The organism is Sphingobacterium haloxyli (assembly GCF_002980525.1).
In the GTDB taxonomy this organism is placed as follows: Bacteria; Bacteroidota; Bacteroidia; order Sphingobacteriales; family Sphingobacteriaceae; genus Sphingobacterium; species Sphingobacterium haloxyli.
Genome location: NZ_PVBQ01000015.1, coordinates 1 through 57,671 on the forward strand (window position 1 = coordinate 1; position 57,671 = coordinate 57,671).

At 42.8% G+C, this 57,671-nt stretch carries 50 protein-coding genes and 1 other RNA gene (1 of these 51 running past the window's edge); 25 read left to right on the top strand and 26 right to left on the bottom strand.

Annotation, left to right across the window (positions count from 1 at the left end; all coding sequences use genetic code 11):
- Positions 1 to 391: 391 nt before the first annotated feature.
- On the bottom strand, positions 392 to 4,057 hold the full coding sequence (locus C5745_RS15870; protein WP_105717996.1) for a hypothetical protein: 3,666 nt from the start codon (positions 4,055 to 4,057) through the stop codon (positions 392 to 394).
- 322 nt (positions 4,058 to 4,379) lie between these two features.
- On the opposite strand from C5745_RS15870, the gene C5745_RS15875 reads away from it, so the two are divergent.
- The 11 genes from C5745_RS15875 to C5745_RS15925 all read left to right on the top strand — a co-directional run bounded on the left by C5745_RS15875 (position 4,380) and on the right by C5745_RS15925 (position 18,365).
- The gene (locus C5745_RS15875; RefSeq protein WP_105717997.1) at positions 4,380 to 4,751 is read left to right on the top strand and encodes a hypothetical protein; all 372 of its coding nucleotides are present in this window, start codon (positions 4,380 to 4,382) and stop codon (positions 4,749 to 4,751) included.
- Positions 4,738 to 5,241, top strand: coding sequence for a hypothetical protein (locus tag C5745_RS15880; protein ID WP_105717998.1), 504 nt, complete (start codon positions 4,738 to 4,740; stop codon positions 5,239 to 5,241). Before C5745_RS15875 ends, C5745_RS15880 begins: the two co-directional genes overlap by 14 nt.
- The gene (locus tag C5745_RS15885) at positions 5,238 to 5,894 is read left to right on the top strand and encodes a toxin-antitoxin system YwqK family antitoxin (RefSeq protein WP_105717999.1); all 657 of its coding nucleotides are present in this window, start codon (positions 5,238 to 5,240) and stop codon (positions 5,892 to 5,894) included. Before C5745_RS15880 ends, C5745_RS15885 begins: the two co-directional genes overlap by 4 nt.
- A 3-nt stretch (positions 5,895 to 5,897) precedes the next feature.
- Positions 5,898 to 7,148, top strand: coding sequence for a hypothetical protein (locus C5745_RS15890; RefSeq protein ID WP_105718000.1), 1,251 nt, complete (start codon positions 5,898 to 5,900; stop codon positions 7,146 to 7,148).
- Positions 7,136 to 7,513 carry a type II secretion system protein gene (locus C5745_RS15895; RefSeq protein ID WP_105718001.1) on the top strand — a complete coding sequence of 126 codons (378 nt, stop codon included), beginning with the start codon at positions 7,136 to 7,138 and terminating at the stop codon, positions 7,511 to 7,513. The genes C5745_RS15890 and C5745_RS15895 overlap by 13 nt, the downstream gene beginning before the upstream one ends.
- Positions 7,494 to 7,976: a PulJ/GspJ family protein gene (locus C5745_RS15900; protein ID WP_105718002.1), complete on the top strand. Its 483-nt coding sequence runs from the start codon at positions 7,494 to 7,496 to the stop codon at positions 7,974 to 7,976. Before C5745_RS15895 ends, C5745_RS15900 begins: the two co-directional genes overlap by 20 nt.
- A gap of 5 nt (positions 7,977 to 7,981) precedes the next feature.
- Positions 7,982 to 9,145 (top strand): type II secretion system F family protein, encoded by a 1,164-nt coding sequence (locus C5745_RS15905; protein ID WP_243403374.1) that lies wholly within the window; start codon positions 7,982 to 7,984, stop codon positions 9,143 to 9,145.
- A 188-nt stretch (positions 9,146 to 9,333) separates the two neighbouring features.
- Entirely contained in the window at positions 9,334 to 12,645 is a 3,312-nt protein-coding gene (locus C5745_RS15910) for a DUF5977 domain-containing protein (protein ID WP_105718003.1), read from the top strand.
- Positions 12,646 to 12,684: 39 nt separating this feature from the next.
- Positions 12,685 to 17,313: a DUF6443 domain-containing protein gene (locus tag C5745_RS15915; RefSeq protein WP_165793110.1), complete on the top strand. Its 4,629-nt coding sequence runs from the start codon at positions 12,685 to 12,687 to the stop codon at positions 17,311 to 17,313.
- 119 nt (positions 17,314 to 17,432) lie between these two features.
- The gene (locus C5745_RS15920; protein ID WP_207795824.1) at positions 17,433 to 17,828 is read left to right on the top strand and encodes a hypothetical protein; all 396 of its coding nucleotides are present in this window, start codon (positions 17,433 to 17,435) and stop codon (positions 17,826 to 17,828) included.
- Positions 17,829 to 17,855: 27 nt separating this feature from the next.
- A complete protein-coding gene (locus tag C5745_RS15925) occupies positions 17,856 to 18,365 on the top strand; it encodes a hypothetical protein (RefSeq protein ID WP_133166360.1) in 510 nt (169 codons plus the stop codon).
- A gap of 202 nt (positions 18,366 to 18,567) precedes the next feature.
- Here C5745_RS15925 and C5745_RS15930 read toward each other — a convergent pair whose 3' ends face one another.
- Positions 18,568 to 19,692, bottom strand: coding sequence for a DUF2891 domain-containing protein (locus C5745_RS15930; protein WP_105718007.1), 1,125 nt, complete (start codon positions 19,690 to 19,692; stop codon positions 18,568 to 18,570).
- 262 nt (positions 19,693 to 19,954) lie between these two features.
- On the opposite strand from C5745_RS15930, the gene C5745_RS15935 reads away from it, so the two are divergent.
- Positions 19,955 to 21,115, top strand: a complete 1,161-nt coding sequence (locus tag C5745_RS15935; protein WP_105718008.1) for an MFS transporter — start codon at positions 19,955 to 19,957, stop codon at positions 21,113 to 21,115.
- Here C5745_RS15935 and C5745_RS15940 read toward each other — a convergent pair.
- From C5745_RS15940 to C5745_RS15950, 3 genes are read right to left on the bottom strand one after another with little or no spacing between them, the layout of a single operon-like run.
- Positions 21,112 to 22,197 carry a DUF3810 domain-containing protein gene (locus tag C5745_RS15940; protein WP_133166361.1) on the bottom strand — a complete coding sequence of 362 codons (1,086 nt, stop codon included), beginning with the start codon at positions 22,195 to 22,197 and terminating at the stop codon, positions 21,112 to 21,114. The genes C5745_RS15935 and C5745_RS15940 overlap by 4 nt on opposite strands.
- A complete protein-coding gene (locus C5745_RS15945) occupies positions 22,181 to 23,236 on the bottom strand; it encodes a nucleoid-associated protein (protein WP_105718010.1) in 1,056 nt (351 codons plus the stop codon). The genes C5745_RS15940 and C5745_RS15945 overlap by 17 nt, the downstream gene beginning before the upstream one ends.
- Before the next feature lie 45 nt (positions 23,237 to 23,281).
- A complete protein-coding gene (locus C5745_RS15950) occupies positions 23,282 to 24,187 on the bottom strand; it encodes a histone deacetylase family protein (RefSeq protein ID WP_243403375.1) in 906 nt (301 codons plus the stop codon).
- 109 nt (positions 24,188 to 24,296) lie between these two features.
- Here C5745_RS15950 and C5745_RS15955 point away from each other — a divergent pair, with 109 nt between their 5' ends.
- On the top strand, positions 24,297 to 24,956 hold the full coding sequence (locus C5745_RS15955; protein ID WP_105718012.1) for a YceH family protein: 660 nt from the start codon (positions 24,297 to 24,299) through the stop codon (positions 24,954 to 24,956).
- 447 nt (positions 24,957 to 25,403) lie between these two features.
- Positions 25,404 to 26,279: a cation diffusion facilitator family transporter gene (locus tag C5745_RS15960; RefSeq protein ID WP_105718013.1), complete on the top strand. Its 876-nt coding sequence runs from the start codon at positions 25,404 to 25,406 to the stop codon at positions 26,277 to 26,279.
- Here C5745_RS15960 and C5745_RS15965 read toward each other — a convergent pair.
- Genes C5745_RS15965 through fucP form a run of 7 tightly spaced genes read right to left on the bottom strand, consistent with a single transcriptional unit; the run spans position 26,276 to position 32,853 of the window.
- On the bottom strand, positions 26,276 to 27,067 hold the full coding sequence (locus C5745_RS15965; protein ID WP_105718014.1) for an L-fucose dehydrogenase: 792 nt from the start codon (positions 27,065 to 27,067) through the stop codon (positions 26,276 to 26,278). The two genes, C5745_RS15960 and C5745_RS15965, sit on opposite strands and share 4 nt — an antisense overlap.
- 10 nt (positions 27,068 to 27,077) lie before the next feature.
- Positions 27,078 to 27,908, bottom strand: a complete 831-nt coding sequence (locus C5745_RS15970; RefSeq protein ID WP_105718015.1) for an amidohydrolase family protein — start codon at positions 27,906 to 27,908, stop codon at positions 27,078 to 27,080.
- Positions 27,898 to 28,752 carry a fumarylacetoacetate hydrolase family protein gene (locus tag C5745_RS15975; protein ID WP_105718016.1) on the bottom strand — a complete coding sequence of 285 codons (855 nt, stop codon included), beginning with the start codon at positions 28,750 to 28,752 and terminating at the stop codon, positions 27,898 to 27,900. The genes C5745_RS15970 and C5745_RS15975 overlap by 11 nt, the downstream gene beginning before the upstream one ends.
- Positions 28,753 to 28,792: 40 nt before the next feature.
- A complete protein-coding gene (locus tag C5745_RS15980; RefSeq protein WP_105718017.1) occupies positions 28,793 to 29,557 on the bottom strand; it encodes an SDR family NAD(P)-dependent oxidoreductase in 765 nt (254 codons plus the stop codon).
- 28 nt (positions 29,558 to 29,585) lie between these two features.
- The gene (locus C5745_RS15985) at positions 29,586 to 31,250 is read right to left on the bottom strand and encodes a UxaA family hydrolase (protein WP_105718018.1); all 1,665 of its coding nucleotides are present in this window, start codon (positions 31,248 to 31,250) and stop codon (positions 29,586 to 29,588) included.
- A gap of 2 nt (positions 31,251 to 31,252) precedes the next feature.
- The gene (locus C5745_RS15990; RefSeq protein WP_105718019.1) at positions 31,253 to 31,582 is read right to left on the bottom strand and encodes an L-rhamnose mutarotase; all 330 of its coding nucleotides are present in this window, start codon (positions 31,580 to 31,582) and stop codon (positions 31,253 to 31,255) included.
- 17 nt (positions 31,583 to 31,599) lie between these two features.
- Positions 31,600 to 32,853: an L-fucose:H+ symporter permease gene (gene fucP, locus C5745_RS15995; protein ID WP_105718020.1), complete on the bottom strand. Its 1,254-nt coding sequence runs from the start codon at positions 32,851 to 32,853 to the stop codon at positions 31,600 to 31,602.
- A 136-nt stretch (positions 32,854 to 32,989) separates the two neighbouring features.
- Between fucP and C5745_RS16000 the strand changes: the two genes are divergently transcribed.
- Both C5745_RS16000 and C5745_RS16005 read left to right on the top strand, forming a co-directional pair.
- On the top strand, positions 32,990 to 33,844 hold the full coding sequence (locus C5745_RS16000; protein WP_105718021.1) for an AraC family transcriptional regulator: 855 nt from the start codon (positions 32,990 to 32,992) through the stop codon (positions 33,842 to 33,844).
- Between the two features lie 35 nt (positions 33,845 to 33,879).
- Entirely contained in the window at positions 33,880 to 35,097 is a 1,218-nt protein-coding gene (locus C5745_RS16005; protein ID WP_105718022.1) for a chloride channel protein, read from the top strand.
- A gap of 9 nt (positions 35,098 to 35,106) precedes the next feature.
- Here the strand turns inward: C5745_RS16005 and C5745_RS16010 are convergent, their stop codons facing one another.
- The 4 genes from C5745_RS16010 to C5745_RS16025 form a co-directional block, all read right to left on the bottom strand.
- Entirely contained in the window at positions 35,107 to 35,826 is a 720-nt protein-coding gene (locus tag C5745_RS16010; RefSeq protein ID WP_105718023.1) for a menaquinone biosynthetic enzyme MqnA/MqnD family protein, read from the bottom strand.
- Complete coding sequence (locus tag C5745_RS16015; RefSeq protein ID WP_105718024.1) at positions 35,826 to 36,443, bottom strand: histidine phosphatase family protein; 618 nt, start codon at positions 36,441 to 36,443, stop codon at positions 35,826 to 35,828. The genes C5745_RS16010 and C5745_RS16015 overlap by 1 nt, the downstream gene beginning before the upstream one ends.
- Positions 36,444 to 36,453: 10 nt before the next feature.
- Positions 36,454 to 37,647 (bottom strand): aminofutalosine synthase MqnE, encoded by a 1,194-nt coding sequence (mqnE, locus tag C5745_RS16020; RefSeq protein WP_105718025.1) that lies wholly within the window; start codon positions 37,645 to 37,647, stop codon positions 36,454 to 36,456.
- A 362-nt stretch (positions 37,648 to 38,009) separates the two neighbouring features.
- Positions 38,010 to 39,836, bottom strand: a complete 1,827-nt coding sequence (locus tag C5745_RS16025) for an ABC transporter ATP-binding protein (protein WP_105718026.1) — start codon at positions 39,834 to 39,836, stop codon at positions 38,010 to 38,012.
- Positions 39,837 to 39,997: 161 nt separating this feature from the next.
- Here C5745_RS16025 and C5745_RS16030 point away from each other — a divergent pair, with 161 nt between their 5' ends.
- The 7 genes from C5745_RS16030 to C5745_RS16060 all read left to right on the top strand — a co-directional run bounded on the left by C5745_RS16030 (position 39,998) and on the right by C5745_RS16060 (position 47,210).
- Positions 39,998 to 41,176, top strand: coding sequence for a pyridoxal phosphate-dependent aminotransferase (locus C5745_RS16030; RefSeq protein WP_105718077.1), 1,179 nt, complete (start codon positions 39,998 to 40,000; stop codon positions 41,174 to 41,176).
- A 26-nt stretch (positions 41,177 to 41,202) separates the two neighbouring features.
- Positions 41,203 to 42,042, top strand: coding sequence for a prephenate dehydrogenase (locus tag C5745_RS16035; RefSeq protein ID WP_105718027.1), 840 nt, complete (start codon positions 41,203 to 41,205; stop codon positions 42,040 to 42,042).
- 210 nt (positions 42,043 to 42,252) lie between these two features.
- Positions 42,253 to 43,104 (top strand): ATP phosphoribosyltransferase, encoded by an 852-nt coding sequence (hisG, locus tag C5745_RS16040; protein ID WP_105718028.1) that lies wholly within the window; start codon positions 42,253 to 42,255, stop codon positions 43,102 to 43,104.
- Positions 43,104 to 44,387: a histidinol dehydrogenase gene (gene hisD, locus C5745_RS16045; protein WP_105718029.1), complete on the top strand. Its 1,284-nt coding sequence runs from the start codon at positions 43,104 to 43,106 to the stop codon at positions 44,385 to 44,387. The genes hisG and hisD overlap by 1 nt, the downstream gene beginning before the upstream one ends.
- A 115-nt stretch (positions 44,388 to 44,502) precedes the next feature.
- Entirely contained in the window at positions 44,503 to 45,804 is a 1,302-nt protein-coding gene (locus C5745_RS16050) for an NAD(P)/FAD-dependent oxidoreductase (protein ID WP_105718078.1), read from the top strand.
- 74 nt (positions 45,805 to 45,878) lie between these two features.
- A complete protein-coding gene (locus C5745_RS16055) occupies positions 45,879 to 46,601 on the top strand; it encodes a pirin family protein (RefSeq protein WP_105718030.1) in 723 nt (240 codons plus the stop codon).
- Positions 46,602 to 46,628: 27 nt separating this feature from the next.
- Positions 46,629 to 47,210, top strand: coding sequence for a YceI family protein (locus C5745_RS16060; protein WP_105718031.1), 582 nt, complete (start codon positions 46,629 to 46,631; stop codon positions 47,208 to 47,210).
- 166 nt (positions 47,211 to 47,376) lie between these two features.
- Here the strand turns inward: C5745_RS16060 and C5745_RS16065 are convergent, their stop codons facing one another.
- Positions 47,377 to 47,610: a hypothetical protein gene (locus tag C5745_RS16065; RefSeq protein WP_105718032.1), complete on the bottom strand. Its 234-nt coding sequence runs from the start codon at positions 47,608 to 47,610 to the stop codon at positions 47,377 to 47,379.
- A gap of 319 nt (positions 47,611 to 47,929) precedes the next feature.
- Between C5745_RS16065 and C5745_RS16070 the strand changes: the two genes are divergently transcribed.
- Positions 47,930 to 48,595 (top strand): metallophosphatase domain-containing protein, encoded by a 666-nt coding sequence (locus C5745_RS16070; protein ID WP_105718079.1) that lies wholly within the window; start codon positions 47,930 to 47,932, stop codon positions 48,593 to 48,595.
- 52 nt (positions 48,596 to 48,647) lie between these two features.
- Here C5745_RS16070 and ssrA read toward each other — a convergent pair.
- Positions 48,648 to 49,015: a transfer-messenger RNA gene (ssrA, locus tag C5745_RS16075) on the bottom strand.
- 93 nt (positions 49,016 to 49,108) lie between these two features.
- Between ssrA and C5745_RS16080 the strand changes: the two genes are divergently transcribed.
- Positions 49,109 to 49,966, top strand: a complete 858-nt coding sequence (locus C5745_RS16080; RefSeq protein WP_105718033.1) for a hypothetical protein — start codon at positions 49,109 to 49,111, stop codon at positions 49,964 to 49,966.
- Positions 49,967 to 50,091: 125 nt separating this feature from the next.
- Here the strand turns inward: C5745_RS16080 and C5745_RS16085 are convergent, their stop codons facing one another.
- The 8 genes from C5745_RS16085 to thiC form a co-directional block, all read right to left on the bottom strand.
- On the bottom strand, positions 50,092 to 51,006 hold the full coding sequence (locus C5745_RS16085; protein WP_105718034.1) for a cysteine hydrolase family protein: 915 nt from the start codon (positions 51,004 to 51,006) through the stop codon (positions 50,092 to 50,094).
- A 24-nt stretch (positions 51,007 to 51,030) separates the two neighbouring features.
- Positions 51,031 to 52,119, bottom strand: a complete 1,089-nt coding sequence (locus tag C5745_RS16090) for an MBL fold metallo-hydrolase (RefSeq protein WP_105718080.1) — start codon at positions 52,117 to 52,119, stop codon at positions 51,031 to 51,033.
- An 80-nt stretch (positions 52,120 to 52,199) separates the two neighbouring features.
- A complete protein-coding gene (locus tag C5745_RS16095) occupies positions 52,200 to 52,910 on the bottom strand; it encodes a HesA/MoeB/ThiF family protein (protein WP_105718035.1) in 711 nt (236 codons plus the stop codon).
- A 66-nt stretch (positions 52,911 to 52,976) separates the two neighbouring features.
- Positions 52,977 to 54,086 carry a 2-iminoacetate synthase ThiH gene (gene thiH, locus C5745_RS16100; RefSeq protein ID WP_105718036.1) on the bottom strand — a complete coding sequence of 370 codons (1,110 nt, stop codon included), beginning with the start codon at positions 54,084 to 54,086 and terminating at the stop codon, positions 52,977 to 52,979.
- A 13-nt stretch (positions 54,087 to 54,099) separates the two neighbouring features.
- A complete protein-coding gene (locus tag C5745_RS16105) occupies positions 54,100 to 54,870 on the bottom strand; it encodes a thiazole synthase (protein WP_105718037.1) in 771 nt (256 codons plus the stop codon).
- Positions 54,867 to 55,484: a thiamine phosphate synthase gene (thiE, locus tag C5745_RS16110; protein WP_105718038.1), complete on the bottom strand. Its 618-nt coding sequence runs from the start codon at positions 55,482 to 55,484 to the stop codon at positions 54,867 to 54,869. The genes C5745_RS16105 and thiE overlap by 4 nt, the downstream gene beginning before the upstream one ends.
- On the bottom strand, positions 55,484 to 56,086 hold the full coding sequence (locus C5745_RS16115) for a thiamine phosphate synthase (protein WP_105718039.1): 603 nt from the start codon (positions 56,084 to 56,086) through the stop codon (positions 55,484 to 55,486). The genes thiE and C5745_RS16115 overlap by 1 nt, the downstream gene beginning before the upstream one ends.
- Positions 56,083 to 57,671, bottom strand: partial view of a phosphomethylpyrimidine synthase ThiC gene (gene thiC / locus C5745_RS16120; protein WP_105718040.1) — the 3' portion only. The gene runs 226 nt beyond the window's last position; only the last 1,589 of its 1,815 coding nucleotides appear in the window; its start codon lies off the right edge, out of view; it ends in the stop codon at positions 56,083 to 56,085. Before thiC ends, C5745_RS16115 begins: the two co-directional genes overlap by 4 nt.

Genomic DNA, 57,671 nt, shown 5'->3' on the forward strand with positions numbered 1-57,671 from the left:
TACGCTTCATAATGGAATGGTAGCCCGCATTGGCAATATAAAGTGTACCGTCAGGCGCGCAGATCGAACTCATCGGATTGTAATAGCCCGTGAGGGTCTGCTCGACGGTCACGCCAAATTCCGCACCTCCTCCACTATTCGACGGACTCCAGTCGAATTGCTGGTTCACCGATACGATGCGTGGTGAACCGTAGCTGATGGCCGGCGCACTGCTTGCCATGGGCTGTATCGCCTGTCCGGACGGAACGGAAAGGGTTTGCAGCGTCGTCCTATGGCTTTGGCTGTACAGATGTGCTTCCAGGGTGTCACGCTGGCCATGGACATGCCCCAGGAAGCTACAAGATATAGAGAGGACGGATAGCAGCTTAATTAGCTTCATAATATGGTCAATTTAAGGTCTATAATGGTATTGGTAGTTCCGAAGCACGTTCTTATCGAAGTCCAGCACGTCCTTCAGGCGCTGGAAGCCGTCATACTGGTAGTATTCCGTGATGCCCCGCGGATCGATCATGCTCGTCATGCCTACCAATGGTTTGTAGGTGTAGGTGGTGACCCGCGATTTTTGCAGATTAGCCCTAATTGTCTGGACGTAAGTATTGACCATGGCCTCACTTACGGTAGACAGGCTCAAGTTGTTGAGTATTGTAGTGGCCGCGCTGTGGTGTGCGGGAGTTGAGCCTCCGCCAAGGGCTGTCAATACTTCGGTATATGTGGCGTTCTCGATCTTAGCTACAGGATACTGGCCTCCGTAACCCCAAAGATACACTACTGGCGAAGCCGATTTTTCCCTTGACTGCACTATCCTCCCGTTATTAAATTTGAGAGTCAACCATTCATTATATCTAGTATCAAGGGTTATATTGAGATTATTATTTGTCGAGTTGATAAACTGCGAGCTAGGCTGAGAAAGCTCAAGTAACATAACGCCTGTGGGATAAACATGATTAACGCTAGAAGAAGGAAAAAAAGCATACCGATTAAAAACCGCGCTAATAGTTTTTCCTTTTTTGCTTTCAACCGTCTCTATTGGAACATTAGTGAAGCAATCATGTAATTCCCAAATCGGTTTGAGCAAATTATCTGCATTTTGCTTATTTCCCGCAAATACTGATTTATAAAGACTATTCTGTTCTGTAAAGTTGGTCCTACGACGGGTAATATACAATTGCCGAGCAGCCGCTTTACATTCCCGCATTTGATGGAAAGACCTAAATATACAATTGTAGTCGTTTCCGCACGTAGTGGTCCGCTGTTGATGCTGAATTTCACAAGTTTGGCAAGCATTAACATATGTTGTCCAACCATCAGAAATAGCATCTGCCTGGGGCATCCTAAAGTCGAAAGCATACTTATAATTCGTAATCCTTCTACCTTCACTATTATCAATACTTTTCTTTGTCATTTGACGATGATATGGACTCTCGAAAAAGAATGTGTCTATCGCCACAACACGTTCGTTTGGACCAGAACCATTCACTGTTGTTATTGTCTCAATCCTTTTCTTAAAGTAGCCTCGCAATGTATATTCAGTAAGCACTCCACGCTCAACCTTGAGAGCAGGCGTAAAAACTTTAGTACTATCATATGAGTAGAGATAGGTTACCGCTTTTCTTAATTTACCTTCGCTGTCAAAATGGTCTTCATCCTTTAGTTGACCACGTTGAAATTGAAAAGGGATGGGTGCAGCGGGAAAATTTGGGGCTAAGGGATCACATAGAAATGATACATCCGTATAGGCAAATTTCGTTGTTTCGCGTTCCCATGGGTTAGTGTTGTAATATCGATACACTGATTTTCCTTGCGCATTGTTATTATATGATACCGTAACCTCATCATACCCCACGTGGTTCCCTTGATAGTTCGACATTGGCGCGACACTATAGGGTGCCACCATGTGGGGAACACTGAGATTTGGACCTTCGACCGCGAGACACCCGTTGGGATGCAGATTAGGTGTATTGTCCACTCCTTCTCCTGAACGGAAACCATAGATCTTCACAACGTCATTTCTGAGACTCTGTATGTAACGAGGCCTTTCATACAAATAACCTGTAGAACGACCGTTAGTCTCGTACATATAAGTTTCAATTATGTCCGCCCCACCAGTACCCGATTTTTTAGTTATAGTTTTAACCCGTAGCCCCCCAACAATAGGATCTTGAACATCCGCGGAAACATACTTAGAAAAGGAAAGATACGCGCCGGTACTTGCGTTCCTACTGTCTCTAAACATGTTGAGTGTATAAGTCCCGGGAGGTATCGTTACAGTAGAAGTAACTGTTTCTCCTGCACCTACTGAAACACTACTGACAGTTACCCCGGTCGCTTTATTTTTTAAATTATAACTAGCTATTTGAGAACCTCCTATGCCTTCACTGGCATCATTTCTATAAATCACTTGATATTTAGCATTTCCCGTAAACTGTATATTGTCCCAAACCTTTGAATAGCTCCCATCCATTCCCACATGAAAACCGTGGGCATACTCTAAACTGTGTTTCACGGTATTTAGATATACCTTGTTCGGTTCGAAATCGAAAACTACAGAACCTTTTGTTGGATACACGATTTCCTTTATTGTACCGCCTTTCATATGCGGCCACTTAGCATCTCGCTTAGCGCCACGATAATGCTCGGTATAGATGTTTTTCGTAATGGTCGGGATTAAAGTAGTGTTGGTAGTTTCCGCATTATAGAATCCCCAATGGTCCTGACCTAAAGACAATCTTCTAGAAAGAAAGCTACTTTCATAGACAAATTTATATGGGGAAAAGCGCTCGTTTGCAGATCCGCATTCAACTAAACTGTCCAGCTTAAGTCTTTTTTTATCTGACACTATCGTTGAACCGGTGTAACGATCTAACCCTGCACCCAATTGACCAAATTGATCTTCAAAATAACTTGTGTAAAATTTAATTCTCTTAAAGATAGCAGCACTATGCGTCCTAATTTCTATTTCGTCTAGGGCTTTCGCTTCGGTATTAACGGACTCAGTAAACCCGTAACCACCTGCATTACTATTTCCCGATAAGTCTAAGCGTGCAACATTTCCGGGTTTAAAAATCAATTCACCATTGTTAAACGTGATATTAGCTAAGCGCACACCATCAAAATAATCCCGCACCAATTCATGCCCTTTTTGTAGTTGAATCTGATCAACATTAAATATCGGAAAAAGTCCTATATTATATACACTGTATTTTTCTGACACGTAGAGTAAGTCTATTTTATCGACTCTATCAAATGACTCGATTTTCGTTAGATACCAACTAGAGAATACAACGTCACTAGATAAGCCATTGTTAAATGTATATCTTCTAGTGACCTCAATCGGATACACATAGCCTGCCTCAGGTAGCTCCGTGGAATGCTTTCCAAAGTAATATTTTGTTCCCTCTTTCGTAGTTACAGTAAAGCCTTGAATATTTTGCTGCATCCCCAATATCCCCCCGTTATTGGCTAATCTAAAATTTGCCTCAATTTTGAGATCATCATTATTTTCAACAATAACCGCTGTTCGGTCATCATTAAAAAAGAATTTTCCTGAATAACCGTTAAAATTAAATGTAAATAGATCTGGCTCCCCATCTCTTTCTCCAGTCTCAAAGAACCTATCGTACGTCCTTCCACCGTCGCCTGTCAGAGTAAGATAGTTACTGTATCCATAATTTGTATAATGCCCGTACTGGCCTTTATGAGAATTAACCCCTTCATCTGGTATCCCTCTAACAGTCCTAGTAATCATCCCGCCAGCATTTAATGCCCAACCTGTTCCCACCCAACTGGCAGATTCTGTTACTTTTATCCCTCCTGCATGATAGCTTAATGAAATCGGAAGGTGTAAAGCACCAGACTCTATTGTATAGAGAGGAATATTAATAACAGGTACACCAGTATGCTTATTAACAGGTATATCTGCAAATTTTCCAAGTGACGCCGAATTTGGAGAAGAGATACTCACTCTAGTATAGTCAAGTCCTTGCGCTTTAACCAGTGTCCTAGGAAAAGCTATCAGGAACATCAGGATTAAAATTCTATAATTGGCTTTGATCTTCATGATTAATTTATAAATAACGGGTGGTTTAACTGCTAAACGATAAAAAAGATGTGTTAGTTATTATCTAAGATGCACTAGTATACAATTCATCAACCCAAACATAAACAATTCAACCTAACGTGAAAACAGTTGTAAGAATAAAAAATACAAACATCTGAAAATCAATATAATAATTTATAAATTATTAAGAAAGTTGTTAATAACACCATTTTGAATTAGTTCCTTACCAACTTATTCCCAAAACGCTTTCCTCATTATTTTTCCGCCATGTCTCCACGCATTTCCCAATTTTCCCTATATTTACTCCATAACTAATGTCATTATGAAGAAAGTTGCTATTGGTGCATTTATTAGCCTTATCTGTTGTTCATGCGCTGACTTTATAGAATACCCTTTGGAGAAAGAGCATGTGGAGCTTTTGGCTCCTGCCGATGGTATTGCATCCAAGGATACGGTACTCACGTTTTGGTGGGAAACGCACGAAGATGCCAAATATTACCGTTTGCAACTGGTACGTCCCGATTTTGAGAAAACCGAACAGTTGATAGCCGACTCCGTCGTACTGACCAACCAACTGACGCTGGAATTAAAAGCAGGCAATTATGCCTGGCGAGTTAGGCCAGAGAATGATGGCAGCGTGGGATTGTTCAAGCAGGAAAGAACGTTAAGGATCGATAAAGATGAAGAACAATAAGGCGATGACATATGTTCTTTTGGCGCTCGTAATCGGTATCTGGGGCTATGTCGTCTACACGATATTGGTAAAAGTGAGCGGAGACGATGGTAATATGCCAACCCTAGCTGTACGACCTGTCGTGGAGAGCGATCTCTCCTATTACCGCTGGAAGGATTCACTGGAATACGACACCTTGTATCATTCACCCTTTTCCGCAGAAGACCAACTGGTGGAATTGGTTACGGAAGAACCAGTATCCGACGGTGAATATCAGGTGTATCAAGAACCTTACGATCCGCTAGCCTATGCGCCGGCTATGGATGTACAATACCTTGGTTATATCGAAAACGAAAGCCAAAAACAACGTATAGCCCTGATACAGATTAACGGCAGGCAGTACTACATGCATCCAAAAGAACAGATTGATGGGGTAACACTTGTAAACGTCAACCCAACCGATATAGAGATAAAAACAGATTACCAAACCCTTACGATAACCAAGCAATGAAAGTGTATATTCCGTATAGCCTTCTCCTCTCCTGTTTTCTACTAACGGTGCAGGGAAGCTATGCACAATCGGAAATGGATTTACTGGAACAGATACAAAACCGCATCACCATTAACCATGATAATGGTGAAAAGGAGGTATTTACGGTGACACCAAAAACCACAAAAGCAAAATCGCATCGGCTTTACCATTGGTACCAGTCGCAACGGGTACAGCGGACCCAAGGGGGCTATACGGGAAAACTGCTGCACGGTAATTATAACCGTTATGCTGCGAACAAACAGCTCCTATTGCAGGGAACCTATAAAAAAGGGCTTGCCAATGGCGTTTGGAAAGAATGGCGTCCGAACCATCGCTTGGTGAAGGAAGAACGTTGGAGAAAGGGTCTACAAGATGGCAACGCTCGCCACTATGACGAGCAGGGCAACCTATTGCTGCGGGGAAAGATGAAAGCGGGTAAATGGCACGGCAAGGTATGGGCATTTGATTCCGGGGACAGTAGCTACCACTGGAATTATTACGACCGGGGAACACAGATGAGCCGGGAGGAATATACCCAGGCCAATCTCTTCCGACGTACAGGGCAATTTTTTGAACGGACATGGAACAATATCTTCCATAGAAAACCGGACGATGGCAATATAGTCGAATAAACGATGGTTAAAGCCTCTGCACTACATCTTGTTTTGGTCATTACACTGGTCATCACGGTGGTTTTAGGAAGCTTAATTTATCTCCATTTTTTTTACCGTGGGCAGCAACAAAAAATCGATCGCTGGGACGCATTAAAACAGGATATGGACGCAGGCACTTCCCTGGCACTCTCCACTTATTTTCCTTATACTCAACAAGGAGACAGCTTAATGCTATCGCCGATTACCCTGCGCGACAGCCTACGCATCGGAAAGAAACAATGGGGATTTCTAGATGCTGTAACTGTGCATAGTTGGCGCGGTGAGGATACGTTAAAGCGTAGCTTTTTATCGGGTGTGCAGCCAAAAGATTCGACCGTGTTGTATATTGTAGATGAAGACCGTCCGCTCTCCATCAGCGGCAAGACCGTTATACAAGGTACGGCATTCCTACCCCAATCGGGTATTCGGCCGGCGTTTGTCGACGGAGAATACTATCAGGGCATAGAAGAAATGGTCGACGGCCAGATCAAGGAAAGCGGCCAAGCGCTTCCGGCTTATGACACCGAGCGCATCGACGTTATTAAATCACGATACAAAGAAAACCTCCTCGAAAGCGCCGATATACCGTCGAACGGTTCTTTGCGCCATTCTTTTTTTGAAACGACGCGCTATTACCGTTTCCCTGTTGCTTCTTCACTGTTTGCGGATTCCGTATCGGGCAATTTGGTAATCTTGGCCGATTCCTCCATCCATATCTCGGCGCAGACCATATGGGAAGACGCCATTGTTATCGCACCGCACATCAAACTGGAAGATGATTTTACAGGAAAGGGACAGTTTTTTGCATTTGATTCCCTAACGGTGGGCAAAAACGTTGCGTTACGCTACCCCTCTGTTTTAGGGCTTTTAACAGCCGATAGCTTAAATGACCCACTAAGGATATCAATCGGGGAAAACAGCCGGATACAAGGGATGGTGCTACTGCACCGAGCGGACGTACCCGACCAGATGGATTTATTGGAACTCCAAAAGAATGTAACGGTGGAAGGTCAGCTGATCAGCTTTGGGCTACTTAAGTATACAGACCCGATGACCATCAACGGTGGTGTATACGCCTATCGCTTGATTACCCAGCGACCGAGCTCCCTCTATGAGAATTACCTCATCAGCCTGAACCTGGAACGCAATAAGCTCCACCCCTATTATATAGCTCCGTTCTTCTGGACTACAGATAAGCCTGCACCACAAAAAATCGTAAAATGGCTAAATTGAGTAGATACCGTAACCCATCATTCCAGGCCTCGACCTTGGTGGAGGTATTGATTGCACTGATCATACTGCTAGCTGTATTTGCAGCAGGGATGATGCTATTTACACGATTGGTCACTGCTTCTACCAGCAACCGCCAGACAGTAGTACGGGCGGAGCTAAAGCAACTCGGCAATGCCTTCCTTAGCAACGACTTCGGTACGCAAGAAATCAGAACAACCCAGGTTGCTGCCTATGAGGTAGAAGAGGAACTCACGCCCTACGCGGATCGTAAGCGGATACGGTTTTACGCTTATGACATCGAGCATAACAAGCTTTTAGACAGTTTAATCTTAATCCTTCCGGTCGATGATGAGGACACGCTATAAAGCTTTTACGCTACTGGAAATGACCATCGCTATGCTGATTGCCGCGGTCTGCATGGGCATCGCTTTTTATGTCCTACGTACCTTCACTCAGATGGGCGAAGCGCAACAGCGCGAAAAACAGACGGCTTTTCAGTTGCAACTTTTCCAGCACCGCATGCAAAGGGAATTTATGGAAGCGGATGAGATCCGGTTTATCGACAACACCTTGATACTAAACCAGAGCAACCGGCAGACACAGTATATTATTTTGGATTCTGCACTGATACGTACTCAACAAGACATAGCTACCGATACGCTTTATGGAAAGCCGGAACACCTAACGATAGCATATATGCGAGATTTGCCCCAGGAGATTGTCGAGGCCTGTCAGTTTGAGCTGCAGACGGGGAATGGGCGCTATCCTTTTGTGTTCCGAAAGGAATATAGTGCTGAAAATTTAATAAATTTACCTGCGGAACAGTAACTGACATGACCATGCCGAAAATTGATATTTCATCCTATAAAAAGAACAAAGCCCGGGCGGTTTCAACAGCGGAGACGGAGAGCAATGCAGGTTTTGATATCATGGCATGGTTGAACCGGGATATTTCCTTCGGGAACGGACAGCTCGCCGACCGAAAGAAGGAGGAGTTTTATCTGGAGTTTAGCACATTGCTACTGTCGGGCATCGATATCCGCACCGCGTTTGATCTGGTACTCATCGATCAAAAGAAAGGTAAAGAAGCTGATACGTTTACGGGTATTCGGGATGAGGTAGTCAAAGGCGCTACCCTATCGGCTGCGATACAACAAAGTGGAAAGTTCAGCAACTACGAGTTCCAGAGTATCCGTATCGGGGAAGAAACTGGAAAGTTGGGCGAGGTACTCCGTGAACTGGCGTTATACTACAAGAGTAAGATTGCCCAACGTCGTAAGATTATATCGGCATTGACTTATCCGATCATCGTGCTTTGCACATCTTTAGGTGCGGTGTTTTTTATGCTGAAGTTTGTTGTGCCGATGTTTGCCGATGTTTTTACGCGTTTTGGAGGTGAGCTCCCTTGGATCACCGCTTTTATCTTACGGATTTCTAATTTTATAGATAGTACCTTTCTGTGGGGCGTACTTCTCCTAACTACGCTCATCGTATTTTTGTACGTTAACCGCAAGAAGCTGTGGTACCGCAAATGGTCTTCCGTTATTATACTGAAGATACCCGTCGCCGGTGAGATCGTCCGCAAAATACACCTCGCCCGCTTTGCCAATACCATGCGCCTTTTGGTGGGAACCAATACGCCGCTCCTATACGCTATACAGTTGGTGGAACAGATGACCGATTTCTATCCTATCCAGCAGTCTATGCAGCAAACCGAGCAGGCGATTGTACGAGGTAAATCGCTCCACGAAAGCTTGGCCGGTTTCGATTTCTATCCGCCAAAGATCATCCAGCTGATCCGCGTAGGCGAAGAGGTGAACCGCCTCGAGTTTTTCTTCGAGAAGATAGCCAACCAGCTTACAGAAGAGGTGGAATACAAAACGTCGACGATTTCCACTGTCCTGGAACCGCTTATTATCATCTTTTTAGGGCTGGTTGTCGGACTGATCTTGATAGCGATGTATCTGCCGATGTTCCAGATGAGTAATAGTTTTTAATAGAATTACATTAGGGCTATCAAATTAATGCTATCCGTATCGTCTCGATACTGAGAGAAGGATACCTGATTTATAATCTTTCTGCATCAGGTCACGATTAATTGTAAATATTATTTTAAAATAAAAAGAAATATGAATACTTTTAGGAAGTATTACATATAAGTGACAACCATATTAACCAACTTTAAATGAAAAAAATCATTTTGTTTACCATTATACTTTTTATGATTAGTCGTGGAAATGCACAAATGACGCAATCGAATCCACAAATTCCTACTATGGCTTCTATAGGTAGTTTCTTCACTCCAGAAGTGGCGATGCATTCTGGATCGATGAATTATACAGTTCCATTTTACGAAGTACATCTTTTTGGTTATGAGCTCCCTATAGACTTTGTGTATTCGTACAACGGACTTCGTTACGGCGACGAGGCGTCTCAGGTAGGACTACATTGGAGCTTGAACATTCCTTCAATCAATAGGAGCGTTCTAGGGGAAGATGATTTCGATCAGACATCTGGATTTGCTTTCATTCCCACGGCAGACAGAAATATCGATAAAACGGATATACCGGATGTCTTCACAATCGATATACCAAATTATAGTGCTCAGTTTATCTTTTCTCCCTCGACACAAAATACAGCCACATCAGGTACAAAAACTGCCGAAATTTTGAACAATACCGGTAAAATCAGAACTATAACATATTATTTCCCTGCCAACGAGATTATTGCAGAAACGATGGACGGTGTACAATATACATTTTCCCAACGTGTAAATACACAAAAAAACGAAAACGACAATTACACTACTCAATGGAACATCCGAAAAATAACATTACAGAATAACAGTGAAATACACTTTAGTTATATATCACAAAGCTTAAAATTGAAAAATGTTATAACAAATAGCTATTTCTGGGGATATAGTCTTGGGGGAACACCGGTCTCGAACACTTTTGAAATTACCAATACGTATTTAATGGATGAAGTTTGTCTAGATAAAATCACCTGGGCAGAAGGCGAGATATATTTTAGTTATACAGACCGAACAGATCTCCATAGAAAGAGCGGAACGTCTTCTGCCAGAAAACTGGGTGAAATAAAAGTTTATAACCGAAAGAATGAACTTATAAGAGCTGGATTACTGAATCATTCTTATTTTGTGGGCACAGACAACATTGACTATAAATCAAAAAGATTAAAACTCGATGGGTTAACGTTATACGGAACAAGACTTGAACAAGCAAAGAAATATCTTTTCACCTACGACCCCTCAAATCTTCCAAATAAAAATAGTACTTATAAGTATTTTGGTTATGATTCCCTAAATGTTGTTTCCGCCGCTTTAAAAGAGATAAAACATCCGACGGGAGGATTAACCAAAATCCAATATGAACGAAACAGTTACGGGAATACGTTAACGGATATACACCATAAACATCTAGGTGCCCGTGTAGCCTCAATCGAGCACTGGGAAAATGCTAATGAAATATCGAGAAGAAAAAGATACGACTACAAGTATCCCAATGGGACGTCTAGCGGGAAAGTTCACAGTACCTATCGATTTGAAGTTACCGCAGAACCAGGTTCACCTTGGTATCGATATTCTACAGAAGACAATTGGTTCGCACCGGTCTACCAAACACAGATTGTTGGTTATGATATGGTTACCGTGATAGAAGAAAATCCGCTAGTTCCGGCTGAAACAATTAAAACCGAGCATTATTTTATAAATAATGCGACAACCTATCCCCCTTCCTCAAGCCATTCGACTTTTGCGATGGCTAAATATGACTATGCAAATGGTAATATCAGGAATATTAAGGCTTTAGAAACAGTTGGTTCCACGAGCACTCGCGTGGTTAAAGAACTTACAATGAACAACGAATTAATCCGAAACCCCAAGACTTTCCATTATTACTATCAATACCCTGGTACTTCTACTGTTTCGAGCTATTTGGCAAACATTGAACCAACAAAAATTCGCCCTCTTTCTATAACAGATCGTCATTCTTTCTTTGAGAGTAATAGTGAGATAAGTCCTCTGGATTCATTGGTTATAAACAAGGAATACAAATATGAAGCGTACGTTAGCCCTGGCGATTATGAGTTTTTACCAAAGGAAATTTCTGAACATACTCAGAATGGTCTTGGAAAAACTATGCTCATCAAATATCCACATAACTTTTCGCTCCCTTTATTAAAAAACAGGAAAACAGCCGTAGAAACACATATTAAATATGATGAAAGCGCCCTAATTGCTGAGGGGGAACTTCTCAATTTTTCTAACGCTTCTCAGCTAACTCCCAGTGAAACTTATAAATTGAGTAAATTGCCATTATCAAGCGTCCATCAGAGCGTGTTTAATAACATATCGCTCACATCAAAAGATGCCAACTTTATTAAAAAAAGCGTTGTGCATGACTTTGATCAATTCGGGAATCCCATTGAAGTCCAAAATTTAAATGAAGCTCCAATAGCCTATAGATACGATCCTACGGGAATTAATCTTGTTGCAAAAGTTGAAAATTGCAAAAGAGACGAATTTTATTACGAAAGTTTTGAAGAGCTAAATTCAGCGTTATCATTACCAACGGCCGTCGGAGAAAAGTATCGATTAGGCGATTTCACCGTTCCATTTATAAAACCTAATACAAGAAACTACATCATAGATTATAAATATCTAACAACATCTGGGAATTGGGAAAGCATAAGCAAACCGTACATAAATAATATGGTACTGACAGAAGGAGAAGGCATAGATGAAGTTCGGGTATACCCCCAAGGCGCGCAGTTGACAACATATACCTATAAACCACTCGTCGGTATGACCAGCAGAACAGATGCTAGAGGCATTACGGAACATTATGAATATGATGGTTTTGGACGACTATCCGCCGTAAAGGATTTCAGCGGGCACATTATCAAGACCTACTGCTACAATTATGCCGGCGAGCATGTTGATTGTTCTCCTCCACTAACAATATTTAAAAATATTGTCAAAAGACAAGATTTCAAGAAGAACAATTGCCCTACGGGTCAAAACGGTAGTGATGTTACCTATATTGTTCCGGCAGGAAAATATACATCTACAGTTTCCCAGGAAGATGCCGACGCGCAAGCACAAGATGATATTGATGCGAATGGTCAATCCTTCGCAAACCAGTACGGCTCCTGTAGCACCCCCACTCCTCCGACTTCGACATTGATTCTTTATAATAACACGGAGCAGGATCTTCCCAATGTATCCATCAGCTTGTGGCAGGGAACGGTACAGATAGGGACATACTTGCTTCCCGAAGATGCCGGTGGAACTGCGATTTATAGCAATATTCCTCCGGGAGTCTATCGTGTAGATACTCATATTACCGTTACGAATCCTAGTCAGTATACTTTTGAGCTTCCAACGTTAGGACTAAGCGGAACCGGAAACTCCAGTTTTAATCAAGTACAGCTTGTTGCAGGGGGTGCGTTGATAGTTGAATTGGAGTTTAATTAGAAAATGGATATGAAAGCTTCAAAAATATTATACCGCTTTATGAAAATGAAAGTTTTTTTTGTGACCTGTGTATTGATGGTAACAGCACCGTCCTATCTTTCTTTGTGCTTTGGACAGTCAGCTCCTTCAATAAGCTATCATATACCTGCTGAGATTATAGCTGGGCAACCGCTCAGCTATTCCCCTACGAATACCGGAGGGGCGGTCTATTCTAACGGGTATATTAAAACTGTCGCAGGAAATCAGACGGGTCCTGGCGGTCAGACCCAGGGATATGCACCGGATATGGCTTTTGGGTTCATTTCTGCAATGGTGTATGACCCCAGCGGTAGCCTTTATTTTTACGATGACGGTACCAAAACGATAAAAAAGATGACCCCTTCGGGACATGTGACATTTATTGCGGGAAGTGGAACCTCCGGTGTAACCAACGGAATAGGAGCCGCAGCTTCATTTAGATATCCTGTCGGAATGGTCATGGATTCCCAGGGTTATATTTACTTCTGTGAAAAAGAGGACCATATCATCCGGAGGATCGCACCCAATGGTGCGGTAATAACGCTCGCCGGTCTTTCCGGAGTTGGTGGATATGCCGACGGGTCAGGCGGGGCCGCTCGTTTTAATTGGCCATGCGGTACCGCAATTGACCAGGATGATAATCTTTATGTTATGGACGGTGCCAACCACCGGATAAGGAAGGTTACGCGCTTGGGAGTGGTTTCGACATTGGCCGGTAATGCTAATCCGGGCACCGTAGACGGACAGGGAGCCTCCGCAAGATTTAATTTTAGCGATATTAGTGAATATGGTAACCGTATTGATACTGATTCAGATGGCAACATCTATGTTACACATAACAACGTTATCCGAAAGATTACCCCTTCAGGATATGTCTCAACATATATCGGGATTGCAGGGATAGCCTCAACTCAGGATGGTATCGGGATAGCTGCTCGGCTTAATGGTCCGAAGGGTTTGTCGATCGACAAGGAGACGAACGATATCTACCTTATACAACAGGACGCCCGGATACGGAAGGTCACGTCTTCCCCCGAGGCAATAACCCTTTCAAAGGGAGGATATGGTTATACCGGAGACGGCGGGGCATTTGATGTCAGTTTTTCTTATCCCATAGGTGTATTATGGGGAAATGACGGAGGGCTCTTAGTTACGGATGAAAGTGGACATCTGGGATACCTCCGCAAATACGAGAATAAGTCTTATGCTGTTACACCCGTTTTGCCGGCCGGGCTCAATATAGATGCAAACGGTGTGATTAGTGGTACTCCTTTTGGCCTAGTCCCGGTGAGAAATTACGAAGTTACGGCCTATAATCACATTGGTCAAAATACAACGACGGTTTCGTTCTCGGTTGTCGATAGTGTTTTGTACCGTCCGAATGGGGCTCGAAACTATATTATCGAGACGACCGTACGTGATAGTGGAATTACGAGCATATCCCAACTTACTGGGCAACCCGTTACAAAAGTAAACCGTAACATTCAGTACTATGATGGATTCGGACGTCTTATTCAGACCATTCAGTGGCAAGGTAGTCCTAAATATAAGGATATTGTACAGTATCACGAGTATGACAACTTCGGGCGGGTGGCTTTCGAATACTTACCTTATGCGGAGACATTAGGCAATGGAAATTACAATGAGAACGCCAAAACCGCCTTAGCCAACTTTTACAATTCTTATAACTCATGGGATCCCCATGTTGCAAAAACTCCCTACCCATATTCTAGAACAATTTTTGAAAAAAGTCCACTGAATAGAGAGCTGGAAAAAGGTGCACCTGGGGGGGTATGGCAACCCTTGGAAACAGTTGGCACTGGGCATACAGTATCTCAGCAATATGCTACGAATAAAACAAATGAAGTGAAAAAGTGGACAGTAAATACTGCCACTAACCTCGTGAGTGGGAACGGCCATTATTTATCTGGTGAATTAACTAAGACAACAGTAAGAGACGAAAATGTTCCAAACGCACAACAAGCCGGGTCATATGAAGAGTACAAGGATATCGAGGGACGTATTATATTAAAAAAAATCTATGATAACACTACACCGCTTAACACCTATTATGTTTATGATAACCTCAAGCGACTCCGATTTGTAATTCCTCCAAATGTGACGGTTACAAGTTTCTTCGAAAATTTCTCGGATACTACATTTTTATATCATGTATATAGTTATAAGTACGACGAATTGGGAAGACTGATTGAAAAGAGAATGCCCGGGAAAGGCTTGGAAGAATATATCTACAATAAAAACGATAAACTTGTTTTAACCCGAGATGCAAACTTGAGACAACAGAAAAAATGGAATTACCTCAAATACGACGCATTGGGAAGGATCGCTTCCAAAGGAATCTATACCAATACCATCGATACTCTTTACAACAGTGTTAGGGCACTGGTAGAAAACGTCTCACCGCTCTGGGAAGACAGACCGAAAGGAACCGCTGAATATTCAAACCTAGCATTCCCAAACACCGCAAACCAGATGCTTGAGCTCTTTGTCAACTATTATGATGATTACACTTTTCAAAATGCTAATCTCTCAACATTGCAACCTTCGAACATAATAAAAAGTGAATTTACAAACTCCCTTCAAACAGGATACCTCAGACGGACAACAGATGGCTCCCTACCCATGCTGACCGTTCAATATTACGATGATAGAGGACGCATAGCACAAGTGGTTGCACAAAACCATATCGGAGGCGTGGACGTCATGACAAATACATATAATTTCTCAGGGGAACTGCTCTCCAGTACACAAGAATTTAAACCTTCAGATGGAACTACCACAACAATATTTACAACAAACACGTATGATCACGCAGGTAGATTATCTTTGGTTCGGAAAAAGATTAATAATCAAAATGAAATCATCCAAAGCAGTCTCGTGTATAATGAAATTGGCCAACTAAAATCAAAAAAGTTGCACAGTGAAAATGAAACGGATTTCTTAACAACTATCAATTATGGTTACAATGAACGCGGCTGGACGAAAAGTATTACTTCCCCCCTATATAACCAGGTTTTAAAATACGACTCTACGTCCTTACAAGGCGCAATACCGCAATATAATGGTAATATCAGCGAACAGCATTGGCGCTTTAGCCATACCGATCCAATGAAGGATATTGTCTATAAATACGATGATTTGAACAGGATTACAAGTGCCATAACTTCGGGCACATCAATGAACGAAATAATCGAGTATGATAATACTGGGAATATACAGGAACTGACTAGAGATGGGATAGCCATAAAATATTCTTATAAAAACAACAAGTTGAAAAGTCTATCAGGTGGTATAACCGCGAATTTTCTCTATGACGCAAATGGAAACGCTACCAAAGACCGCACCGGGATGGTCATTACCTACAATCATCTAAATCTTCCGCAAGCTATAATTGGAAGTGATCGCAGAGTCGACTACACATACTCGTCCGAGGGAATTAAGCTCCAAAAGAAAACCAGCGCTGGAAGCAATATCGAATTTAGGGATTACGTCGCCGAAATTGAATACGTTAAGCTCGGAAACAATGGGCTAAGAGAAATCGATCGCATCGGCACAGAAGAAGGATACCTGCTCAAAGATGGAAGTACTTATAAATACTATTATTATTTAGAAGATCACCTAGGGAATGTGCGCACTGTGATAAGGAGAGGCACATCCGCAATGCAACCGGAGATCATGCAGCAGCAGGACTACTACGCTTTTGGAAAGAAAAAAGGAATATTAACATCCGACGAAAATAATTACCTTTATAATGGAAAGGAAATGCAAAAAGAGATGGCTATAGGACAACATAGCTTTGGAGGACAGTATAGCTGGGATGGTGAATACGATTACGGCGCGAGATTCTACGATCCGGAAATTGGTCGCTGGAATACGGTTGATCCCCAAGCAGAGAACTATAAAATGTATTCTCCCTATACCTATAGCGGAAACAACCCGATTAAGTATATAGATCCTGATGGAGAAGATTTTTTGATCTATTATAATAATAATCAAAGCGTTTTTCGGTTCAATGGAAAGAATTATAACGACGCCCCGAACGATGCTTTTGTACAGGAATTTATACTGATGTACCGCCATTTAGAAAAAATTGGAGCTGGTGAAAATACTGTAGCTATTGCTCGATCCCCAAACTACCAAATAAAAGTAAAATTTGCTGGAAATGCTGACAATATAGGTTTCAACAGAGAGAATAACACTATATATTGGAATCCTACATTAGCTGGCAGAACTCATAATGATAAAATGTTATACAGTCCGATAAACTTTGAACATGAAGCTAGACATGCAAAAGGTTATAATGATGATAAGAAGGCGTATATAGAACGATACGATCATTCGCCTCATCCCAATTACCAAAATATGGAAGAATTTCAAACTATTACCGGTGCCGAGAGAAAAACAGCTTTTGCAAATGGAGATATTAAAAAGGATGAGCAAACAAGATTGTACTACGTAAACAGCATCAAGGAGTGGAATAAAACGATATCTAGTATAAGCAAAACCCCTGCTTTTGATTTTAAACAGTTTTTGAATGATATCAAAAATGCACCAGATCGTAACACACGAGGTCCATTTATTTTTTCAACGGATTTTTGGAATAACTATCATAATAACTTGAAACGATGAAATACTTACTTATAATAAGTACGACATTATTAGTACTTTTAAGTGCTTGTAATCCAAAATCAAAAAGATACACGGTATATTGTTCAAACAACTACATTGCAATTAGTAACGGTAACAGCATGTACCTAAGTGAGATGTACAAATCAGACAGTACGTTCTTCGATACACAAATCAAAAAAGATATATCTTCTTCCGAATGGAAAAAGGCAATGGATATTTTCAAATCTTTTGGAGAGAAGCAAGTAATCGGTAAGATAACCAACGTTTACAAACCACATAACCTTTGTATGCTTTGTCAAATCATGTTTTATCAAAATGAAAAGCCTATATCTTTCGTTTGCTTAGGCGAAAGAGAAGGATTAATCAGTATTGATCAAAACATATATAAAATTGATAAGGAAGATATTGGAGCCTTAAAAAACTTACTTAAGGTAGAATGTAATTTTAATGATCCGACACGTTTGGACGGCGCGTACTATTCCATTGGAGAGGTAAATGTGGTGGACAATAATTAATATGTCACTATTAATGGAAGAAATCTTTTGAAAACAACTTTATACGCCTTTATTCTCTTCTTCCTAATAAGCTGCAAGCAAAAAGAGAGAAAAATAGTCGCTTATTGTTCCAATTATTACCCTGTTCAGGCTAGTCCCGCTGGTGAATATTTGGCTACGGACTATTATAAAAGTAGTGAATATTTCGCATTGGAACCTCCCGATAGTGTATCGGTGAAAGTGTGGGAGTCACTGATGAAGAAAGTCAAAGAATATTCATTCAAAGAGAAAATAGGAGATGTCCGTATTCCACCTCCCAAATTTAACTTTTCTGTATATAACCAAATTGTATTCTATGAAGACAATGTGCCAGTTTGTTTTATATGCATGAACGACAAGGATAACTTGATAAGCTTTAACAAAAGCGTATATGATATAGCAGAATCGGGATTGGACAGCATACGGTCGATGCTTAACATCAATTGCAAGAACGAAGAATACGTGTACGAACAATCTGATGCATACAGCACCAGAAAGGAAATAAAGGTAATACAATAATCAGTTTCGATAACTCAATCACAAGGATAAAAACTATTTGTTTAAACGATGAAATACTTACTTACTTATAATAAGTACTACATTTTTAGTACTTTTAAGTGCTTGTAATCCAAAAGATACACGGTGTATTGTTCAAATGACTACATTGGAGTTAGCAACGGTAACAGCATGTACCTAAGTGTGGTGGACAATAGGAAAAACCTCACCGATTAGACAACGCCAGCAACGCAAACGAACCCAGCCAGTGGCTTCCCATGTAGTCGTCGCCCGAAATATTCTTTAGCGAAAAATCAATGTGCGTATTGGCTAGTGGCACCAAGGTATGCTGTAATTCCGGTAACACCTGGGCAATACCATACAAACAATTTGCCCGGCTGAAATTCAAACCATCCAAATGGACCAGCTTGCCATCTGTTCGATCGCTCACAATAGCCGGCTGAAGGGTATCGATTTCCGTCTCAAATAATATCGGCATAAAATTTACTAGCCAGTTTTGGTATTCATCTTTCGACATAACTTTACTCATGAGATAGGCCTCTTCCAAGCATGGCGACAGAAAATCGTAACCACTGGGCTCATAAGCCAAATCACAGTTTTTATCCTGTTTAAAAAAACGTATACTATTGGTTTTTACCACATTAAGCAACGCCATATCACCCGTTTCTTCCGCATACTCATACATCAGTGTAAGGCTAAAAGCCGTGTTATCGTGCTGCCCCGTACGGATAGGATAAACCAATTTAGACAAGTATTGCTGCGTGCGTTCCGACAGCAGATCGACCAAGGGTTGCAGTGTCTCTACCCACTCCTGCGCATCGACATCGCGCCAGGATTTTAACTCCTGCTGCAACTTAAACAACCAGGCCCAACCGTAAGTGCGCTCAAAGTTCAAGTTATTTTTATCTTGAAAGAAAGCCAGCTCCACCGCCAGGTTTTCTTTTGTAATATGACTTTTTAACAATTGGCGAACCTTTCCGTCCGAATCAAGCTCCGGATATTGCCTTAACAACCGGACAATAGACCAATAGCCATGTACCGACGAATGCCAGTCAAAGCAACCATAAAAAATAGGGCGCAACACCTTAGGAGATTTTAGATCAGCTTCGTTTCCCAATACCTGACCTAATTTATTTGGATATTCAATCGTTAAACAATGCGTAGGCAGTTCAAAAATTCGTTTAGCCGTCTCCTCATTTAAAGTCAGTTGTGCTACGTTAACAGTATCCTCCGCATTTTCCTCTTTCCGCTTATCCCCAGATTCACAAGAAAGAAAAAACGCCATAACCCCAAAAGCAATTAACCGTAAACCCAAATTTACATACTGCATAACTCATTATTTTAGTCAACAATTATCTTATTACACGTAAAATTAGAAATAAAAAGCTAAATACTAATTGTCCCATACGGAGATTTGCACAGTCCCCTCTTTATCACAAAAGGTCGCCTCAAAAGCTTTGACAAATGCAGTAATACCATCGTTGCACTATCCTCAATGTCAAAGGTTTTCAGCGACGACTTTTTTGGTTCTTTTTTGAGAGAAAAAAGAACATAAAAATATTTACCTTTGCGCTCTCTATTGAGCAAGGCAAATGAACAAAGCACTTATCGCATTAGCATTTGGCGGATTAGCTATCGGGATGACAGAATTTACCATGATGGGCATCCTTCCAGACATCGCCAAAGATTTAAAGATCGAAATCCCGGAAGCCAGTAATTTAATTGCACTCTATGCGCTGGGCGTGGTAGTGGGAGCTCCTACCCTCGTCGCTTTCAGCGGAAAGTATTCCCCACGGAACATCTTGCTTTTTCTGATGCTTTTGTTTTTCGTGTTCAACGGTATTTTCGCTATCGCTCCCAACAAGGTACTGCTACTCACCTCGCGTTTCATCTCCGGCTTTCCGCATGGTGCTTTCTTTGGCGTTGGCTCTGTAGTTGCGGCACGGCTGGCAAAACCAGGGAAAGAAGCACAGGCCATCTCCATGATGTTTACCGGAATGACCATAGCCAACTTAGCGGGCGTGCCCGTAGGAACCTATATCGGGCATCATTATTCTTGGCGAATAACCTATGGCGTAATTAGTTTACTCGGTCTCATTACCTTTTTGGCGATCTATTTTTGGATGCCGAGAATGGAAGCCAGCAAAACCAACAACGTGTTAAAACAAATCCGCTATTTCGTCCGTTGGGATGCTTGGTTAATGGTAGCTGTTATTGCTATCGGGACAGGTGGCTTGTTTGCATGGATATCCTATATAGCGCCCTTAGTAACCGATGTATCAAATATTCCGGAAAACCGCGTACCCATTATTATGATACTTGTCGGATTAGGTATGTTTTTCGGCAATATCTTGGGCGGTAAACTCGCCGATAGTATATCACCATCCAAAGCGGTTATTATCGGGTTTATTTCGATGGCAACGTGCCTATTGGTACTGTTCTTTATCGCGCATAACACATACCTAGCCTATCCGATGGCATTTATTACCGGCATGATTTCCTTTTCGATCGGTTCGCCGTTGCAAATGATGCTGATCAACAACGCCAAAGGTGCGGAAACATTTGCTGCTGCTGCCGGACAAGCTAGTTTTAATATTGGAAACACACTGGGCGCTTACCTGGGGGCTATTCCTATCACACTCGGATATGCCTACAATTATCCATCCCTTGTGGGGGTAGTCATGGCTAGTATGGGAGCTGTACTGGCTTATGTTTTCTGGAGAAAGGTCGTAAAACCAAAAATGAACATTTAACGTAAACGTTGCTTCTCCCAAGCAATGACTAATCGGCTCATTAGCGAGTAACGTGCCATACCTTCGGGCTGGTTATTATGCCGCAAATAGCTTCCGTAAAACAGGTTTGTCAAGCGGTTAAATGTGCCATAATATTGTTGCCAAAAGAGGCGTTCGTTCTCGTAATCGTTACGGGCAGCCGCTGAAAGCTTGTTCACGTAAGCTGTATAGCGCGTTTTATCCGAAAAATACAAAGGTCGAAGCAGATATTGGACCGTCTCGTAGTAGGCGGCATAACGATACCAGTTATCCGGGTGGTCGTGCAGCATCAAGAAAGCGATAAAGTTGCATTCGTCTTCAAATCCGATTCCCATCTGATGGGCTAATTCATGCACCACCGTAAAGGGATAAGACGTTTCGGGCATCACAGCATTGACCTGCACTTCTTGCGTGAAAGGATTGAAATAACCCGTAACCGTAAAGTAAGAAGCCAACACACTGGAGACCGGCTGTTTCGCTTTCACTTGTGTACGGGACAACATCGGTAACCGATCGCCGCTCTCTGCCATTAGCTGTTGCAATTCCTGTCGGGCCCGGTCTTTATCCATTTTGCTGGTGTCCAGTTGCTCCCGGAGCTCGTTGATTTCGATGATATAGCGATCTAGGATGTCGATATAGTCCGCTTGAACAATGGTATCGATTTCCAGATCAAGCTGCTGTTGCAAAGGCACCCGATAATACTGCAACCCCCAGCTCACGTAGAAATAAATATAGGTTCCAAATAGAACCAAAACCAGCTGCATCAACCGTTTCTGCGCTGTTGCCCACTTGCGCCGAGATAGTGCGATCACCGAAGAGATGGCTGCCCAAAGCAGGGTCCCCGATAGAACGACGTAAAACACATCTCCAATACTAAAAGGAAACCAGCCGAACAGTAGTTTGGGTACATGCGAAAAAAACGGGTAAAACTGGCGGCTGTAGTATTGCTCTACAAATGTCGGTGACGCTTTTATCCAGGATAAAAGCAACATCACGCTGAGACAAATCGCTACCGCGACCAGGTACCTTTTCTTGCCGTTTATGAGCTTAACTTTCGGTTTCAAAATACAGTTTATAATAATTTAATCCGCGTTCTTCATCAAAGCCAGATTCGATATAGTCTCGCTTACCGTGCACGTATATATGAAAATTTTTGTCCAATTTGAGAACGGATTTGTAGGAGGCTGCCATTTTTTTAACTGCTGGAGATGCGATCTCGAAATTGGATTGAAACGGCGCCTCGAACTCGTCGGCAAAATGTTGCTGGTATTCCTTAAATAACGACGCTGCCTGCGGATTGCCAATGACTTCCTCTTCAAATTCGCCCTGATCAAACGTTTCTTTGGTTTTGAAATAGTTCATCGAACGGTTTAAGAGATCAATTTTATCGGCACTTTCCAATTCAAATGTTTCATCGAGCTTATCGTTTACAAAATTCTTATAAACCTTGAGCAAGTTGCCGGTCTGCTGGAAATTGTCATTACGGGTTTTGATCTTCAAAAAATCATCCTTCCAATAGACAGCTTCCGATTGATTCGTTTGGTCTACGACCAACACTTTATACCCCGCTTCCGCTTCTGTCTTGACAATCACGACGCCTTTATCCAATTTATTGATATTGATGGCTTCTTGTTCATAATCCAGATCAAAACCACCTGCATTTGGATATACCTTTAAGTAGGCTTCCTTGTTCTCGGATTTAAATATACCGATCGCATCGTGTTCCTCGCCTTCGAGTTGTACATTCTTCAAGGCAACTACGTAAAGCTCCCCGGCTTTAATCTTCGGATGTTCCGATACCTCATACAGATGTTTCGCCAACTGTTGGGACATTTCGTGAAAATGGATTTTCGCTTCAAAATATTGCTTTGCAAAATAATAGACTTCATTCAGCTGTAAGTCATCATTGGGATGATAAAAACGATATACCTCGTTTGCTTTGCTAAAAGGTTTCATAAAGTACTGCATCAGTAGGTCGGGCAGCACCTCGTCCTGTGCAATATCGATAGGCGTATCGGATAACACGTAGAACTCGTCCTGTGCTTTATTCCCTACACGATGTATGGAAAGCTGTTCAAAAGTTGCGTCTTGGTGAAAGAACATGTTTTAGTATTTAGTATATAGATATGATGCAAAACTCTTCATTAATCAAAAGCCAAAAATATCGACGGCTGTCTTATAGGTATTCACATGGGCATTTACGATATCTTTGATATGTGTAGAATAACCTCCCCCCATGCTGATTTGTACAGACAGACCTCTCTGTTGGCATTTATCCAATACCATTTCGTCCCGGCGTTTACAACCTGCTGCCGTCAATTTAAGCTTTCCGAGTTTATCGGTAGCTAAAATATCAACTCCTGCTTGATAAAACACAAAATCGGGATCAAAAACGGTAAATATTCTATCGAGATTCCGTTTTAATTCGGTCAGATAAGCTGCGTCCTCCATCCCATCTGGTAATGGTACATCTACATCTGAACATTCCTTGATAAAGGGAAAGTTCTTATCGCCGTGCATCGAGAAGGTAAAGACTTGCGGATTCCCGTCAAAGATATGGGCCGTACCATTCCCTTGATGTACATCTAAATCGATAATTAAGACCTTGTACGCTAACCCCTTCGCTAACAGGTAGGCGGCAGCCACTGCTTGATCATTAAACAAACAGAAACCTTCGCCAAAATCGCGTCCGGCATGGTGTGTACCGCCGGCAACATTAAAAGCAACGCCATGTTCTAAGGCATATAAACTTGCCTGAATGGTACCATCCAAAATATACCGTTCACGGTCGACCAGCGATTGCGACAGCGGAAATCCAATTCTACGCACCATTTTTGCGTCCAAAGAGCAATCCATTAGCTGAGCGACATAGTGCCCATCATGTGCCAATGTAATGGTCGGTATTTCGGCAAGGTTCGGCTGAAAAAAACTAGCTGCCGAGACTATACCTTCATAACGTAATTGCGCGGGAATAAGCTCATATTTCACCATAGGGAAACGATGTCCTGTCCGCAAGGGATGCACATAGGCTGGATGATATGCTATTCGTAACACAAGGTTTCCATTTTGTTCTCCGCGAAGTTAAAAAAACAAGGCGGACAAAATAAAACAAGAATATTTTTTTTATCTTCGAAGCCGACAGACCGAATCAGTTTATCAAAATATGGAAGAAACAAACAATTTACCTGTTTTAAGTGGAGAAGAGTTACGTGTTTTAGGTTCACTTTTGGAGAAATCCAAGACGACGCCGGAATATTACCCGATGACCCTGAATGGGTTACAGACGGCGTGCAATCAAAAAACTTCTCGCAAACCGGTCGTTTCATATCATGAAAATACGATTATAGCGGCATTGGACACTTTGCGAAAAAGAGGTTTGATATCGACGGTGGTGGGTGGCGGAAGCCGTGTAACAAAATACAAACACAACCTGGCTATACAGTTTCCTTTAATTCCACAAGAATTGGCCGCATTGTGCCTACTCATCCTCCGGGGTCCACTAACTCCTGGCGAAATTAATTCTAATTCCGGTCGATTGTTTAATTTTGAAAGTATCGATGAGGTACAGGATGTATTGAACCGCCTACAAGAACAAGAGCCTCCATTTGTAAAACAACTAACGAAACGCCCTGGCCAAAAGGAAATTCGTTATGTACATTTGCTCGGCGAAATAAATGAAGAAGATTACGAAAACCTTTCCAGTGGTTCGGATAGTGGCTCCTCAGGTCGTGTGCAGGAACTAGAAGAACGGGTAAACATTTTGGAGGAGCAATTAAACACATTGAAACGAGAATTCGACAACTTGATGGAACAGCTGTCGTAGCCTGTTACATTTTACTGATTTATACCGTTTTATATTCGAGGCACAGCTTTTGCGGTCTATTAATAAAAAACTAACAGTCATATACAATGAAAAGAACACCTGCAACTACATTCGTGATACTAGCCGTTATAGCGGTGGTGCTCCTATTTGTAACGACATGCGCAGGGCTGGAATGAAGCCATAGGTCAACGATTATCTACATAATCGCTTTTATTTTATCTTTTTTCCAAGCGAGGCATGTCTTTTGTTAGGTTATATGTAGAAAACTGAAAGGATGAAGTCATGAGAAGAACGCCCTATACCACGATTACCATTGTAGTGCTTGTTGCACTGGTCATAATTTTTGCCACCACTTGCGCTGGGGTTATCTAATAATAAAGTAAGTTTTCCACGTCGTCCCGCTTCTTTCAGAAAATGCCTTATCTTTGAAGAAAATGGGACGAAATAATGTCAAACTCGGATAAGGCAATTAAGACCACTTATTTTAGTATACTAACCAACTTCTTGTTGGCACTGGTTAAGTGGCTAGCGGGCTATTTCGGACATTCCCATGCGTTGATTGCTGACGCCATTGAATCTACAACGGATATTTTTTCCTCCTTCCTGGTATTATTGGGACTTAAGTATGCTAAGCGTCCCGCGGATCATACCCACCCCTATGGACACGGGCGTATAGAACCTTTGATTACCTTTATCGTCGTTATTTTCCTTATCGTTTCGGCTTTCATTATTGCTAAAGAGAGTATATATAACATTCAGAACCCACACGAGGCTCCCAGAACGTGGACATTATATGTATTGGGGGCCATTATACTCTGGAAAGAAATTTGCTTCCGGGTCATCATGCGGAGGAGCAAGAAGCTTAATAGCTCCTCACTTAAAGCTGATGCTTGGCACCATCGTAGTGACGCCATCACTTCTGTCGCGGCTTTCGTCGGTATATTGATTGCGGTAAGTTTCGGTGAGGGATACGAAAGTGCGGACGATTGGGCAGCTTTGTTCGCTTCAGGATTGATCATCTATAATTGTTACGGTATATTCCGTCCGGCTTTAGCGGAAATTATGGACGAAAACCGATACGAAGAGTTAGAGGAAGAAGTTCGTCAACATTCCCTCCATGTGACGGGCGTCAAGTTGATAGAGAAATGTTATATCAGAAAAATCGGCATGCTTTTCCAGATAGATTTGCATGCCGTTGTCAACCCCGATTTGTCTGTTCGTGAGGGACACGCTATAGCCCATGATCTCAAAGATTACTTAATTGCCAACTTGGACAACATCGGAAATGTCTTTGTACACATTGAGCCCTTTGAGGAAAACTAATCTTCTTTGATTAAAGACCTATCCAAATGTACGTATCCGCCATCGACATGAATAAGCTGTCCGGTGGTATGGCTTGACTTGTCCGATAACAAAAATACGGCGGTATTTGCTATTTCTTCGGCTGTAGTCATGCGGTTTTCCAGCGGTATGCGATCCGTTATCTTTTTGAGCGTTTCCTCAGGATTATCCAATGTTTGTATCCAAGAGTCGTATTGCGGCGTTGCACACTCCGCGACCACAATTGCGTTCACCCGAATACTGTATGGCAAAAGCTCTACTGCCCATTCGCGCGTAAGGGCATTTCGTCCGCCGTTAGAAGCCGCATAGCCCGACGTGTTCCCTTGGCCAGTCTCCGCCGTTTTCGAACTAATATTTACAATACTGCCTCTGGATACACGCAAAGCATCAATGCAGTAATGAGCCATTAAATAATAGTGGATCAGGTTTTTATGTAAGGACTCGACAAACTTATCATAGTTTCCTGTAATAAGTCCTACCCCATCGTTATGGCCTGCGTTATTGACCAACCCGTCGATCCGACCTAGAGCAGTGAGCGTTTCCTCCGCCGCTCTCTTACATTCTTCGGGCTTGGAAAGTTCTGCTTCCACGCAAAATGCGCTTCCCCCTAAAGCTTCTACCTCTGCCTTAACTAAATCGTTATCCTCTTGTTTTCTTCCGACAATAACGGGCAATGCGCCTTCATTTGCCAATGCCAAAACAACAGCTTTACCGATCCCTTTTGCGCCGCCTGTTACAATGACTACTTTACCTTTTAAATTTAAATCCATTTTTTACGCTTCACATTATACCATAAAACTGGGCAGCATTTCCGCCCCAAAAGGCCTGTAATTCTGCTTCGGAAAAATCGACTAATATCGTCTCCACTATGTTCATCACATCTTCATAGGTGGCCGCAACGAGGCATACCGGCCAGTCCGTTCCGAACATGATGCGTTGCTTTCCAAAGCAAGCTATAACATGCTGTATGTAAGGCCTGAAATCATCGACTGTCCAATTGCTCCAATCGGCTTCGGTTACCAATCCCGAGATCTTACAATGCACATTTGGGAAAGCTGCCAATTTCGTTATAAATTCGGCCCAATTATCGAATTCTTTCGTCCGGACAGCTGGTTTCGCCATGTGGTCTAACACAAATCGCTGATTCGGGTTCTGTGCAACACAAGTTAAGGTGCTATCATAATGTCTTGGACGGATTAATAAATCGTACGTATATTCATATGCCGTCAATGCCTTAATCCCCCGCAAGAACGCCGGACGGGTTAAAAAGTCCGGATCGTCTTCGGCCTCGATCACATGCCTAAACCCTTTGATGATAGGATATTGGTGAAAGTGTTCTAAACGTTCTGCTATCGCTTCGGACTGCAAATCTACCCATCCTACCACACCTTTAATCATCGCGTACATGGTAGACAAGTCGACTAAAAATTGTGTCTCTTCGTGTGATTGCGACGCCTGCACCGCGATAGTGCCGTCTATTCCGTTGGATTTGAGTACAGCGGCCAGATCGATCGGCAGAAAATTCTGACGAATGGCCTTCATTTCATCGGTTATCCAAGCATCTCGTTCGGCATTGAATATCCAAAAGTGCTGGTGTGAATCAATACGCATAAGCAACTACCTCCTGACGTGATTCGCCCAGATAATCTGCACCCAATTCAACGACGTCACCTGCTTTCAGGTAGATTGGTGGGTTGAATCCCAACCCTACACCTGCAGGCGTCCCGGTTGAAATCACGTCGCCTGGCAACAAGGTCATGAATTGAGACACATAGGATACCACATGTTGCACAGAAAAAATCAAATTAGCGGTATTACCGTCCTGATAGGTCTTACCGTTTACTTTTAACCAGAGACGTACATTATTGATGTCTGGAATCTCGTCTACAGTAGTCATATATGGTCCCATCGGTGCGAATGTGTCGCAGCCTTTTCCTTTATCCCAGGTACCTCCACGCTCCAACTGATAGGCGCGCTCCGATACATCGTTATGTAACACATAACCTGCCACGTAGTTCAATGCTTCCGCTTCGTCTACATAAGAAGCCTTCTTTCCGATGACAATCCCAAATTCAACCTCCCAATCAGTTTTAGTCGAATTTCTCGGAATAACGATTTGATCATTAGGCCCTACCAGCGACGTTGTTGATTTCATAAAGATAATGGGCTCACTAGGTATGGCAGCTCCAGTTTCTTCAGCATGATCTTTGTAGTTCAAACCTATACAAACAATTTTAGAAGGACGGGCAAAAGGCGCTCCTAACCGTGCCCCTGCAGGCACTTCTGTTAATTTGCCCTTATTTTCCTCCACAAACTGCGTTAATCTCGCTAAACCATTTTCGGCGAAGAACGCCTCGTTATAGTCTCCACCAAAAGCGGAAACATCATAATTTACACCATCGATCTGTACACCGATTTTTTCTTTTCCAGTCGCTCCGAATCGTATTAATTTCATCTTATGATTTTGAGTATTTAAATTTTACTATATATTCTACTTAATTATTCAACTTAATAAATCCCCCATCAATAGGGTAATCGTTACCGGTTATAAACCCTGCATCATCACCGCATAAAAACAACGCTAATTTAGCAATTTCTTCCGGTTTCGCCATTCTACCTATAGGCTGGGATTTGGAGAGTTTCTCAAACATTTCCTCCTCTTGCCCAGGATAATTCTTAGCAATGAACCCATCCACAAAAGGGGTGTGTACCCTTGCTGGAGAAATCGAATTCGAACGGATGTTATCCGCTATATAATCTCGCGCTACGGACATGCTCATGGCGTAGACAGCACCTTTACTCATGGAATAGGCAAATCTGTCGCTAATCCCTACGACAGATGCAATGGAGGCTAAGTTTAAAATGGCGCCACCACCGTTTGCTTTCATGACGGGCACGACCGCGAAAAGGGCGTTGTAAGCTCCTTTTACATTTACGTTAAATACCCGTTCAAAATCCTCTGGCGAACATTTCTCCAAATTACCTACGTGGGCGATCCCTGCATTATTGACAAGGATATCCACCCGGCCAATGCTTTTTACAACACGCAAGACATCGGTCTGCTCGGCCACATTACAGGCGTGTGATTTTGCTGTGCCGCCTGCCGATATAATGCCATCGACAACCGACTGTGCCATATCGGCATTTAAATCTACAATGTGTACATAAGCCCCCTCTTGCGCAAAAATCTCCGCTATAGCTCTTCCTATACCGCTACCGCCCCCTGTAACAATCGCTACTTTATTTTCTAGCTTTGCCATATTATTTAGTATTAATTTTAAGATTAATTTATAGGGATACTCCCCTACGCCATGGAATAAAATCATCCTGTCCTAACTGCACGGCCTTAGGTTGTGTATCGCCACTTGCCACTTGAATTACATAATCCAGTATCCGGTATGCTGTTTCTTGGATGGTTTCCTCGCCATCGATGATTGTACCGCAGTTGATATCTATAATATCCGGCATCCGCTGGAATGTCTTTGTGTTGGTAGACAGCTTGATTACGGGTGCGATCGGGTTTCCTGTTGGAGTTCCTAGGCCGGTTGTAAAGAGTACAATATTCGCCCCGGCAGCTACCTCCGCCGTTGTACTTTCCACATCATTGCCCGGGGTACATAGTAGATTCAATCCCTGTGTATTTACTATCCCCGGATAATCCACCACAGCAGCAATGGGGGAATTCCCTCCTTTCTTTGCTGCACCTGCCGACTTTATAGCATCTGTAATCAATCCGTCGCGAATATTTCCCGGCGACGGATTCATATAAAACCCTGAACCATCGGCCTCTGCTTTTGCATTGTATGTCTTCATCAGATGCATAAATTTTTCGGCAGTAGCTTCGTCAATACAGCGATCACTTAATTCTTGTTCAACACCACAAAGTTCTGGAAACTCTGCTAGAATAACGGAACCTCCCATCGTTACCAGCATGTCGGATACATATCCCAGGGCGGGATTCGCCGAAATACCCGAGAATCCATCCGACCCACCGCACTCCAGGCCGATACATAGTTTATTTAGAGGTGCCGGTTGGCGGGTTTGTTTATTGGCTTGTGTAAGCCCCGCAAAAGTCGCTTTAATAGCCTTTTGCATCAGCTCTTGTTCCGTTCCCTCAAACTGTTGTTCGAAAATATACAGCGGTTTATCGAATGCAGCGTCCCGCTTCCTAATTTCCTCCTGCAATATGGAGGCTTGCGCATGCTGACAGCCAAGGCTCAAGACCGTGGCGCCAGCGACGTTAGGATGTGCGATATACCCCGCGAGTAGCCCACATAGGGCGTCTGAGTCTAGCCGCGTACCGCCACAGCCCATATTATGATTCAAAAACTTCACTCCATCTACGTTCGGAAATAAGCGCATTTTCTCCTTACCGGCTTTCGCCGAGGAAAGGTCTATGGCCAATAGTTCATCTACGGAAGCACCTGCTTGATAACGAGCAATTAATTCGTCCACTTCGTCCGAATAGTCTTTTGACGCTACGTGATAGCCTAATTTTTCTTCCAACGCAGATTTTAGTGTTAACACATTTCTATTTTCGCAGAACACCAAAGGAATAACCAGCCAGTAATTAGCCGTTCCTACGGTGCCGTTACTACGGTGGAACCCGTTGAAGGTACGGCCTTCAAAGGCCGATACATCCGGTTTGTCCCAATCTAGCTTTCTATTTCCTAATTTAAAGTCGTCCGAAGCATGCCGCAAGTTATCCGTACTGATAACTACGCCTTGGGCAACCGCATAATTCATCTTGCCGACCAAAACGCCGTACATCAGCACATCTGCGTCTTTCTCTAATGCAGCGATCGTGAATTTATGTTTTGCGCGGACAGCTTCTCGTACGAAGAATCTTTGTCCGCCGAAATCCACCTCAAATCCTTTTGGTAAATCTCTTAACGCCACCAATACGTTATCTTTTGGGTGTATTTGCAAATACGATAGTCGCTCCTTTTTCATTTTTACAGCTCAAAAATTTTATCCATCAATACCCATTTCTCTCCCGGTTTAGCACCTGGTACGGCTTGTTGATATCTCCACATCAATGTCTCCCATTCTTGCACTTTCGGATTCATCGAATCCAGCTCACTTTTCTTTTCAAAACTAAACTCATCATGTACATCCATCGTCATAAATAACCTATTTCCAAAACGATATATTTCCATATTCTCGATACCGGCATGGGTTATCGACGCACGGATTTCCGGCCAGACAGACCGATGATGGGCGTCATATTCAGCTATTAATTTTGGATCATCCAACAGATCCAGTGCTAATGCATATCTTTTCATTTATTCAACTTCTAACTTCACAATTTACCAGTCTGCTTATTCAGATGAACAGCTCCGTATATAGCCACAACAACGAAACACACCAGGGGAACCATATAAGATATATTAACACTGTTAAAATGGTCTGACAACGCGCCCTGGAAGTAGGTAAGCACTGCCCCTCCAAGTATGGCCATAATCAGCCCCGATCCCCCTATTTTTCTATCGGTACCTAAGCCTTCACAAGCTAGTCCGTAAATTGTCGGAAACATCAAACTCATGCAACCGGAAATAGCAACCAATGCGTAAACTCCGATAAAACCGCTACCAAATGACACGAATAGGGATAATACAACCGCCATAAGCGACAAAATAAGCAGTAATTTAGCAGGTTTAACATATCGCATGAGGCTTGTGGCAATAAAACGGGATATCGTAAAGGCTACCAGCGAAGCGATGTAATAATTGGCTGCATGCTCTTCATCCAAATCAAGTTCACCCATCACATAACGGATAGTAAACGACCAAACGCCAATCTGTGCACCGACATAAAAAAACTGAGCTACCACACCAAATATATAGTTTCGGTTTTTAAACAGCCTGGAAAAAGCTTGTCCGAGATTCCCCCGGTCAGAATCGACATCTAAGGGCATCTTAACCGTTCTTATGGCCAACCAAAAGATTACGAGCAAAAATGCCAATCCAACATAGGCTTGCATAACGGCACTGAGCTCGGCAGCTTGTACCTGCTGCAATTCTAGTCCGTCCATTATCTCCCGCTCCTGCTGACTGGCACTGTTTAATTCCGAAAGTATCACAAATTTACTGATTATCACGCCTGCTATTGATCCGATCGGATTAAATGATTGTGCCATATTCAAGCGCTGTGTAGCAGTTTCTTCAGAACCTAAGCTCAAGATAAACGGATTCGCAGAGGTTTCTAGGATGGAAAGTCCACCGGCCAGAATGAATAAGGCCGCTAAAAAGTGTCCATACATCATCGTCTTGCTGGCAGGATAAAACAGCAATGCACCGATAATAAAAAGGCCTAAACCAAGTAATATTCCGGATTTATAACTAAATCTCCTGATATAAAGAGCCGCAGGTATCGCCAAAACGAAATATGCGCCGTAAAATGCTGTCTGTATCAATGACGTCTGTGCATCAGTCATTGACATGATTCGCTTAAAGGCTGCAAGGAGCGTGTCGGTCATGTTATTTGCAAGACCCCATAAGAAAAACAATGAGGTTATTAAAACAATTGTCAGTGTATATTTTTTTTCTCGCACCATAGGAATTATATTGGAAAGTAAAACTAGTTCAAATTGGCATAACGTTATTGAACTATTTTACCGATTTACTAACCAATATTACCACAAGTTGTATATATTTAAGTTTTGATACGAATAAATAAATTACACACTTACGATGCAGCGGCTAGATCATACTTCTTACTCCCTTCGCACTATTGCCGTCCGGCATGATAATACACCGCAAAACCACAATATTTGGCATTATCATGAAGAACTGGAGTTTATCCATATCAAACGTGGAAAAGGAACATTTTTCGTGGGCGATTGCATACAACAATTTTCTGATAATTTCACGATTTTAATAGGCTCTAAAACACCGCATTACTGGCTATTTGACGAAGAATACCTTTACTCAGATTCGCCTCGTCTCGCCGACATCCACGTCGTTCATTTTAAACCCGATTTTCTTGGTTCCGATTTTTTAGGACTACCAGAGGCTGCCGGTGTCAAGCAAGTTTACCGATTGGCCAAGCGTACAATTTTGTTCCCACCGAATGATCCTTATCTTATTTCATTTTTTGAAAATCTGCCTGCTCAAAAGCCGACAAAACGACTCATTATGCTTCTTGATATTCTCGATTACGCCGCTAGCATGCCTGCCCCTATCACGTTAGTAAGTCACAACTATACGAATCCACAGCAACAAGGCGATTATCTTCGCATGAATAAAATTTTAGATTACATCCGTTTACACTATAGATCGAAAATGCAGCTTGACGAGATTTCCCAAATAGCCGGTATGACACCTAACTCTTTTTGTCGCTACTTTAAACAACGTACAGGTAAATCATTGATCGCCTTTGTTAACGAGCTTCGAATAGGCTACGCCTGCAAACTGTTATCCGACGGCAGCGCGCCCGTTAAAGAAATTTGTTTCGAATGTGGCTTTCACAATTTCGTCAGCTTCCATAAAATATTTAAATCCATTACCGGTTCGACGCCTGCTGCATATCGGGAATCGATTTCCTAAAGGGTGGCTAACAAACTAGATACTTATTGATAAAGATGATAAATTCAGCTACTCCTTTAATACGCCTCCTTTTTAAATGGTTGTTTTTAATATTGGCTATAGCCGGGCTAGTAGGCCTTCTGTCTGCTGCATTTCTATATGCTTTAAACGAAGTCACGCTGTTTCGCGAGACTCACCTTTGGATTATACTCCTGCTGCCTTTTGCCGGAATGTTTATTGTATGGTGGTATCAACAATATGGAGGAAATGCACAAAAAGGAAACAACCTTTTATTGGAAGAATATTATTATCCTACTGGACAGGGTGTTCCCTGGAAGATGGCTCCTATGGTCATTTTCACCACGTTGATTACACACCTCTTCGGCGGTTCGGCCGGGCGTGAAGGAACAGCCGTACAATACGGCGGCACAATTGCCGCACAATTCGACAAGTTCATTCCAATGGGGAAACAAGACAAACGTATTCTCCTATTATGCGGGATAGCGGCAGGATTTGCCTCGCTTTTTGGAACACCCTTAGCAGGCGCTATTTTTGCTATGGAAATGGTTCAACTAGGGAAAGTACGTTGGCGGGGCATAGGTGCAATATTGGCTACTGCCTTACTTTCCAATTGGATATGTGTATTGTGTGGCGGATTGCACACCCATTACCCCGCTATCGGTGAGGTTCCTACCTGGTCGTTTACTATTTTCGCTTATCTGCTGCTAGCCGGCATCTTGTTCGGATTGGCATCCATCTTATTTCGTTATACGGGTGCTGTATGTAGCAGAGGGTTCAATAAAATAAAACAACCGCTACTTCGTCCTTTTGTCGGTGGCATACTCATCATTTTGATCGTTCACCTTCTGCAAACCACCAAACATTTAGGCCTCGGTATCCCAACGATTATGGATGCATTTCAGCAACCGCTTCCCCCAACGGATTTCCTCATCAAAATTGGATTGACGGCACTAACGTTAAGCGCGGGCTTCAAGGGAGGAGAAGTTACCCCCCTGTTTTTTATTGGTGCGACGCTAGGCAACGCATTGGCTCCTTTCATTCCGCTTCCTTTAGCTCTCCTCGCTGCTACCGGGTTTGTTTCGGTTTTTGCGGGCTGCACAAAAACACCGATCGCGTGTACGGTGATGGCGATGGAATTATTTGGTTGGCAATACGCTGTTTTCTTCTCGATAACCTGTCTGATCAGTTATATCATTTCTGGGAAGAATGGCATTTATACCGCACAGAAGGTCAAAAATTTTAAGCTTTTTTAGATTCCTTGCTTACAGTTTAGCATATAACTCCAGATAAAGGTCTATCGCTTTCCTTTTATCCGCAGTGAGATAAAAATCAAGGCTCTCTTTAAGATACTTATGGTAATCGAAATCTTCATAAGTAGATAATCCTTGGATAACCGCTTCTGGGTCGCTCACCCCTGCTGCCAGCGCTTTATTGAATGCTTCTTTAAAATCTTCAGGGAGTTCCTTATTCGAAACCCACACCGCAAAAGCAAAAGGCAGCCCTGTCATCTCCTTCCAATAATACCCCATATCGTAAGCAAACGGTACTTTATTTTTTTTGCCAAACGTACGGTCGCCAATTAACACGTGAGCGTCTGCTTCCCCTTCGGTCAGGATCTGAATATCTCTTTTCCAATAATACTTTAAAAGAATCTGGGCCAATCCATTGGAAGTATTAGACTGCTTGTCTAATAAAAGGGTTTTGATTTCGGTAATTGGCTTTTCCGAAAAAATAAAAACAGAATCCACCGCACCATCACTGCCAATACAGTAATCGCCGATGATATAGTAGTTGGGAAGTTTAGCTAAAGCGGCGATAGGTATAATCCCCATATCAACCTCTTTATCAATTACTTTTCGTGCACATTCACTCGGGTAGTCTACGGAAAGGTTTATCGAATTAATCACCTCCGAGTTTCTTATGCCACTTAAAAACGGCAGGGTATTCGTATAAGAAACAGCGGATACGACTATTTTGTCCATTATAGATTTTCTAAATGCTTAACGTTATAGTGATCCACTATTTCAAAATAACGGCCATTATATTCCAAAACATAAAGGGCGGTATTGGTATGCGGAAAATCATCCATAAGGCATACGGAAACATTGGTCAAATGACAGAGCAAGATACGCATTGCCCGGCCGTGCATGCACACCAGAACGGTTTCTTCATCTTGCTGTTGCAACATGTGGGATATAGCTTGTTGCTGGCGGGCCACTAGCTGGTTCGGAGATTCTCCTTGCTCGATGCTTAAATCTAGGTTTCCCTCTCTCCATGAATTTACTACTTCCTCAAAACCTGTTATAATAGTGTGGTCCTGCTCTTTCCCTTCGTAAATTCCCCAGGAAATTTCATCCAGGCCCACCAATTCCTCACTCGGTATGCCTTGTTCAAGAAAGGGCTTAACGGTTTGTTTGGTCCGCAATAAGGTAGATGTATATATTTTATCGAAAGGCACATTGTTAAACGCTTCGTAAAAAGCTTGCGCTTGTTTGTGTCCAGTTTCATTAAGTGGAGAATCTACGCCTCTCCCCTGAACAATACCTTTCAAGTTTAAATCTGTTTGTCCGTGTCGGATAAAATAAAATGTCTTTCTCAATGTCTAACGGTTATTCTACTACGGGTAACGAATAATAATTTGGTTTATTTGCTTCGTCGAAAACGACATCTTTGTAATCAGTTACTACTTTATAAAGGGTGTCGCGTTCAATAGGATGTCTGCCTACTTGTTTGATAAGCTCGACCAATTCCCGGGTACTCATTGCCGGGTGTTGTTCTTCTGCACCAGCCATAGAATAGATTTTGGTCGTGTCATCCAAGGTGCCGTCTATATCATCCACGCCGAATGCTAAAGATAGTTGCGCGGTATCTCTGGAAATCATGGCCCAATAAGCTTTGATATGGTCGAAGTTGTCCATATAAATCCGCGCGATTGCATAATTTCGCAGATCTTCCACAACGGATACTTCAGGGACGTGCGACATTTGGTGACCTTGGTTACGGAACTTCAATGGAATAAATGCCTGAAAGCCGCCTGTCCTATCCTGCAGTTGGCGTAATTGCTCCATGTGGTCTATACGATGCCAAAATTCTTCAATATGCCCATACAGCATCGTAGCGTTGGTACGCATGCCTAAGCTATGCGCTTGTTCGTGAATATCCAACCATTGCTCGGCTGTACATTTGTCGCCTGCTATTTTCTCACGGACTTCCGGATGAAAAATCTCCGCTCCGCCTCCCGGCATAGAGTCAAGACCACATTCCTGCAGGTATTTCAAACCATCGTAATGGCTCATTTTTGCCTTTTTGAAGATGTAGTAATACTCTACCGGCGTAAGCCCTTTGATATGTAAGTCAGGGCGATGTGCTTTACACTGACGGAAAAAGTCGGCGTAAAAATCTAAATTCTGTTTTGGCACGACGCCGCCGGTGATATGCACCTCGGTAACTGGCTCGTCATCATACTTCTTTATTACCTGCATCATGTCAGCTACATCCATTTCCCATCCCTGTTCCCTCTCTTTAATCAATCGGGAATACGCACAGAACTTGCAGTCGTACACACATACGTTAGTTGGTTCAATGTGAAAGTTTCTGTTGAAGTAAGTATAATCGCCGTGTCTTTTTTCACGGATATAGTTCGCTAACACACCTAAATAGCCTAGCCCTCCGCGTTCGTATAGTATAACGCCCTCTTCAAAACTCACCCGCTCGCCTTGAAGTACCTTTTCGGCGATATGTTTTAGTTCGGCGTCTAAGTTTTTGTCTTGAATTAAAAAATTAAGTTTCTCCGTTGCGTTCATTTCTGCCTCCTAAACAAAGGTAATATTCTTCTTCTTTTTTTACCTCAAAAAAAGAAGCAAAAAAAATCGTCGCTTCAAATCTTTGAGGATAGGGGTAGTACTAAATATGAGTTTCTACATACCTCAAAAATTTGGATGCGATCGTTAATGTTAATTAGAGGTAGTACAATTATATTGTCCCCTCTTTAACCTTTAAATGCCACATATAAAATTTTGAAATATGTAGAAATATTATGTATGCAATATCCCTCCATTCAAAACTATTCTCGATGCGGGAGAAGTGCGGGGTAGAGGGACGCATCAAATTTTAAAGTGGCGAGGTTTTTGCTTCTTTTTCACGGGGAAAAAGAAGTTAAAAAAAACTAATCAATAAACTGCTGCATATCAATCAACCGCTTATACAACCCATTTTTCGCAATTAAATCGTGATGGTTCCCTTGCTCTACAGCACGTCCATTTTCAATCACGACGATATTATCAGCATTTTGAATCGTACTCAAACGGTGGGCAATAACCACCGTAGTTCTATTCTCCATCAGTTTATAAAGTGAATCTTGCACTAATTTTTCCGATTCCGTATCTAACGCTGAAGTAGCCTCGTCTAATAACATGATCGGTGGATTCCGTAATACAGCTCTGGCGATGCATATACGTTGCCGCTGACCGCCCGATAGTTTTGCGCCACGGTCGCCGATATTCGTCTCGTAACCGTGTTCCGTATTTAAGATAAAATCGTGTGCATTAGCAATGCGCGCAGCACGCTCTACTTCTTCCATCGTTGCGCTTGGCTGGGCGAAGGCTATGTTGTTAAATATGGTATCGTTGAACAGCACCGTTTCCTGATTGACGGTACCTATTAATGTCCGTAGGGAATCTTGTTGAAGATTCCGTATATCCTCCCCATCCATTAAGATGGCCCCTCCGGTTACATCCATAAACCTTGGAATCAAGTCAACCAAGGTTGATTTTCCTCCTCCGGAGGGACCGACCAGGGCTATCATCTTTCCTTTCGGAATTTCGATTGTAATATCCTTCAGCACTTGTTTTTCCGCATACGCAAAATCCACATTTTTAAATGCTATCTCTTGATTAAAACTATTTACCGGCTTCGCATCGGGCTTATCTGTCACCCTACTGCGCTCATCAATCAGTTCTAATACACGTTCTCCAGCAGCGATACCATTGTGGATACTCGAAAAAGACTCCGTCAGTGCCTTCGCTGGACGCATCACCTGGGAAAAGATAGCGATATATGTGATAAATTCAGAAGCCGCAAGTTCTCCCTCGCCGGCCAGGACCAAATTTCCTCCGTAGAGTAATATAATCGCCACCATCACCACGCCGAGTAATTCCGAGACTGGCGAACTCAACTGCTGTCGACGGACCATCCGCCTTAATATCTTCGAGTAGCGCTCACTTTCACCATTGAAGCGATCTTTTACAAACGGAATGGCATTGAAAGCCTTGATAATCTTCACCCCTGAAAGTGCCTCATCCAAATAGGAAATCATATTTGCATACGATTGCTGTCCCTCCCTTGCCTGTTCACGCAATTTTTTCACGATCAAGGATATACAAAATGCAGAAACAGGGATTACGGCAAGCGAAAACAGTGTTAATTTCGTAGAAAGAGCGAACAGCACCACCACATACGCAATCAGCTGCAGGGGCTCTTTAAAGGCAACTTGCAAGGTTGAAGTCACCGAAAACTGCACAACCTGTACGTCCGACGCAATTTTAGATATCACGTCCCCTTTTCTGCTATTGGTAAAATACCCCAGATGGAGATCCATGACATTGTTGAAAACGGCTTTACGCAAATTTAACAGGGTATGTATCCGTAAATTCTCCATGACACGCTGTGACAGATAACGAAACAGGTTACTGATAAATACCGATGCCACTATGACAATACATACATATTTTAAAGCTTCGTAAGGACCAATATCATAATATAATTTGTCTGCTACGTACATAAACCAATCTCCCATATTGTAGCCTTCGGGCTTAGTGACGGTCTCCACAGCATCGACATCACCCGTCCCTTTGAACAAGACTTGCAATAAGGGCGCTAACAAAGCTAGATTAAGCGTACCGAAAACTACGGTAATAACGGTACATATTATATACGGAACAGCATATTTCCCGATAGGTTTTGCGAAAGATAATAGTCTAAAGTATGTCTTCATTTACTATATTAAGACTACAAAAGTAATAAACAAAAGCGTTTTACCTAATTTAAAAGCGTCAACATCGTCCTATTGTTGCACTCATTTGATATTTTCCCTGTAAATTCGGTTTATTATTGCATTTTATCTGTAAATTAGGCGCTAAATTTGAAATTATCGATATGCATATAGAAGTTGCCCAAAGGCTGCAACATACGGAGGAGTATTACTTCTCCAAGAAGTTACGGGAGATTGACGATATGAATAAGCGTGGGGCACAGGTAATTAACTTAGGTATCGGAAGTCCCGATTTGCCCCCTCATCCCGATGTACTGCGTGTTTTAAACGAAGAAGCGAGTAAAAATAACACGCATGGCTATCAAAGCTATAGAGGAGCATCTGTTCTACGGGAGGCTATGGCAGACTGGTATATACGCTACTATGGCGTACACTTGAATCCTCAAAACGAAATCCTTCCGCTTATCGGTTCGAAAGAAGGCATTGTGCATATTTGTATGACCTATTTACAAGAAGGTGATAAGGTATTGATTCCCAATCCAGGATACCCTGCCTATACAAGCGCCGTGCGCGTAAGTGGTGCAACTGCTATTTCATATGAATTACAAGCCGAGAACCACTGGCAACCTGATTTCGAAGCATTGGAAAATAGTGATTTGAGCGGTGTGAAAATGATGTGGATTAACTATCCGCACATGCCGACGGGCACCCCTGCAACAATGGAGCTATTTGAGCGGGTTGTGGCTTTTGGTAGGAAACATAATATATTAATTTGCCACGATAACCCGTACAGCTTTATATTAAACGACAAACCGCTCAGCTTAATGGCTGTACAAGGCGCAAAAGACGTAGCCATCGAACTAAATTCAATGAGTAAGTCGTCTAATATGGCGGGTTGGCGCATTGGCATGTTAATAGCCAACGAAAATCGTATAAACGAAATACTGCGTTTTAAAAGCAATATGGATTCGGGTATGTTCCTGCCTCTACAATTGGCCGCAACTACGGCGTTACGACTGGATTCCTCTTGGTACACTGAACTCAATGCCGTGTATGCAAAACGACGAGAAAAGGTTTTCCGTATCATGGAGATGTTAAATTGTGTATACGATCCTGCACAGGTAGGGCTTTTCGTCTGGGCAAAAGTCGCTGATCGATATGCCAACGGATATGCCCTTAGTGATCGTATTTTGCATCACGCACATGTATTTATCACACCCGGTGGGATATTCGGTAACGCAGGTGAACAGTATATCCGCATCAGCTTGTGTGCGAAAGAGGACGTGCTTGACCAGGCTATCGAAAGAATCGAGAAACAGAATGAAATAAAAAACGAGGATTAAAGGGAGATTTTACGAATTACAAAAACATGAACATAACTATTATCGGGATTGGTTTAATCGGCGGATCCATTGGTATTCGTCTGAAAGAAACCCAATTCGGTGAAAAGATAATCGGCGTAGAAAAAAACGAAGCCAATGCAAAAAAAGCCTTGCAGTTTGGACTTGTTGATGAAATCCAGTCCTTGGACGATGCTATCGCATCATCCAAGATCATTATATTAACGGTACCCGTAGATGCGATCATGAACATCCTACCGAACATCTTAGACAAGGTGACCGATCAGGTGGTCGTTGATATGGGGTCTACCAAAACAAACATCTTACGGCTGATAGCGGACCATCCAAACCGAGGCCGATATATCGCTGCCCACCCGATGGCTGGTACCGAATACTCTGGTCCTGAGGCGGCCATCCCCAACTTATACAAAGACAAGGTGATGGTGTATGTCGAAGCGTTCAGAACGGACGAAGACGCTTTTGAGCGAGCCGACGCGCTGACGGAACAATTGGAAATGAAAACGACATTCATGACCGCCGAGGAACATGACATGCATACGGCCTATGTATCACATATCTCCCACCTCACGTCTTTCGCGCTCGCATTAACTGTCCTGGAAAAAGAAAAATCGCAGGGCCGCATTTTTGAGCTTGCAGGCTCTGGATTCGAATCTACAGTCCGTTTGGCAAAATCGTCTCCTGACATGTGGACGCCTATCTTTAAACAGAATCGCGATAATGTCTTAGAAGTATTAGAGGAACACATCAAACAGCTGCAAAATCTGTACACGAAACTAGAGAAGGAAGATTACGAAGGGTTACATAAGCTCATAAAAAAATCAAATAAAATCAAAAGGATCATCAAATAATTTTAAAATTATTTTTAAAATTTGTAAAACACATAACAATAATATACATTTGTTTCATTATTAGTAAAAATGACTTATTTGTTTGCACATCACATTCATTTCCATCATCGCCGTTTTGGCGATATGTAAATTAATGTGTTTCTACGTGAAGCAAAAACCCCGAGTTATCTTTCTTTTATTAATAATAGTAAACATTAAAAATCCCACATTTTGAAGAATCTTAAGATCGCTATCCAGAAATCGGGTAGATTAAATGAAAAATCGGTCCAATTGCTAAAAAACTGCGGACTTGATTTTGAAAACTATAAAAGTTCCCTTATTACAACGGTTAATAATTTCAACCTGGAAATCTTATTTCTACGCGACGATGATATCCCTGGCTATGTTGCACAAGGGATTGCCGATTTAGGTATCGTTGGTGAGAACGTTATCGATGAATCTCAAGAAAAAGTCACGTACTTGCAACGGCTCGGCTTCGGTCGCTGTACATTAAAGATCGGAATCCCAAAAGATTCAACGATACAGCAACTTCAGGACTTACAGGGTAAGGCGATAGCTACCACCTACCCTAATATCTTACAAGAGTTTCTTGCAGAACACAATTTGTCGGCGGAGATACGCCAAATTTCTGGCTCGGTAGAAATAGCGCCGGGTCTAGGCTTAAGTGACGCTATCTGCGATATTGTCTCTACAGGTGGCACGTTAAAAAGTAATGGGCTTAAACCCTTCGCTGATGTACGCCGTTCCGAAGCCATTCTTATAGGCCGCGAGGAGTTGACAGAAAACCCTATTCTATGTGAGCTATTGCAACGCGTACAATCGGTATTACGTGCTAAAGAGACGAAATACGTCGTGTTGAACGTGGAAAAAAATAATCTGCCTCAAATAACATCCCTCCTCCCGGGTGTAAAAAGTCCTACGGTAGTTCCTCTCGCGGAAGAGGGTTGGGTTGCCGTTCACACCGTTATCCCTGAAGATGATTTTTGGGATAAAATCAATAAATTAAAAGCCGCCGGCGCACAAGGTATTGTGGTCATGCCTATCGAAAAAATAATACTATAATGTTAAAACAGTATTCATTTAAGAGCTTAACAGCTGCTGATATCGAGAAATTAGTCGCGCGCAACACGGATGCCACACATACGATACAAGACACCGTATTGCAAATCATGGATGATGTACGTCTACGCGGCGATAGGTCGCTCCATGAATTCGCGTTAAAGTTTGACAAGGTAACACTTGAAAAACTTTATCTAGAAAAGGACGATATCGAGGCTTTGGCGGCAACGATCACACGTGATCAACAACGCGCATTGGAGATAGCCTTTCAAAACATCCACAAATTCCATAGTAGCCAGCTTCGGAAAGAACGGGTGGTAGAAACCATGCCGGGCGTAGCATGTTGGCGCGAGGTACGCCCTATAGAGAAAGTGGGGCTATACATTCCCGGGGGCTCGGCGGTCTTGCCTAGCACGTTGCTGATGCTCGGAGTTCCAGCTCGTATAGCCGGATGTAAAGAAATTGTAGTATGTTCTCCGCCACAACACACTGGAAAAATAAACGGCTTTGTGGCGTACTGTCTCCAATTGCTAAAAATTGAAAAGATATACCTCGTGGGCGGTGCGCAAGCCGTTGCTGCGATGGCGTATGGTACGGAAAATGTGCCCAAGGTGGACAAGATATTCGGCCCTGGAAACCAGTTCGTCACCAAAGCAAAGAGTATGGTTCAGAGCATGGTAAACGTTAGTATCGATATGCCTGCTGGACCCTCGGAAGTTTTGGTCGTGGCCGACCATACCGCTCAACCTGCTTTTGTTGCTGCTGATCTATTGGCGCAGGCTGAACACGGTCCCGACAGTCAAGCCGTACTTGTCGCTACATCAGCGTCCATTATCAAGCGTGTCAATGAAGAACTTAAAAAGCAACTCGGCGTGTTGCCCCGAGCAGAGATAGCCAATATGGCCATTAAAAACTCGTATGCCGTTGAGGTAACTGACTTACATGAAGCTCTCGATTTCTCCAATCAATATGCTCCGGAACATTTAATTTTGGAAACAGATGAATGGAAAAGCTTACTTCCGCGCATTACCAATGCAGGGTCGGTGTTTTTAGGACACCTTACCCCGGAGAGCGCAGGCGACTATGCTTCAGGCACCAATCACACCTTACCTACTTCGGGATATGCTCGTTCTTATTCTGGCGTCTCCGTAGATTCCTTTGTTAAGAAGATCACATTTCAGCACATCTCTCCCGACGGGTTACGTCATATTGGCTCCACCGTTGAGACTTTAGCCGAACTGGAAGGGTTGCATGCGCACAAAAACGCTATAAGTATCCGAAAATAAAGCCCCGCGTTCTTATTGGTTTTTCTATCTTTGCAGCATAATTTCCCAAACAAAAGCATAGAAGGTTTTGTTCTATCTACTGTTGGGTAATACTTATACAAACGAACAGCTTATTATGGCAGATAATAAAAAACACATCGTCGTTGTAGGTGGCGGATTTTCGGGTATAAATTTCGTCAAATCTTTAGGAAAAAACCACCCCTACAAAGTGACCTTGGTGGATATCAATAATTACAACTTCTTCCCTCCTTTAATTTATCAAGCAGCTACCGCTTTTATAGAAGCTTCGAATATCAGTATGCCTTTCCGCAAAATGTTTAGAAAACATCAAGGATTCTCTTTTCATCTCGGAAGATTATTGAACATCCGTGCAGAGAGCAATCTCATCGAAACGGATGCGGGCGATTTACCGTATGATTACCTGATTTTAGCGACGGGCACCGAAACTAATTTCTTCGGCATGGAGAACGTCAAGAAAAAGGCATTTCCAATGAAGAATATCACCGATGCACTCGCTATCCGGAACAAATTATTACTGAACCTCGAAGATTATATCCAACGGACAGATGACCCGGATCGGGAAGCATATATGAACATCGTTGTTGCTGGTGGTGGCCCATCTGGTGTGGAGGTTTCGGGTATGATCGCCGAGCTGAGTGAGCGTATTGTCAAAAAAGAATATCCAGAATTAGTGGGATTAAAACCAAAAATCCATCTGGTAGATGCCGGACCAGCCCTTTTAGGCCCTATGAGTAGCGTCGCTCAGAAAGAAGCGTTTGAAGTTCTGGAGAAACTAGGGATAGATATTACGTTGAATACAGCTGTCAAAGACTATGTGGATGATACGGTCATCCTAGCGAATGGCGTTGAAATAAAAACCAAGACATTGATCTGGACTTCTGGCGTTATAGCCCGCGAGTTACCAGGGCTACCAGCGGAAAAATTCGGAAGAGGACGTCGGGTTTTAGTCGATCAGTACAATGGCGTGCAAGGTTATAGCAACATTTTTGCGATCGGCGACATTTGCTTTCAAGACACAGACTCAAAATTCCCGAACGGTCATCCACAATTAGCGCAAGTTGCTATTCAACAAGGGATATTATTGGGCAAGAACATAATTGCCAAAGATCAAGGGCAAACATTAAGACCGTTTTCGTATGTGGATAAAGGAAGCATGGCCATCATAGCGCGTTACAAAGCTGTCGCCGACTTACCTAAATTCTCTTTTACTGGGTTCTTTGCTTGGCTCACTTGGTTACTTATCCATCTCTTCCCTATTGCAGGCTTCCGTAATAGGTGGAAATTGTTAGGAAACTGGGTCTGGTCTTTCTATTCCGCCAACTCCGATCTTCGTCTAATCATCCGCAGCGAACGGAAGCGGGACAACAATGAAGTAAGAACGAATATTCATGGTTAAGATAACTTCTTAACATAGATCAACAATTTAGACAGAGACTTGCCATAACTTTGTGTTATCAAAACAATAAAGTTATGGCAAAATCAATTTTACATAAAGCGGATTCCCGCGGAAAAGCAGACCACGGCTGGCTTAAGAGCTTTCATACATTTAGTTTTGCTTCCTATCATAATCCTGATCGTGTACATTTCGGTGCCCTTCGCGTGCTGAACGACGATCAGGTGGCGGGCGGACAAGGGTTTGGCGAACATCCCCATAATAACATGGAAATCATTTCCATTCCTTTGAAGGGAGAATTGAAGCATCGTGACGATATGGGAAACGCCGGGGTCATTAGGCCACGTGAAATCCAGATAATGAGTGCAGGCACTGGTATTTATCATTCCGAGTTCAACAATATTCCGGATGAGGCAGCCGAATTCCTTCAGATATGGGTTTTTCCCGATAAGCAAAATGTAGAGCCTCGCTATGATCAAGTCGCATTAAACTATAAGCAACGGCCAAATTTACTTGAGCAGATTCTTTCTCCCACCCCAGAGGATGACGGTGTGTGGATACACCAAAATGCTTGGTTTCATATAGGCATTTTTGAAAAAGGCAATAGCACGGAATATAGCCTCAAAGATCCGGCAAACAATGGTGTATATATTTTTGTTCTTACCGGTAGCGTACAAGTTGGTGATCAAATTTTGAACAAACGTGACGGCTATGGACTGTGGGAGACCGAAACGTTCACGCTTGAAGCTACTGCAGATGCAGAGATATTATTAATGGAAGTTCCAATGGAGCTACAATAGGAATTAATTATTTGAAATTATATACAGATGAAAAAGTTAACTTTATTTTTTGCATTTCTATTCGTTTCGATAGGATTGTTTGCCCAGACGACTTGGACAGCAGATCCGTACCATTCTAAATTAGGTTTTACGGTTACCCACCTGGGTATTGCGGATGTCCCCGGTCATTTCAACAAGTATGACGTATCTATCGTTTCGTCTAAAGAAGACTTTAGTGATGCTGCTATCGAATTGACTGTACAGACTAATTCGATAGACACTAGAGTGGAACCGCGGGATAATCATCTAAAAAGTGCTGATTTCTTTGACGCTGAAAAACACCCTACAATGACGTTTAAAAGCACGTCTATTGAAAAATCTGGACAAGATACGTATACGCTTAAAGGAGACCTCTCCTTAATGGGTGTTACAAAACCCGTTACCATGACGATGAAACATCGGGGAACTACGCAAAACCCAAATGCTGACGGAGCTCCTGTAGCAGGTATTCAAATTACAGGCGTCATTAAGCGGTCTGATTTTGGCCTAGGTTCGAAATTCCCCGCTCCAATGATCAGTGACGAAGTACAGATCAAAGCAGATGGTGAATTTGGGCATAAGAAGAACTAATACCTCTCAATGTAAAAAGACATCTTTATGGGATGTCTTTTTTTTTGCCTACCGCTGAAGTCGTGACCTAGATTCATTTAAATAGGTCAGCACAAATTCTTCTTTAGGTATTCTTTCTTCCTTCCTTGAGGCCACCCAGTCCATTTCCCGTCTATAGTATGCCTGATTATTCTCGGCTTTCACTCTTACCTTGTTCTTCGCGACCCTTATCGACATTACGATTGTCATTTGTGGTACTTACATTTTCACCTATTTGTCCGTCCGCATCCAGATACTTATCTTCCATCTCTTGCGCAGTGGCCTCATCTAGATTTACTTCTTTTAAACCACTTCCCGCTCCTCTGTCCGAAGATGGTTTACCTTGGGGTGCCTTGTTTCTTGCGTTTTTGCCTTTACTCATAACGATGTCTCTTATAGTCAAATAATCTCCTGTTTATATAGAGAACGTTAGCATAACCTAAAAGTTTTATTCCATTATGGTCAACATAATAGGTATTAGATAAAGCTGGGATGTTTGCGTCCCCCATCCCCGCCCCCGGCCCGCGAAGAAATAGTTCGCCCCCTTGTCGGGTTCCCAACCCTCGAACAAACAAAAAAGACACCTTAACATATGTCTTTTTGTGAAGCCGAAGTGTAGAACTTTCTCCGTTACATCTATTCTTATTTAGCTATATTTGCTGTACCAAAGTAAGCAAAATAATTTATTGGAAAATAAGCCTTTGAAAATAATAGCAATTTCGGATACGCATGGACAACATCGATCATTAAAAGTGTCCAAGGGGGATATTATTATACATACAGGAGATATAAGCAAATCGGGACGCTCAGAAGAAATCATTGATTTTTTAGATTGGTTTGCGAATCTAAATTTCCGATATAAAATATTCATTGCAGGGAACCATGATTTTCTGTTTGAAAAAGCGCGTAAGGATGTTATTGAAAAAATGATTCCAAATGGCGTCACTTATCTAAATGATTCCGGTGTAGAAATAGAAGGCGTCAAGATTTGGGGATCCCCCATCACACCTTGGTTCAACGACTGGGCTTTTAATCGGGATCGAGGAAGTGAAATAAAAAAACATTGGGATTTAATTCCCGATGATACTGATATATTAATTACGCATGGCCCGCCATTCGGTATATTAGATGAAACGGTCTATGGGAAGCGAACGGGATGTGAAGAATTATTATTGCGTGTTTCCCAAGTGAAGCCTCAATATCATATATTCGGCCATATCCACGAGGATTACGGTAGCTCTACTAAGGGTAAAACTACTTTTATTAATGCTAGCGTGCTGGACGACTGGTATGAGATGAGGAATGAGCCAGTGGAGATTATTACCACCTCGTTTTTCACCTCGGACATTTGCCCTTCCCTTCGATAAAAATTTTCATCCCTCCCACAAAATAAAAGCCCAACTTCCGTTGAGCTTTTATTTGTGGAGCCGGAGAGATTCGAACTCTCGTCCAGACATAGTACAGTGTACGCTTTCTACATGCTTAGTTTCTCTTTTGTTGTCGGGAGAGGGAAGGTGAGAAACTTACCTATACCGTTCTCCGTATTTGCTGTATCTCACCGGTGCTTAGCAAAATCACACCGGCCAGTTCTATTGTTCGATGCCCCTGATGTTAGACCAAAGAACAGGATCTAACGGGACAAATAGCTATGTTAAGTCTAACTTAAGCAGCTAAGGCGTAGTTTTCTTCGCCAGTTGTAAAGTTGAAAGTTCAGATTTAAGTGCTAGACTAACAATGCACTGCATGCTTACATAACCATCGCTATCCTGTCAATTCCGGTCGACCCCATGATTATATAGCCTACAAAATTACGAAAATTTATTTGTTTTTGCTATATTTAAGACGAAAACAGATATTTTAGTTTTACTTAAACACACTTCATGGCTACAGAAACAAAAACGAACCCGGAAAATGCACCGCTAGAAACCGCGGCATCAATAGCAAAACCTACAGAAAAAGTAGATAAGACTGCTACCGCTAAACCAATTGCTACTAGCAAAACGAAAGCAGCTTCCACAGGAAAAACTATAACGGCAAAAACCGGAAACACTGCAAGGCCTGCTACGACAGCAAGCAAATCCGCTGCAAGGAAGCCAACTGCTCCTAGCAAACCAAAAGTGGCCTCGCCAGCGAAAACCACGGCGGCAAAAACTGGAGTCGCGGTAAAAGCTACGACAACTACGGAAAACAAAACTGCAGCAGCAAAACCTGCTACGGCGAGCAAGCCAAAGACAACTTCTACTGCAAAACCAGCAGCACCGAAAAGCGGAGGTACTACGAAAACTACGACGACAGAAAACAAGACTACAGCGGCAAAACCTGCTGCGAGCAAGCCTAAGCCAACTTCTGCGACAAAAACGACAGCACCAAAAAGTGCTAGTACGAAAAAACCTGCCGCTCAAGCAAAAAACGTCTCCGCAACACCCTCTCCAGCAGAGAAAAGTCAAAAAAAAGAGGGAAAATCAGCCGACGCTAAGAAGCTTGTTAAAGAGGCATCTTATAAAAGTGAAGTAAAAGAGCGAGTGAAGCCCGGCAAAAAGAAGGAAAAGGATAAAAAGGAAAAGAAACAAGAAAGCAAAAAAAGCACGCCAAAATCTAAAAAGACGGCCGACAAGAAGACAAAGGTAAAAGATGAAAAACAGCTTGGCGGACTCAAAAAGAAATTAAAAAAGCTGATTGAGGACGTACTTGATAAAAAGGAAAAGAAAGCGAAACAAGGAAAGAAAAAGGGGAAATAGAAATTTGCAGAATAGCCACGGTTTAGGCGGTGGCTACTCTCTCCTATATATACCACACGCCAGCGATCAAACTTCAAAGTAGACTTCGAATTTCTAGTTGCGGCGAATTTCGTAAAATGCCTATATTATAAGATTACTTCTGTAGATTTTCTGATCTGGATACCGTGCCTATCCCTGAGTTCTTCAAAGCGTTGTCGTGTACTGTCTTCAAAACCAATAATTGGAGACATGCAGTCTTCCAATAGCGTAATACGAGAGGTAACCGATCTGTCGGCTGCATAATACTCCAGGATCTGCTCCACAGAAGCCAACACGCAGTGGCTCGAAGCCTCTCCAGCGATAAAAATAGCATCACAGTTTTGGATGGCATCGAGCACAGCATAGTTTATATAGTGTTCCTTGTCATACTCTGCTTTGATGATACCATACATCTCCGTATATGGATTTTGACCTTTATAAATCAATTTGGGGGTGGCGTTACGTGCTGCGGCATGGAAATATAGCATCTTTGTAAACTCGGATTCGAGTTTCGCACCGAATGTGCCCTCCAGACAATGGTACGGCCAGATACAAAGCTGTTTATTACCCGCAGACTCTAGGTTACGAAGATATTCTAAAGAGCGCTCCGATTCTCCATTGGCGGCGACCCAAATACCGCTTGCCACATCTTCATAACTGATAATTGTGAAAGGTTTCGGGTGCTTACCTTCTTGATCCAACCACCAGACCGGATGAAAGATTTGCATCATCGAATGACAATCTAGGCTACAGATCACGTGGGTGAGTGACTCGAGATTACAATACATCCATCGCGTAAGACGTTGTACATCCCCTTTCGAACCAGCAACTGGCAGGCTGCCGATATTTTGCATAAAATCGTTTTGCACATCGATCGCCAAAAGAAGTGCTCGCTGCCTATCCTTCGAAGCATGCGGAATATTTTCACCTCGTGCTAACGTCAAGATATCAGTTATGCTTTCTTTGCTTTCAAACGACGCAATGCGATTGACATCGATAATATTTTCGTATGTTGTTTTCATCTATAGATAACTTGACTCTAAAGGCTATCGAAGCCCCTCCCACCAGGCCATATTCGACGCCATACTATCCATATATACCAGTTGCCCTATCTTAGGGGTAATAAGTTTGACATGGCTTTCTTGAGCCGCTTTGGTAATTCTAATTAATGGTTCGTCCCATGCGTGATTTGCCAACGGAAATTTTGCGGAATGGACGGGAATCACATGAGTTGCTCGTAGATCTGCGGTCGCTGTTATGACTTCTTCGGGCATCATGTGTATGTAATGCCACATTTCGTTGTACTGTCCGTTCTCGAGAATCGCAAAATCAAACGGCCCATGTTGTTGCCCTATCTCCTTAAAATGTTGACCATAGCCACTATCACCTCCCAAGAACAACTTTTTAGATCCATCCAAGACGAACGACGACCAAAGCGTTGTATTTCTCTTAAATGTACGGCCCGAGAAATGCCTTGACGTAGTCGAAGTGATTTTCATACCGTCCAGCTCAAGGCTGTCTCCCCAGTATAATTCAGTAATCTGATCGGCGGGATATCCCCATTTTTCCAAGTGAGCCCCTACCCCTAAGCCAGTGACGATGTGTTTAACCTTATGTTTAAGCTGCATGAACGTATTGTAATCCAAGTGATCCCAATGATCATGCGTAATAAAGAGTATATCTATCTCAGGCATATCCTGAACAGCGTAATCGTAAGTACTATTAAAAGCACGCACGCTGATACGCACCGGAGTAGCGTATTTGCTGAACACGGGGTCTACCAAAATTCTCTTTCCATCCAATTGGATAAAATACGATGAATGTCCGAACCACACATAAACATTGCTGTCGGTTGGAAGGGTGTGTAAATCACTTTTGACGACAGGTATGGAATCTTGAGGCGCATTGCGCACCTTTTTTGTAAAGAAAAATCCCTTAATGATATCTTGATAAGTGACACCTTCCGCTAACGCCGGCGTAGGTTCAAGATTATCAAATGCCCCATTTTTATAGTTAGGCTTGCTTTGCATTCGCGCAAGACGTTCTCCTGTAGCGTTTGCGCCAAAACGATCATGACGCAGATAGAGAAGTCCGCCGACAATCAGCAATACAACTAGGATCAGTAAAATCTGCATACTCCGAATTAAAAACTTTTTCATTGACGCAACCAAAATTAGCGGAATACATCTCATCTAAAAGTCATAATTAACAGCGCTTAAAATTTCACTGTCATAAAACGCCAATTTAAGGTATCAATAACCGTGAGCTGATCGGTAGCCATGGGTAGTCCGACAATTATTTTAAGTACCATCATAGCCATCATTGTTCCAACAATGCCGGGCAATGGACCCAATACACCATTTCGATCACAGTTGGGCACGTCTTCGGGATTAGGAGCTTCAGGAAATAGGTCTCTAAGGTTTTTGCTCCGGTTATAGTTAAAAACAGCCACTTGTCCCTCAAAAGCAAAAATACTCCCATAGACCAATGGCTTATTCAATGCTACACAGGCGTCGTTAACAATATAGCGCGTAGTAAAGTTATCTGATCCGTCCACCACCATATCATAATCTCGGATCAAATCCCGAGCATTCTCTATAGTTACCTTGAGATGGAGAGGCACGAAGCTGATATGGCTATTGAAATTTCTTACAAAATCGCTGGCACTATCCACCTTGGACTTTCCAATCGCACTTTCCAGATGGATAACCTGCCTATTAAGATTATGCATTTCCACTTCATCAAAGTCGACCACCGCTAAACCGCCTACACCGGCAGCGGCTAAATACTGTATTACTGGACTACCTAGTCCGCCCGCTCCTATCACAAGCACCTTGGCTTCACCGATTTTTCGCTGGCCGACAACGCCTATTTCCTCAATAAATATCTGTCTGCTGTACCGGTTGAAAACGTCATCTGCATGCATTGTTTCTGTTTATCTATTTACGCTATCCTTTATTTTTCTCCAAAACTGCTGGAGCAGAGATCAAAATTACCAATAATTATCCCAATCTTTCATAACGGGTTCATACCCCACCTGATAAATTACGTTCCGTATTTCGTCCATGCTACGTTCGTCACTAGTTTCAAACTGTTCTAACGATTGGGGATCCACCACATATCCTCCAGGATTGGTTTTCGATGCCGCGCTCATCATAGTAGCCCCGAGGGAAATAATATGGTTTCTAAATTTTTCATTCTCGCGGGTGGAAACAGAAATCTCCAAGTCCGGATTCCAGATTCTATACGCACAGATCAGCTGTAGTAAATCCCGATCTTCCATAACAAAGTTCGGTTCTATAATCCCTTCAGCCGGTCGCAATCGAGGAAAAGAAACCGAATATTTCGTCTGCCAGTAGGTCTTCTGCAAGTAATCAATATGTAAAGCATTAAAGAAACTATCTACCCGCCAATCTTCCAAACCTAGTAATACACCTAGTCCGATTTTGTGCAATCCTGCCTGCCCTATCCTGTCAGGTGTATCCAAGCGGAATGCGAAGTTTGACTTTTTACCTTTCGGATGATATTGCTTATATACTTCCTCATGGTAGGTTTCCTGATAGACGAGCACGGCGTGAACACCAGCCCGGTGCAATGCCTCGTATTCCTCTTCTAACAGTGGTTGCACCTCTATGGAAATATGCGCAAAAAGTGGGCGTAATAGTTTTATTGCATTAAGAAAATAATCTACACCTACGGTTTTATTCGCCTCCCCGCTGACTAAAAGAACGTGATTTACGCCCATAGCTTTTAGTGCGGCTGCCTCCTGCATAATTTCTATGCTACTTAAAGTTTTACGTTTAAGCTGATTATCCATGCTAAAGCCGCAATACGTACAGATGTTCTGGCATTCGTTGCTAAGATACAGCGGCGCGAACAGCTGTATGGTTTTTCCAAACCGCTTTTGAGTAAGTCGTTGCGCCATATACGCCATTTCCTCCAACGAGTGGCTTGCTTCAGGCGATAAAAGCACTAAAAAATCGTCTAATGTTTTTTTAGTCTTATGAAGGCTTCGCCGTACATCCGAATTACGGACGTCGTAGATTCTTTCGTGAATGGAATCCCATCGATATTCATGGAATTTATGCTGGAATGATTGCATTTTTATCCGTTTTCTAGTCCAACAAAAAGTTCGTCAAGGGACTGGAAGCTACCGCAACCGTCTGCGAAGCAGGTAAGCCTGCTTCATATGCCCTTCGCCCAGCAACAACTGCCTCTTTAAACGCGACCGCCATCGCTGTCGGATCGTTCGCAACCGCAATAGCTGTGTTGACCAAGACCGCATCGGCTCCTATTTCCATTGCCTTTGCTGCATCCGAAGGCGCACCAATACCGGCATCGACTACTACTGGAACATTGCTTTGTTCTATGATAATTTCTAAAAAGTTTAACGTTAGTAATCCTTTGTTGCTACCAATAGGCGCACCGAGCGGCATAACAGCTGCCGTCCCCACGTCTTCCAGCCGTTTGCACAAGACCGGATCGGCGTGGATGTATGGCAAAACAACAAAACCTTCCTTTACCAATAGTTCAGTGGCTTTGAGTGTCTCAATCGGATCAGGCAAAAGATATCGTGGATCGGGATGAATTTCCAATTTTATCCAGTTAGTTTCCAGAGCCTCTCTTGCCAGTTGTGCCGCTAGGACAGCCTCCTCTGCATTTCTTGCACCCGATGTATTCGGCAATAGACTGACATCCGGAATCTGTAAAGCCTGCAACAAATCGTCCGCACCGGACTGTAAATCCACGCGTTTTAAAGCCATCGTTACCAATTCCGATCCGGAACTCCGGACGGCTTCCGTCATCTCTTCCAATTTACCAAACTTCCCGGTTCCTAAGAACAGTCTGGAATTAAATATTTTATCTGCAATATGTAGTCTACTCATGATAATAATTTTTTAAAATCAGAAATACTCACCGGATTGTCCGTTATCGTTTTGGATATCGCAATGCCGTAAACGCCTTCTTCCAACAATGACGGGATATCGGCAAGGTTGATCCCACCTATAGCATAAATGGGTGGAAAATGGATATGTCGCTCTTTTAAATAAAGGATTATCTTTCGGTAACCCTCCAATCCCAAAATCGGACTTAATTTTTCCTTTGTACTGGTCGATCGATATGGTCCTAATCCAATATAGTCGCAACCCTCGTCGATTCTTTTTAATACATTTTCTATCGTATTTGTGGTACCACCGATGATCTTTCCCTCGCCTAAAATGTGTCGGGCCTTTGCAATACCCTCATCTTCCAATCCCAAATGCACACCATCGGCATCGACCTGCTTGGCAAGCACTATGCTATCATTGATAATATAGGTCGCCCGATAATGTACACATAGTGTCCTTACCTTTTCGGCAAGCTTCTGGCGTTGTTCATTGGTCGCGTTTTTCCAGCGCAACTGGATCCAATCAGCTCCATTATCTAAAGCCTGCTGGATATTATAGTCCTGCTCCTTAGCTGTAGCGCCCTGTGATATATATTGTAATTTACTTCGCATTATGATGACGAAATCCCAGTGGGGATGTGTTTGTTTATTGTTTCAAATACCTGTATCGGCTCTGGGTGGTTCCAAACCGCGCCCAATAAGGCGATGGCATCTGCGCCTGCGCTCAAAACCTGGGCATAGTTTTGCTGATCTATACCGCCCAACCCTACTAGCCGCACCGCTAGATTGCTCCGCAGCGGCAAGTCGTCTAGCGTCGTATGGCCAACCCCGTATCCTTTTTTTGAGATACTGGGGAAAACCGGCGATAAAAAGGCATAATCCCATACAATATCTAAGCTATTGAAAGCTGCTATCGTATGGACCGAAGTGGATAACGTAAAGCCATTCATGAATGCTTCGTGTTTGTTCTGCTTCCGATCTTCCTCCCTGAAATGCAAGCGCTCAATTCCCAATTCGGTTGCTAAGTGAAAATGCGAATGTGTTACTAAGCGATGCCTATAACCGCTATCTATGCCGTTTACATACGCCATCATTTCCGTATCGGTTAACTGGTATTTACGGATATGAAATAGCGGCAGCCCCCTTTCTAAAAGCGCATTGATAACCGCTGATTCATGTACCACAGGCTGTTCTGGCGATAGCAGAATAATCATAAATAGATTTCTTTGCCTTGTTCAACAAACTCTTTAGACTTCTCTGCCATTCCTTGTTTAGCCACATCTCGGATCTCTTGCGTGATTTTCATCGAACAGAATTTTGGGCCACACATAGAACAGAAATGAGCGACCTTGGCACCATCTGCGGGTAGTGTCTCATCGTGGAATTCACGTGCGGTATCAGGATCGAGCGATAAGTTGAACTGATCTTCCCAACGGAACTCAAACCTTGCTTTGCTCAATGCGTTATCTCGATATTGGGCTCCCGGGTGACCCTTTGCCAAATCAGCTGCATGGGCCGCTAGTTTGTAGGTGATGACACCATCTTTCACATCTTTTTTATTGGGTAGGCCCAGATGTTCTTTCGGCGTTACATAGCATAGCATGGCACAACCATACCAACCGATCATCGCGGCTCCAATGGCTGACGTGATGTGGTCGTATCCCGGTGCGATGTCGGTCGTTAGCGGTCCCAACGTATAAAAAGGAGCTTCATCACATTCCGCTAACTGCTTTTCCATATTCTCCTTAATCATGTGCATGGGTACATGCCCTGGTCCTTCGATCATCACCTGCACATCATGTTTCCAAGCTATTTTGGTCAACTCTCCCAGCGTTTCCAATTCGGCAAACTGCGCCGCGTCGTTGGCATCGGCGATCGATCCTGGCCGCAAGCCGTCGCCCAATGAAAAGGCTACATCGTAGCGCTTCATAATTTCACAAATTTCTTCAAAATGGGTATATAAAAAATTCTCTTTATGATGGAATAAACACCATTTTGCCATAATAGAGCCTCCGCGGGATACAATACCCGTTACGCGGTCAGCCGTCAAATGTATATACCTTAAGAGAACGCCCGCATGAATCGTGAAATAAGACACCCCCTGCTCTGCCTGTTCTATCAAGGTATCCCTAAAAACCTCCCATGTAAGGTCTTCAGCAACGCCGTTCACCTTCTCCAGCGCTTGATAAATCGGCACTGTACCAATGGGCACCGGAGAATTACGAATAATCCATTCTCTTGTTTCGTGGATATTTTTTCCGGTAGACAAGTCCATAATGGTATCTGCTCCCCATCGACAGGCCCATACTGCTTTTTCCACCTCCTCTTCGATACTGGATGAAACCGCGCTATTTCCGATATTGGCATTTATCTTCACGAGAAAATTACGACCGATAATCATTGGTTCGCTTTCCGGGTGATTGATGTTATTGGGGATAATTGCTCTTCCTGCTGCAACCTCATCGCGTACAAACTCTGGTGTGATCTTTTGTTTAGGGGTACGTGCACCAAAACTATCACCGGCATGCTGCTGACGCATAGCCGTAGTTGCGGCTTCCAATTGCTCTATACGTTGGTTTTCACGAATAGCGATATATTCCATTTCGGGGGTGATAATGCCTTTTCTGGCATAATGCAATTGCGTTACATTGCCACCCTCCGTGGCAACCTTCGGTTTATGGCTATATTCGAAACGCAACTCGTCTAGACTTTGGTCGGCCAATCGTGCTTTTCCGTATTCGGAGCTGATACTCTCCAACACCTCAACATCTCCTCTATCCAATATCCACTGTTCGCGGA

Coding starts and splice junctions, on each gene's coding strand:
- C5745_RS15870 (WP_105717996.1), bottom strand. CDS start 4,057: ATGAAGATCAAAGCCAATTATAGAATTTTAATCCTGATGTTCCTGATA.
- C5745_RS15875 (WP_105717997.1), top strand. CDS start 4,380: ATGAAGAAAGTTGCTATTGGTGCATTTATTAGCCTTATCTGTTGTTCA.
- C5745_RS15880 (WP_105717998.1), top strand. CDS start 4,738: ATGAAGAACAATAAGGCGATGACATATGTTCTTTTGGCGCTCGTAATC.
- C5745_RS15885 (WP_105717999.1), top strand. CDS start 5,238: ATGAAAGTGTATATTCCGTATAGCCTTCTCCTCTCCTGTTTTCTACTA.
- C5745_RS15890 (WP_105718000.1), top strand. CDS start 5,898: ATGGTTAAAGCCTCTGCACTACATCTTGTTTTGGTCATTACACTGGTC.
- C5745_RS15895 (WP_105718001.1), top strand. CDS start 7,136: ATGGCTAAATTGAGTAGATACCGTAACCCATCATTCCAGGCCTCGACC.
- C5745_RS15900 (WP_105718002.1), top strand. CDS start 7,494: ATGATGAGGACACGCTATAAAGCTTTTACGCTACTGGAAATGACCATC.
- C5745_RS15905 (WP_243403374.1), top strand. CDS start 7,982: ATGACCATGCCGAAAATTGATATTTCATCCTATAAAAAGAACAAAGCC.
- C5745_RS15910 (WP_105718003.1), top strand. CDS start 9,334: ATGAAAAAAATCATTTTGTTTACCATTATACTTTTTATGATTAGTCGT.
- C5745_RS15915 (WP_165793110.1), top strand. CDS start 12,685: ATGAAAATGAAAGTTTTTTTTGTGACCTGTGTATTGATGGTAACAGCA.
- C5745_RS15920 (WP_207795824.1), top strand. CDS start 17,433: ATGTACCTAAGTGAGATGTACAAATCAGACAGTACGTTCTTCGATACA.
- C5745_RS15930 (WP_105718007.1), bottom strand. CDS start 19,692: ATGCAGTATGTAAATTTGGGTTTACGGTTAATTGCTTTTGGGGTTATG.
- C5745_RS15935 (WP_105718008.1), top strand. CDS start 19,955: ATGAACAAAGCACTTATCGCATTAGCATTTGGCGGATTAGCTATCGGG.
- C5745_RS15945 (WP_105718010.1), bottom strand. CDS start 23,236: ATGTTCTTTCACCAAGACGCAACTTTTGAACAGCTTTCCATACATCGT.
- C5745_RS15955 (WP_105718012.1), top strand. CDS start 24,297: ATGGAAGAAACAAACAATTTACCTGTTTTAAGTGGAGAAGAGTTACGT.
- C5745_RS15960 (WP_105718013.1), top strand. CDS start 25,404: ATGTCAAACTCGGATAAGGCAATTAAGACCACTTATTTTAGTATACTA.
- C5745_RS15965 (WP_105718014.1), bottom strand. CDS start 27,067: ATGGATTTAAATTTAAAAGGTAAAGTAGTCATTGTAACAGGCGGCGCA.
- C5745_RS15970 (WP_105718015.1), bottom strand. CDS start 27,908: ATGCGTATTGATTCACACCAGCACTTTTGGATATTCAATGCCGAACGA.
- C5745_RS15975 (WP_105718016.1), bottom strand. CDS start 28,752: ATGAAATTAATACGATTCGGAGCGACTGGAAAAGAAAAAATCGGTGTA.
- C5745_RS15980 (WP_105718017.1), bottom strand. CDS start 29,557: ATGGCAAAGCTAGAAAATAAAGTAGCGATTGTTACAGGGGGCGGTAGC.
- C5745_RS15985 (WP_105718018.1), bottom strand. CDS start 31,250: ATGAAAAAGGAGCGACTATCGTATTTGCAAATACACCCAAAAGATAAC.
- C5745_RS15990 (WP_105718019.1), bottom strand. CDS start 31,582: ATGAAAAGATATGCATTAGCACTGGATCTGTTGGATGATCCAAAATTA.
- fucP (WP_105718020.1), bottom strand. CDS start 32,853: ATGGTGCGAGAAAAAAAATATACACTGACAATTGTTTTAATAACCTCA.
- C5745_RS16000 (WP_105718021.1), top strand. CDS start 32,990: ATGCAGCGGCTAGATCATACTTCTTACTCCCTTCGCACTATTGCCGTC.
- C5745_RS16005 (WP_105718022.1), top strand. CDS start 33,880: ATGATAAATTCAGCTACTCCTTTAATACGCCTCCTTTTTAAATGGTTG.
- C5745_RS16010 (WP_105718023.1), bottom strand. CDS start 35,826: ATGGACAAAATAGTCGTATCCGCTGTTTCTTATACGAATACCCTGCCG.
- mqnE (WP_105718025.1), bottom strand. CDS start 37,647: ATGAACGCAACGGAGAAACTTAATTTTTTAATTCAAGACAAAAACTTA.
- C5745_RS16025 (WP_105718026.1), bottom strand. CDS start 39,836: ATGAAGACATACTTTAGACTATTATCTTTCGCAAAACCTATCGGGAAA.
- C5745_RS16030 (WP_105718077.1), top strand. CDS start 39,998: ATGCATATAGAAGTTGCCCAAAGGCTGCAACATACGGAGGAGTATTAC.
- C5745_RS16035 (WP_105718027.1), top strand. CDS start 41,203: ATGAACATAACTATTATCGGGATTGGTTTAATCGGCGGATCCATTGGT.
- hisD (WP_105718029.1), top strand. CDS start 43,104: ATGTTAAAACAGTATTCATTTAAGAGCTTAACAGCTGCTGATATCGAG.
- C5745_RS16050 (WP_105718078.1), top strand. CDS start 44,503: ATGGCAGATAATAAAAAACACATCGTCGTTGTAGGTGGCGGATTTTCG.
- C5745_RS16055 (WP_105718030.1), top strand. CDS start 45,879: ATGGCAAAATCAATTTTACATAAAGCGGATTCCCGCGGAAAAGCAGAC.
- C5745_RS16060 (WP_105718031.1), top strand. CDS start 46,629: ATGAAAAAGTTAACTTTATTTTTTGCATTTCTATTCGTTTCGATAGGA.
- C5745_RS16065 (WP_105718032.1), bottom strand. CDS start 47,610: ATGAGTAAAGGCAAAAACGCAAGAAACAAGGCACCCCAAGGTAAACCA.
- C5745_RS16080 (WP_105718033.1), top strand. CDS start 49,109: ATGGCTACAGAAACAAAAACGAACCCGGAAAATGCACCGCTAGAAACC.
- C5745_RS16085 (WP_105718034.1), bottom strand. CDS start 51,006: ATGAAAACAACATACGAAAATATTATCGATGTCAATCGCATTGCGTCG.
- C5745_RS16090 (WP_105718080.1), bottom strand. CDS start 52,119: ATGCAGATTTTACTGATCCTAGTTGTATTGCTGATTGTCGGCGGACTT.
- C5745_RS16095 (WP_105718035.1), bottom strand. CDS start 52,910: ATGCATGCAGATGACGTTTTCAACCGGTACAGCAGACAGATATTTATT.
- thiH (WP_105718036.1), bottom strand. CDS start 54,086: ATGCAATCATTCCAGCATAAATTCCATGAATATCGATGGGATTCCATT.
- C5745_RS16105 (WP_105718037.1), bottom strand. CDS start 54,870: ATGAGTAGACTACATATTGCAGATAAAATATTTAATTCCAGACTGTTC.
- thiE (WP_105718038.1), bottom strand. CDS start 55,484: ATGCGAAGTAAATTACAATATATATCACAGGGCGCTACAGCTAAGGAG.
- C5745_RS16115 (WP_105718039.1), bottom strand. CDS start 56,086: ATGATTATTCTGCTATCGCCAGAACAGCCTGTGGTACATGAATCAGCG.